The 57521-nt window shown below is 73.7% G+C and carries 46 protein-coding genes (1 of these 46 running past the window's edge); 23 read left to right on the top strand and 23 right to left on the bottom strand.

The features are described 5' to 3' along the window. Positions 1 to 337: the 5' end (the start) of an 8-amino-7-oxononanoate synthase gene (locus ACFYO8_RS28510; protein ID WP_355096654.1), read on the bottom strand. The gene continues 800 nt to the left of window position 1, outside the view; the window shows 337 of its 1137 coding nt (coding positions 1-337); the start codon lies at positions 335 to 337; its stop codon lies off the left edge, out of view. Positions 338 to 494: 157 nt separating this feature from the next. Here ACFYO8_RS28510 and bioB point away from each other — a divergent pair, with 157 nt between their 5' ends. From bioB to ACFYO8_RS28495, 3 genes are read left to right on the top strand one after another with little or no spacing between them, the layout of a single operon-like run. After that, complete coding sequence (gene bioB, locus ACFYO8_RS28505) at positions 495 to 1490, top strand: biotin synthase BioB (RefSeq protein WP_354874948.1); 996 nt, start codon at positions 495 to 497, stop codon at positions 1488 to 1490. A 7-nt stretch (positions 1491 to 1497) separates the two neighbouring features. Then, positions 1498 to 1713, top strand: a complete 216-nt coding sequence (locus ACFYO8_RS28500; protein ID WP_354874946.1) for a hypothetical protein — start codon at positions 1498 to 1500, stop codon at positions 1711 to 1713. Positions 1714 to 1716: 3 nt separating this feature from the next. Further along, positions 1717 to 2223, top strand: coding sequence for a GNAT family protein (locus ACFYO8_RS28495; RefSeq protein ID WP_354874944.1), 507 nt, complete (start codon positions 1717 to 1719; stop codon positions 2221 to 2223). 1 nt (position 2224) lies between these two features. Here ACFYO8_RS28495 and ACFYO8_RS28490 read toward each other — a convergent pair whose 3' ends face one another. The 4 genes from ACFYO8_RS28490 to ACFYO8_RS28475 form a co-directional block, all read right to left on the bottom strand. Beyond that, entirely contained in the window at positions 2225 to 2755 is a 531-nt protein-coding gene (locus ACFYO8_RS28490) for a DUF488 domain-containing protein (protein WP_354874942.1), read from the bottom strand. After that, a complete protein-coding gene (locus ACFYO8_RS28485) occupies positions 2737 to 2898 on the bottom strand; it encodes a hypothetical protein (protein WP_355097487.1) in 162 nt (53 codons plus the stop codon). The genes ACFYO8_RS28490 and ACFYO8_RS28485 overlap by 19 nt, the downstream gene beginning before the upstream one ends. Positions 2899 to 2921: 23 nt before the next feature. Next, positions 2922 to 5372: a non-reducing end alpha-L-arabinofuranosidase family hydrolase gene (locus ACFYO8_RS28480; protein ID WP_387257763.1), complete on the bottom strand. Its 2451-nt coding sequence runs from the start codon at positions 5370 to 5372 to the stop codon at positions 2922 to 2924. A gap of 202 nt (positions 5373 to 5574) precedes the next feature. Next, positions 5575 to 8445 carry a glycoside hydrolase family 9 protein gene (locus tag ACFYO8_RS28475; RefSeq protein ID WP_387257761.1) on the bottom strand — a complete coding sequence of 957 codons (2871 nt, stop codon included), beginning with the start codon at positions 8443 to 8445 and terminating at the stop codon, positions 5575 to 5577. Between the two features lie 427 nt (positions 8446 to 8872). Between ACFYO8_RS28475 and ACFYO8_RS28470 the strand changes: the two genes are divergently transcribed. After that, positions 8873 to 10438 carry an aldehyde dehydrogenase family protein gene (locus ACFYO8_RS28470; protein WP_354865309.1) on the top strand — a complete coding sequence of 522 codons (1566 nt, stop codon included), beginning with the start codon at positions 8873 to 8875 and terminating at the stop codon, positions 10436 to 10438. Between the two features lie 176 nt (positions 10439 to 10614). Here ACFYO8_RS28470 and ACFYO8_RS28465 read toward each other — a convergent pair whose 3' ends face one another. Both ACFYO8_RS28465 and ACFYO8_RS28460 read right to left on the bottom strand, forming a co-directional pair. Then, positions 10615 to 11703 (bottom strand): GNAT family N-acetyltransferase, encoded by a 1089-nt coding sequence (locus tag ACFYO8_RS28465; protein WP_354865311.1) that lies wholly within the window; start codon positions 11701 to 11703, stop codon positions 10615 to 10617. Between the two features lie 80 nt (positions 11704 to 11783). Beyond that, positions 11784 to 12488: an amino acid-binding protein gene (locus ACFYO8_RS28460; RefSeq protein WP_354865313.1), complete on the bottom strand. Its 705-nt coding sequence runs from the start codon at positions 12486 to 12488 to the stop codon at positions 11784 to 11786. 149 nt (positions 12489 to 12637) lie between these two features. Here ACFYO8_RS28460 and ACFYO8_RS28455 point away from each other — a divergent pair, with 149 nt between their 5' ends. Both ACFYO8_RS28455 and ACFYO8_RS28450 read left to right on the top strand, forming a co-directional pair. Further along, the gene (locus tag ACFYO8_RS28455; protein WP_354865315.1) at positions 12638 to 13711 is read left to right on the top strand and encodes a phosphotransferase family protein; all 1074 of its coding nucleotides are present in this window, start codon (positions 12638 to 12640) and stop codon (positions 13709 to 13711) included. Continuing rightward, on the top strand, positions 13712 to 14923 hold the full coding sequence (locus tag ACFYO8_RS28450; RefSeq protein ID WP_354865317.1) for an acyl-CoA dehydrogenase family protein: 1212 nt from the start codon (positions 13712 to 13714) through the stop codon (positions 14921 to 14923). It begins immediately after the preceding gene. A gap of 21 nt (positions 14924 to 14944) precedes the next feature. Here the strand turns inward: ACFYO8_RS28450 and ACFYO8_RS28445 are convergent, their stop codons facing one another. The 6 genes from ACFYO8_RS28445 to ACFYO8_RS28420 form a co-directional block, all read right to left on the bottom strand. Further along, positions 14945 to 15991 carry a LacI family DNA-binding transcriptional regulator gene (locus ACFYO8_RS28445; RefSeq protein WP_354865319.1) on the bottom strand — a complete coding sequence of 349 codons (1047 nt, stop codon included), beginning with the start codon at positions 15989 to 15991 and terminating at the stop codon, positions 14945 to 14947. 83 nt (positions 15992 to 16074) lie between these two features. Next, positions 16075 to 17508, bottom strand: a complete 1434-nt coding sequence (locus ACFYO8_RS28440) for a GH1 family beta-glucosidase (protein ID WP_354865321.1) — start codon at positions 17506 to 17508, stop codon at positions 16075 to 16077. Continuing rightward, the gene (locus tag ACFYO8_RS28435) at positions 17505 to 18305 is read right to left on the bottom strand and encodes a carbohydrate ABC transporter permease (RefSeq protein ID WP_354865982.1); all 801 of its coding nucleotides are present in this window, start codon (positions 18303 to 18305) and stop codon (positions 17505 to 17507) included. Before ACFYO8_RS28435 ends, ACFYO8_RS28440 begins: the two co-directional genes overlap by 4 nt. A gap of 105 nt (positions 18306 to 18410) precedes the next feature. Beyond that, positions 18411 to 19391, bottom strand: coding sequence for a sugar ABC transporter permease (locus tag ACFYO8_RS28430; protein ID WP_354865323.1), 981 nt, complete (start codon positions 19389 to 19391; stop codon positions 18411 to 18413). Between the two features lie 119 nt (positions 19392 to 19510). After that, positions 19511 to 20830 (bottom strand): extracellular solute-binding protein, encoded by a 1320-nt coding sequence (locus tag ACFYO8_RS28425; protein ID WP_354865325.1) that lies wholly within the window; start codon positions 20828 to 20830, stop codon positions 19511 to 19513. A 255-nt stretch (positions 20831 to 21085) separates the two neighbouring features. After that, positions 21086 to 21631 (bottom strand): plasmid pRiA4b ORF-3 family protein, encoded by a 546-nt coding sequence (locus ACFYO8_RS28420; protein ID WP_354865327.1) that lies wholly within the window; start codon positions 21629 to 21631, stop codon positions 21086 to 21088. Positions 21632 to 21781: 150 nt separating this feature from the next. On the opposite strand from ACFYO8_RS28420, the gene ACFYO8_RS28415 reads away from it, so the two are divergent. From ACFYO8_RS28415 to ACFYO8_RS28370, 10 genes are all read left to right on the top strand, one after another. Beyond that, a complete protein-coding gene (locus tag ACFYO8_RS28415) occupies positions 21782 to 22567 on the top strand; it encodes a pyrimidine reductase family protein (RefSeq protein ID WP_354865329.1) in 786 nt (261 codons plus the stop codon). Between the two features lie 200 nt (positions 22568 to 22767). Continuing rightward, positions 22768 to 24516 (top strand): ATP-binding protein, encoded by a 1749-nt coding sequence (locus ACFYO8_RS28410; RefSeq protein ID WP_357711361.1) that lies wholly within the window; start codon positions 22768 to 22770, stop codon positions 24514 to 24516. An 11-nt stretch (positions 24517 to 24527) separates the two neighbouring features. After that, the gene (locus ACFYO8_RS28405) at positions 24528 to 25676 is read left to right on the top strand and encodes an exonuclease SbcCD subunit D (protein ID WP_354865333.1); all 1149 of its coding nucleotides are present in this window, start codon (positions 24528 to 24530) and stop codon (positions 25674 to 25676) included. Then, a complete protein-coding gene (locus ACFYO8_RS28400) occupies positions 25676 to 28150 on the top strand; it encodes an SMC family ATPase (RefSeq protein ID WP_354865335.1) in 2475 nt (824 codons plus the stop codon). Before ACFYO8_RS28405 ends, ACFYO8_RS28400 begins: the two co-directional genes overlap by 1 nt. Positions 28151 to 28175: 25 nt before the next feature. Continuing rightward, positions 28176 to 29147: a hypothetical protein gene (locus tag ACFYO8_RS28395; protein WP_354865337.1), complete on the top strand. Its 972-nt coding sequence runs from the start codon at positions 28176 to 28178 to the stop codon at positions 29145 to 29147. Next, complete coding sequence (locus tag ACFYO8_RS28390) at positions 29147 to 30004, top strand: fused MFS/spermidine synthase (protein WP_354865339.1); 858 nt, start codon at positions 29147 to 29149, stop codon at positions 30002 to 30004. The genes ACFYO8_RS28395 and ACFYO8_RS28390 overlap by 1 nt, the downstream gene beginning before the upstream one ends. 81 nt (positions 30005 to 30085) lie before the next feature. Beyond that, positions 30086 to 30784: a sigma-70 family RNA polymerase sigma factor gene (locus tag ACFYO8_RS28385; RefSeq protein ID WP_354865341.1), complete on the top strand. Its 699-nt coding sequence runs from the start codon at positions 30086 to 30088 to the stop codon at positions 30782 to 30784. Beyond that, positions 30781 to 31560 carry a zf-HC2 domain-containing protein gene (locus ACFYO8_RS28380; RefSeq protein ID WP_354865343.1) on the top strand — a complete coding sequence of 260 codons (780 nt, stop codon included), beginning with the start codon at positions 30781 to 30783 and terminating at the stop codon, positions 31558 to 31560. Before ACFYO8_RS28385 ends, ACFYO8_RS28380 begins: the two co-directional genes overlap by 4 nt. A gap of 205 nt (positions 31561 to 31765) precedes the next feature. Beyond that, the gene (locus ACFYO8_RS28375; protein ID WP_354865345.1) at positions 31766 to 32425 is read left to right on the top strand and encodes a hypothetical protein; all 660 of its coding nucleotides are present in this window, start codon (positions 31766 to 31768) and stop codon (positions 32423 to 32425) included. Between the two features lie 151 nt (positions 32426 to 32576). Then, the gene (locus ACFYO8_RS28370; RefSeq protein WP_354865346.1) at positions 32577 to 33491 is read left to right on the top strand and encodes a DNA-3-methyladenine glycosylase 2 family protein; all 915 of its coding nucleotides are present in this window, start codon (positions 32577 to 32579) and stop codon (positions 33489 to 33491) included. Between the two features lie 5 nt (positions 33492 to 33496). Here the strand turns inward: ACFYO8_RS28370 and ACFYO8_RS28365 are convergent, their stop codons facing one another. Further along, positions 33497 to 33997: a DUF1990 domain-containing protein gene (locus tag ACFYO8_RS28365; protein WP_355015036.1), complete on the bottom strand. Its 501-nt coding sequence runs from the start codon at positions 33995 to 33997 to the stop codon at positions 33497 to 33499. Positions 33998 to 34073: 76 nt separating this feature from the next. Here ACFYO8_RS28365 and ACFYO8_RS28360 point away from each other — a divergent pair, with 76 nt between their 5' ends. Continuing rightward, positions 34074 to 34562, top strand: a complete 489-nt coding sequence (locus ACFYO8_RS28360; RefSeq protein WP_354865350.1) for a GNAT family N-acetyltransferase — start codon at positions 34074 to 34076, stop codon at positions 34560 to 34562. Here ACFYO8_RS28360 and ACFYO8_RS28355 read toward each other — a convergent pair. Beyond that, positions 34537 to 34959: an SRPBCC family protein gene (locus ACFYO8_RS28355; protein WP_354865352.1), complete on the bottom strand. Its 423-nt coding sequence runs from the start codon at positions 34957 to 34959 to the stop codon at positions 34537 to 34539. The genes ACFYO8_RS28360 and ACFYO8_RS28355 overlap by 26 nt on opposite strands. Before the next feature lie 284 nt (positions 34960 to 35243). Further along, positions 35244 to 35456, bottom strand: a complete 213-nt coding sequence (locus ACFYO8_RS28350; protein WP_354865354.1) for a hypothetical protein — start codon at positions 35454 to 35456, stop codon at positions 35244 to 35246. A 136-nt stretch (positions 35457 to 35592) separates the two neighbouring features. Between ACFYO8_RS28350 and ACFYO8_RS28345 the strand changes: the two genes are divergently transcribed. Together ACFYO8_RS28345 and ACFYO8_RS28340 are read left to right on the top strand one after the other, a co-directional pair. Beyond that, entirely contained in the window at positions 35593 to 36705 is a 1113-nt protein-coding gene (locus tag ACFYO8_RS28345; protein WP_354865356.1) for an ATP-dependent DNA ligase, read from the top strand. Between the two features lie 34 nt (positions 36706 to 36739). Continuing rightward, entirely contained in the window at positions 36740 to 38329 is a 1590-nt protein-coding gene (locus tag ACFYO8_RS28340; RefSeq protein ID WP_387257759.1) for an alpha/beta hydrolase, read from the top strand. Between the two features lie 15 nt (positions 38330 to 38344). On the opposite strand, the gene ACFYO8_RS28335 is transcribed toward ACFYO8_RS28340, so the two are convergent. Beyond that, positions 38345 to 39619, bottom strand: a complete 1275-nt coding sequence (locus ACFYO8_RS28335) for a YncE family protein (RefSeq protein ID WP_354865358.1) — start codon at positions 39617 to 39619, stop codon at positions 38345 to 38347. Between the two features lie 172 nt (positions 39620 to 39791). Between ACFYO8_RS28335 and ACFYO8_RS28330 the strand changes: the two genes are divergently transcribed. Both ACFYO8_RS28330 and ACFYO8_RS28325 read left to right on the top strand, forming a co-directional pair. After that, positions 39792 to 40940 (top strand): helix-turn-helix domain-containing protein, encoded by a 1149-nt coding sequence (locus ACFYO8_RS28330; protein WP_354865360.1) that lies wholly within the window; start codon positions 39792 to 39794, stop codon positions 40938 to 40940. Positions 40941 to 41019: 79 nt separating this feature from the next. Next, positions 41020 to 41472 (top strand): GNAT family N-acetyltransferase, encoded by a 453-nt coding sequence (locus tag ACFYO8_RS28325; RefSeq protein ID WP_354865362.1) that lies wholly within the window; start codon positions 41020 to 41022, stop codon positions 41470 to 41472. Between the two features lie 27 nt (positions 41473 to 41499). Here ACFYO8_RS28325 and ACFYO8_RS28320 read toward each other — a convergent pair whose 3' ends face one another. The 6 genes from ACFYO8_RS28320 to ACFYO8_RS28295 all read right to left on the bottom strand — a co-directional run bounded on the left by ACFYO8_RS28320 (position 41500) and on the right by ACFYO8_RS28295 (position 55224). Beyond that, a complete protein-coding gene (locus ACFYO8_RS28320) occupies positions 41500 to 44205 on the bottom strand; it encodes a hypothetical protein (protein ID WP_354865364.1) in 2706 nt (901 codons plus the stop codon). Positions 44206 to 44248: 43 nt separating this feature from the next. Further along, a complete protein-coding gene (locus ACFYO8_RS28315; protein ID WP_354865366.1) occupies positions 44249 to 47410 on the bottom strand; it encodes an FtsX-like permease family protein in 3162 nt (1053 codons plus the stop codon). A 186-nt stretch (positions 47411 to 47596) separates the two neighbouring features. Further along, positions 47597 to 48322 (bottom strand): ABC transporter ATP-binding protein, encoded by a 726-nt coding sequence (locus ACFYO8_RS28310; protein ID WP_354865368.1) that lies wholly within the window; start codon positions 48320 to 48322, stop codon positions 47597 to 47599. Then, positions 48322 to 49311, bottom strand: a complete 990-nt coding sequence (locus ACFYO8_RS28305) for an ABC transporter ATP-binding protein (protein WP_354865370.1) — start codon at positions 49309 to 49311, stop codon at positions 48322 to 48324. The genes ACFYO8_RS28310 and ACFYO8_RS28305 overlap by 1 nt, the downstream gene beginning before the upstream one ends. Before the next feature lies 1 nt (position 49312). Next, positions 49313 to 52042 carry an FtsX-like permease family protein gene (locus ACFYO8_RS28300; protein WP_387257758.1) on the bottom strand — a complete coding sequence of 910 codons (2730 nt, stop codon included), beginning with the start codon at positions 52040 to 52042 and terminating at the stop codon, positions 49313 to 49315. Further along, positions 52039 to 55224: an FtsX-like permease family protein gene (locus tag ACFYO8_RS28295; protein ID WP_354865374.1), complete on the bottom strand. Its 3186-nt coding sequence runs from the start codon at positions 55222 to 55224 to the stop codon at positions 52039 to 52041. The genes ACFYO8_RS28300 and ACFYO8_RS28295 overlap by 4 nt, the downstream gene beginning before the upstream one ends. Before the next feature lie 216 nt (positions 55225 to 55440). Here ACFYO8_RS28295 and ACFYO8_RS28290 point away from each other — a divergent pair, with 216 nt between their 5' ends. Together ACFYO8_RS28290 and ACFYO8_RS28285 are read left to right on the top strand one after the other, a co-directional pair. Then, on the top strand, positions 55441 to 55689 hold the full coding sequence (locus ACFYO8_RS28290; RefSeq protein ID WP_120570987.1) for a hypothetical protein: 249 nt from the start codon (positions 55441 to 55443) through the stop codon (positions 55687 to 55689). Between the two features lie 2 nt (positions 55690 to 55691). Then, on the top strand, positions 55692 to 57449 hold the full coding sequence (locus ACFYO8_RS28285) for a DNA methyltransferase (protein WP_387257756.1): 1758 nt from the start codon (positions 55692 to 55694) through the stop codon (positions 57447 to 57449). The last annotated feature ends 72 nt before the right edge of the window (positions 57450 to 57521 follow it).

Below are 57521 nucleotides of genomic sequence, written 5' to 3'. Positions count from 1 at the left end.
GGGTCAGCCCCCGGACGGCGGCGACGTTGGCCAGGTAGCCGGAGGAGAACACCAGCGCCCGGTCGACGCCGAGCCAGTCGGCCAGGTCGTCCTCCAGCGCGTGGTGGGCGTCGGTGGACCCGCGCACCAGACGCGACCCGGTGGCGCCCAGTCCGTACGCGGACAGCGCCCTCGCGGCGGCGGCGGTGACCTCGGGGTGGGTGGCCAGGCCGAGGTAGTCGTTGCCGGCCAGGTCGACCACGGCGTCGTCGGCGGCCCGGGGGCGCAGCGTGCGGGTCAGCCCCGCCCGGGCCCGCAGCTCGGCGCGGCGGTCCAGGGCCGCGAGCCAGTCCGCCACCGTGCCGTCCCCTCCCGCCGACTTTCGCCCCGCCGGGCGCTTCCGCGGGGCGAAGTTACCACCCGCGCCGAGGGCCCCGGCGTGGCGCGGTCCCGGCTCGCCGGAGGGCCGCGGCGACGGTTTCCCGCGCTCATGGTGGCCTGTTAGGTTACGAGCCATGCCAGAGATCCTCGACCAGGCCCGGGAGCGGGTGCTGGGCAACGGCGTCGGCCTCGACGAGGCCGGTGTCCTCGCGGTGCTGAACCTTCCCGACGAGCACCTGCCCGCCGCGCTCCAGCTCGCCCACGAGGTCCGGATGCGCTGGTGCGGTCCGGAGGTCGAGGTCGAGGGCATCGTCTCGCTGAAGACCGGCGGCTGCCCGGAGGACTGCCACTTCTGCTCGCAGTCCGGCCTCTTCACCTCGCCGGTCCGGTCGGTCTGGCTGGACATCCCGGCGCTGGTCGAGGCCGCGAAGCAGACCGCCGCCACCGGGGCGACCGAGTTCTGCATCGTGGCCGCCGTGCGCGGCCCGGACGCCCGGCTGATGAAGCAGATGCGCGAGGGTGTCGCCGCCATCCGCGCCGCTGTCGACATCCAGGTCGCCGCCTCGCTCGGCATGCTCACCAAGGAGCAGGTCGACGAGCTGGTCGAGATGGGCGTGCACCGCTACAACCACAACCTGGAGACCTGCCGCTCCTACTTCCCGAACGTGGTCACCACGCACTCCTGGGAGGAGCGCTGGGAGACGCTGCGGATGGTCCGCGAGTCCGGCATGGAGGTCTGCTCCGGCGGCATCCTCGGCCTCGGCGAGACGGTCGAGCAGCGCGCCGAGTTCGCCGCGCAGCTCGCCGAGCTGGACCCGCACGAGGTGCCGCTGAACTTCCTCAACCCTCGCCCCGGCACGCCGCTCGGTGACCGCCCGGTGGTGGAGGGCAAGGACGCGCTGCGCGCCATCGCCGCGTTCCGGCTGGCCATGCCGCGCACCATCCTCCGGTACGCGGGCGGCCGGGAACTCACCCTCGGTGACCTCGGCACCCGCGACGGTCTGCTGGGCGGCATCAACGCGGTGATCGTCGGCAACTACCTGACCACGCTGGGCCGGCCGGCGACGGCCGACCTGAAGCTGCTGGAAGACCTGAAGATGCCGGTGAAGGCGCTCTCGGCGACCCTGTGAGGCAGCGGTGACCGAATCCTCCCCCGCCACGGCGCCGCCCGCCGCGCGCTGGTGCGACAGGTGCGGCGAGTCGGTGACGGCCGGGCCGCACCCGGCGTGCGAGGCGGCCCGCGCGTGGGAGCCACCGCGCTGGTGCGCGTCCTGCCGGCGCCGGATGAAGGTGCAGGTCGTACCGGCCGGCTGGTCGGCCGTGTGCGTCGAGCACGGCGAGCGGCAGGGCTGAGGCGTGCTGCGCGGGCGAGCGGTGACACTGCGACCGGTGACCGACGCCGACGTGCCCGCCCTGGCCGCGATCCGGGCCACCCCCGAGGTACGCCGCTGGTGGCGCGGCGGCGACGACCTGGCCGAGTCGGTGCGGGCCGACCTGGCCGACGACGCGCTGACGACCTACGCCGTCGAGCACGACGGCAGGCTGGTCGGCGCGATCCAGTGGTACGCCGAGACCGACCCGGACTACCGCCACGCCAGCTTGGACGTCTTCCTCGACCCGGCGGTACGCGGCGCCGGGCTGGGCGGGGACGCGATCCGCACGCTGGTCCGGCACCTGATCGACGAGTACGGCCACCACCGGTTCACCATCGACCCGGCGGCGGCGAACACGGCGGCGATCCGCGCGTACGCGAAGGTGGGGTTCCGTCCGGTGGGCATCATGCGCCGCTACGAGCGCGGCGCGGACGGACGCTGGCACGACGCGCTGCTGATGGATCTGCTCGCCGAGGACCTGGCCGGCTGATTCAGCCGGCCCAGAGCAGGTTGCCGCCGGGCAGGCGGCGGGCGCCCTCGGCGGGCCGGTGCGGGCTGAGCCGGCCGTCCGGCATGAGGTGCGACACCGGCACCCCGCGGCCGAGCACGGCGACGTCGGCGATCAGCCGGCGGTGGCAGCGCCACCAGACGCTCTCGCTGCACATCACCGCTGTGGTCCGCAGCGCGGCGTCGGCGAGCACCTCGGCCACGGCCGCGTCGAAGTCGGGCGTGCGGGTGTACGCGGCGTACGCCCGGAAGGCCGCGACAGTCCACCAGGTGTCCGGTTCCGGCTCACCGGCGCGGACGTGCCGGCGGCCGCCGAGGCGCGGCTCCCAGCGGTAGCCGATGCCCCGTTCGGGCAGCCAGCGTTCCATGGCCTCGCGGCGGACGTCCGGGTTGGTCCGGCTGGCCGGGTAGCGGCGCACGTCCACGACCAGGGCGACAGCCGCGCCGGCCAGCAGGTCCCCGATCTGGTCGCGGTGGGCGGCCCCGTGGCCGACGGTCAGCAGCTCGCGCTCCACCGCCCCAGCTTGCCCCGGGTCGCCGCCGCCCGCCCGCGTTTCGCCGCGGGCCGGCCCAGGGCCACCACCCGGGCCCTGCCGTCCGGCCGGGTGGGGTCGGCCCCACCTGGAAGCGTGCCCGGCACCACGCGGGTGCCGGGCACGCTTTCCGGTGACTGTGTGACGGTCAGCGCTGGAGGGTCAGCACACCCGGCCGCCACGGCAGCAGGTTGTAGTCGCCTCCCGCACTGGGGTTCTTGCCCTGGTACAGGAGCTGCAGGTTGCAGGCGTCGACGGTCTTGGTCTGGTCGGGGTTGGTGCGGACCAGGTCACCGTGGCTGATGTCGTTCGTCCACGTCGCGCCGCTGTTGGCCTTGCCGGCGAAGGGGTTGCTCTCCGTGGCGGCCTGCGGTGTCCACGAGCCGCCGAGGCTGTTGGACGTGAACGACCGGAAGTAGCGTCCCTGACTTCCGATCGCCTCGACGATCATGAGGTACTGGTTCTGGCCCGCGACCTTGTAGACCTCGACGCCCTCGAACAGGTTGTTCGTCGAGTCGGTCATGATCGTCGTGTAGCTGGAACCGAAGCTGCCCGGGAAGTTCCCCAGCGGCATGCTCGACCGGTAGATCTTGCCGTTGTCCCCGGCGAAGAACAGGTACATGTTCTGGTCGTCGCCGATGAGGGTCTGGTCGATGACGCCGTACGGGGCGTCGGGCAGGGTGGCGGTGGACAGCGTCTGCGCCGAGGACCAGCCGTTGGCGTTGGTCGGGTCGCTCGACGTCTTGTAGCTGAACGAGGTCGGTCCCCACTGGTACGCCAGCACCCAGATGTTCTTCGGGGCGAAGTACAGCAGCGTGGGCGCCACGGTGCCCTGGCTCATTCCGGTCTGGCCGGCCGAGGCCATGTCGGACCAGTTGGTGAACGGGCTGAAGTTCATCGAGCTGTACTGGCCGCTGCTGTTGACGTACGACCCGTAGACCAGGTGCTTGCCGTTGTAGACCACGTTCGTGAAGTCCTTGAGCGAGACCCAGCCGTTCTGCGGGTTGGCCAGCGCGCCGGTCGACGACCACCGGTAGGTCGACGGGAGCGCGCAGCCGCCCGGCGGGGGCGTCGTGGTCGGCGGCGGCGTGGTCGGCGGCGACGTGGTCGGGGGCGTGGTGCCACCGAAGTCGGTCCGCCACTGCTGGTTGGTCTGCCCGTGGCAGTCGTACAGCTGGATCTGCTGGCCGTTGCCGGTGCCCCAGACGTCCAGGCAGCGGCCGGACTGCACGCCGCTGATGCTGCCGTTGGAGTTGATGTTCCACTGCTGGTTGGGCTGGCCGTTGCAGTCCCAGATGATGATTCCGGTGCCGTTCGCGGTGGCCGCGCCGTTCGCGTCGAGGCACTTGCTGCCGTAGACCATCAACTGCTTGCTGGAGGTGTACGTCCACTGCTGGTTCGACTGACCGTTGCAGTCGTAGAGCTGGACCCGGGTGCCGTTGGTCTGCGTGGAGTTCGGCACGTCGATGCAGCGGCCCGACTGCACGCCGACGATCCGGCCGGCGCCGCCGCTCGGCGGCGGTGACGTGGTCGGGGTGGTGGTCGGGGTGGTGGTCGGCCCGGCCGCGTTGAGGGCGTTGAGGACCGAGGTGTACGCGGCCTTCTTGTTGCCGCTGCCGTCGAACAGCAGCGGGCTCTCGTTGGAGCGCCAGGAGTCGCTGTCACGCACGCCCCACACCGTGATGCCGATGCAGCGCGGCACGTTCAGGCACGCCTGGGTCAGCCCGGCGTACTGACTGGTCGAGGAGTTGGTGACGTCGACCTCGGTCAGCGCCACGTCCACACCGAGCGCGGCGAAGCTGGACAGCGTCGTCTGGAAGTTGCTGGGCAGCGAACTACCGCCGGTGAAGTGGGTCTGCAGACCCACGCAGTCGATCGGCACCCCACGGGACTTGAAGTCCTGGATCATCCGGTAGACACCCTGCGTCTTGCCGTACGACCAGTTCTCGATGTTGTAGTCGTTGTAGCAGAGCTTCACCGACGGGTCGGCCGCCCGCGCGGTACGGAACGCCACCTCGATCCAGTCGTTGCCGGTGCCCTGCAGGTTGGAACTGCGACGACTGCCGTCCTCGTTGAACGCCTCGTTCACCACGTCCCACGCGGCCAGCTTGCCCTTGTAGTGGGCCATCACCCCGTTGATGTGGTCGATCATCGCCTGACGCAGAGTGCTGCCGTTCAGGCTCTGCATCCACGGCGGCTGCTGCGCATGCCACGCCAGCGTGTGCCCACGAACCTTCAGACCACGCTGGGTGGCCCAGTTGTAGATCTGATCACCCGAGGAGAAGTTGAACTGACCCCGGTTGGGCTGGAGCGCCTCCGGCTTCATCTCGTTCTCGGCCGTGATCATGTTGAACTCACGCGCCGCGATCGTGCTGTACGTCGAGTCGTTCAGCCGGCCCGCCGCGATCGCCGTGCCGAAGTACCGGCCCGACTGCGCGGCGGCCGCGCCGAGCGTGGACGCGGCGGCGTTCGCCGACGGCATCATCACCGCGACGGCGGCCACCGTCACGGCGCTGACCGCGCCGGCGAGCAGCGCCCGGACGGCGGGCGATCGCCGTCGCCGACTCCCGCCGCGATGTACGGATGGGTTCATTACCATCTCGGCCTCCTTATTGGCCGACACCCAGGCCGTCGGGGCGGGACGACTGGACGTCTCGGTTGAGAAATCTAATTTCATCGATGCTTTCATCCGGCACCGACTGGGACAATGGTGTTTCGGAAACGTTTCGGAAAAGCTCTGGCCGGGAGGGTGTGGCGTGGCCGGTCACCCGGGTGCGGTACCGGCCACGCCGCGCCGACGGTCAGGAGACGGTGCAGGCGGAGCCGTTCAGCGTGAAGGCGGCGGGCCTCGCGGTGCTGCCGGTGTGCGTGCCGTTGAAGCCGAAGCTGGTCGACGCCCCCGCCGCGATCGTCCCGTTGTAGGACAGGCTCGAGGCGGTCACCTCGGCGCCCGTCTGGGTCACGTTCGCCGACCACGCCTGCCCGACCTTCTGCCCGCTGCTCGGGAACGTGAACGCCAGCGTCCAGCCGTTGATCGCCGTGGTGCCGGTGTTCGTGACGGTGATGTTCGCGGTGAACCCGGTGTCCCAGGTGTTCGCCGTCCAGGTCACCGCGCAGCCGCCGCCGGCCGGCGGGGCCGTGGTGGTCACCGTGACGCCGGGCGACGCGGGCGAGACGTTGCCGGCCGCGTCCACCGCGACCACCGTGAAGGTGTACGTGGTGGAGGCGGTCAGCCCGGTCACCGCCAGCGTGGTGCCGGCGGTGGAGCCGACCAGGACGTTCCCGCCGCGGTAGACGCGGTAGCCGGTGACCCCGACGGCGTCGGTGGCCGGGCCCCAGGTCAGGGTCAGGCCGGTGGCGCCGACAGCGGAGGCGGTGGGCGTGCCGGGCGCGGTCGGCGGGGTGGTGTCCGGCGCCGGGCCGGCCGGCGTGGTGACGGCCAGCGCCGCCGACGCCGCCGAGCGGTTGCCGGCGCCGTCGAGCGCCCGCACGGTGAACTGGTACGTCCGTTCCGGAGCCAGTCCGGTCACGGCCAGGGTGGCCCCGGTCGAGGCGGTGACGACCGGGTCGGCGCCCGCCGAGGTACGGGTCACCTCGTACCCGGCCAGGCCGCTGCCCCCGGTGTCGGTGGAGGTGGCCCAGGTCAGCGTGAGTCCGCTGGACGTGACGGCGGACGCCACAGGCGCGCCGGGCACGCTCGGCGCGGTGGTGTCCGGGGTGGCCGTTCCCGGCTCCTCGCCCCAGACGCGCACGCCGCCGGAGTAGAGCGGCACCTTGCGGTTCGGGCCGGCGGTGGCCTGGTACGACGGGTCGTTCGTCGGATCCCAGGTGCCGCCCTCCGGCACCCCGATCTTGAACTGGACCTCCATCCGGTGCTGCGACTGCCCGGCCGGCGCGATGGTGTAGCCGGTGCAGTCGACCTCGACGTACCAGATGTCGCCGGAGAACTGCTTGGCGGTCGACGGCGACGGGCAGCCCTGGGTGTAGCCGGGGGTCACGGTGACCGGGCCGGTGCCGTCGGGCCGGAAGTAGTACCGGAACTTACCGGTGGTCAGCGCCCGGGCCGGGAACGCCGACTTGTTGTAGACGATCGCCTTGAGCCCGGTGGCACGCGGCTCGGCCTGCATGACAGTGGTCTCCACGGTCATCTCGTCCATGTCGGGCGTCTCGGCGGACGGGAAGCCGGCGCGCGGGCTGCCGCCGTACTCGTTCGTGAGCCGGGCCAGCGCGGAGGTGAAGCCGGCGTTGTAGTCGGTGGCCACCTCGTTCATCACGTAGTCCGACCGGCTGTCGGTGTACGCGTCGTTTGCCGCCGACGGGCCGCCGACCAGCGCGCCGTAGAGCACGTGCCGGGTCTCGGTGGGTACGGTCTGACTGTCCCACCAGGAGCCGTGCGCGGTGCGGTGGTGCGGGTTGCGCGGCGAGTTGGCGCCGAAGCCGATCTGGTAGCTGGAGTTGCGCGGGTTGTCACCGAGCGCGTAGTTGACCTGCCGGACGGCGAAGTCGTGGTAGCGCGCCTTGCGCGTGGTGTCGGTGGTCTTGTCGCTGTAGACCAGAGAGGCGAACGCCGTGTTCGAGGCGTACCGCAGTGCACCCCACGAGTCGAGGACCGCCATCCCGCCCGGCGAGTACGGCACCCGCTGCCCGTTGACGCCGACCGTCCAGTAGTCCAGCCACCGGTTGGCGTCGTCGACGTACTTCTGCTTGCCGGTCAGATTCGCCAGCAGCACGTACGCGCCGAACTGCTTGTTGTCCCAGGCGATGGTCCACTTGTAGGAGCGGGTGGTGGACTGCGGCTCGGTGCCGAGCTTGTCGTACTCGCTCTCGGCCTTGGCGAGGTAGGTGGCGTCGCCGGTGGCCCGGTACAGCCAGATCGCGCCCCAGACCAGTTCGTCCTGGTAGCCGCTCCACGACTTGTAGAAGCTCGTCGCGTCGGTGATGCACTCGTGATAGCTCTTACGCACCGTGTCGGCGAACGTGTAGAGCTGCTTGGCGTGGCCGAGCAGCTTGTCCGCGTAGGCCGCGTCGGTGGACCGGAAGACCATCGACGAGGCGGCCATCGCGGCCGCCGTCTCCCCCGCCAGGTCCGCGCCGCCACAGCTCGCGTCGATCTTGTACGCGGGCCGCGCCATCGGCATCACCTCGGCCGGTCCCCACCACTTGTGGTCGTCGTCGCCCTTGCCGACCTGTCCGTAGAGGACGTTCGCGGCGGGGTGCGCCTTGACGAAGTAGTCGTTGACGAAGCGCAGGTTGTTCAGCAGGTGGGTGAGCTGGCCGGACGCGACGTACCCCTCGCGGTACTCGACCGCGCCCCAGGCCAGCATGGTGGCGCTGAACGCCATCGGGAAGCCGAACTTCACGTGGTCGCCGGCGTCGTACCAGCCGCCGGTGAGGTCGACGCCGACATCGGCGCCGTCGGTGAGCGCCGAGTCGCCGCGCCAGGAGACGCGGTTCCAGGAGGGCTTGCGGCCGGACTGCTGCGCCTCGTAGAAGAACAGCGACTTCTGCAACGCCTCGGCGTAGTTGAACGCGGGCGCGGCCTGCGCGGCGGAGGCGGACGTGGGCGGAGGGGCGGCGACGGCCGTGGCCAGGCCGACGGCCAGCGCGGCGCCGGCGGCGAACAGCCGGCGGAGCCGGGACCGGCCTCCTGGTGGCGGAATCGGACGGGGCATGGCGAGCTCCTGTGACTGGCGCCAGTGCGGCAGCCGGAGCGGGACGGGGATTCGGGGCTCCGGCTGCCGCGTGGCGGTGGTGGTGGGTACCCGGGAAGCCTCGGGAGCGCTCCCATGGATAAACGACAATGTAATGCGCCGTTCATCACAGGGGAAGAGGGCGCTGATCCGGGACACCCGGGCGTACTCATGGGTAACCATCGGGAGCTGGATCACATCATAGATGCGTATGGATATAGAGCCCGCTCTTTCCCAGCTCAGGGGCATCGTCGCGATGTCGAATGCGTCCGGGAGGGCACCGGCGGCGGCTCGGCCGTCCTGGCATACGAGCGTACGGTTGCCCGGCTGTTCGGCCCCGCGGGACAGTACGCCTGACCTGCGGTGCCATCGACGCCGCCGCTCCCCGGACGACACTGAGGAGATCGCGATGGCTCTACGACTCGCCGAAGGCACCTCCTGGTCCGACACGCTCGCCCGGGCGGTGGCCGCCACACCCGAGGCGTTCGGCACCGGCCCCGACGGCGCCACGACGCTGCACAACCTCGTTCAGGGCGACTGGCGCGCGCTCGGCACGCCCACCGCCGTCCGTACCCCTGTGGACAACACGGTGCTGGTCGGCCTGGCCCGGCTCGACGCCGACACCGCGCGCGCCGCCGTCGCCCACGCCGCCGCGGCGCACCGGGAGTGGGCACAGACCCCGCTGGCCGAGCGCACAGCCCGGGTCACCGACGCGGTCGACGCGCTCACCGCGCACCGCGACCTGCTCGCCCTGCTGCTGGTCTGGGAGATCGGCAAGCCGTGGCGGCTGGCCTGCGCCGACGTGGACCGCGCGCTGGACGGCGTGCGCTGGTACGTGCAGGAGATCGAGCGGATGCTCGCCGACGGCCGGGAGCCGCTGCCCGGCCCGGTCAGCAACATCGCCTCCTGGAACTACCCGATGAGCGTGCTGGTGCACGCCGAGCTGGTGCAGTTGCTCGCCGGCAACGCGGTGATCGCCAAGACGCCGTCGCAGGGCGGCGCGGTCTGCCTCACCGTCGCGCACGCGCTGATGCGCCGCGCCGGGCTGCCCGCCACGCTGCTGTCCGGCAGCGGCGAGGAACTGTCCGAGGTGCTGGTCCGCGCGCCGGAGATCGGCGCGGTCGCGTTCGTCGGCGGGCGCTCCAACGGCGGCAAGGTCGCCGCCGCGCTGCTCGACTGCGACAAGCGGCACTTCATCGAGCAGGAGGGCCTGAACGCCTGGGGCATCTGGAACTACTCCCAGTGGGACACGCTGGCCGCACACCTGCGCAAGGGCTTCGAGTACGGCAAGCAGCGCTGCACCGCGTACCCCCGGTTCGTGGTCCAGCGCGACCTGGTCGACGAGTTCCTCGACATGTACCTGCCGGTGGTCCGCTCGATCCGATTCGGCCACCCACTCGCGGTGGACGAGACGTGGCGGGCCGGCGACCCGCTGCCGGAGCTGGACTTCGGGCCGCTGATCAGCGGCGCCAAGGCCGACGAGCTGCGCCGCAAGGTCGACGAGGCGGTACGCGGCGGCGCCGTGCCGCTGCACCGCGGCAAGCTGGACGGCGCGCCGTTCCTGGACGGGCAGGACACGTCCGCGTACGTCGCCCCGGCCGTGCTGCTGGCCCCGCCCGGCCGGTCCCGCCTCATGCACGCCGAGCCGTTCGGCCCGGTCGACACGATCGTCGTGGTGGACACCACCGACGAGCTGCTGGCCCAGATGAACGCCTCCAACGGCGCGCTCGTCGCGTCGCTCGCCTGCGACGACGAGGAACTCGCCGGCAAGCTGGCAGTGGACCTCCAGGCGTTCAAGGTGGGCATCAACAAGCCGCGCTCCCGGGGTGACCGGGACGAGCCGTTCGGCGGCCGGGGCGCGTCCTGGAAGGGCGCGTTCGTCGGCGGCGACCTGCTCGTGCAGGCGGTCACCGTCGGCGGTGACGGCCGGCTCTACGGCAACTTCCCCGACTACAGCAGCTACCCGGCCACCTGACCGCACACAGACGGGCGGGGCCCCCGCACCGGGAGCCCCGCCGTGTCACCGTCCTCCGTATCGGAGGTCGGCCCGGGTGGCGCGTGACCGCGCCGGTTCCGGCCGCCCGTCCGGACCTCTCGGGTGTGCCGCGCCGTTGCGGCGCACCTCCGGGGTCCGGCCGGTCGGCCGTCAGCTCAACTCGACCGCTGCGCGGGCACCGTCACCTCGGCCCGCGCGGCCGGCTCGACCGCCGGCCGTGGGGCCAGCGGCAGCGTCGCGGTCAGCACGCTGCCGTCGCGTTCCATCGCCACCGGCCGGTCCAGCCGGCGCAGCGTCCGCAGCATCGGCCTGTTCTCGGCCTGCACGTGCAGCAGCACGGCGGCGTATCCGGCCCGGTCGGCGTGGCCCAGCAGGCGGCGCAGCAGCGCCGAGCCGAGGCCCCGGCGCTGCCAGTCGTCGCGGACCAGCAGCGCCGCCTCGGCCTCGTCGCCCTCGCCGAGCAGGTTCGCCATCGCCACGACCGGCTCCGCCGCCCCGCCGGAGCCCGCCGTGGCGAGCAGGGTCACGCCCCGGGCCGGCTCCAGCAGCCGGCGCAGCCGGGCCGGCGACGGGTCCGCCGCCCCGCTCAGGTAGCGCCGCTGCCGGCTGCGCGCCGAGCAGGCGCCGTGCAGTTCGCGTACGCCGGGGACGTCCTCGGCGGTCGCGGCCCGCACCGACACCTCGCCGCCGTCCGGCAGCACCAGCGTGATCCGGTCGGCGTCCCGCCGGGCGAGCGTGGCCGCCAGCTCGACCAGGGCCTGCGCGCGGGCGTACTCGGCCGGGGTGAAGCTGGGCTCCCGCCGGTGCAGTTCGTGGGCGCCGCCGGCCGGGTCGGCGAGCACCATCGTGGTGCCGCCCACCCCGCCCGGCGCGGCGGGGGACGTCGGACGCCAGCTCACCGCGTCCGCGCCGAGCAGCGTCCGCAGCACCTCACCGGTCGCGTCCGGGTCGCGGACCAGCCGCCCGGCCAGCCCGAGCAGCCGGGTCGGCTCGTCGGCCAGCCCGCGCGCCCCGCTGCGCGCGACCCAGCAGTCCCGCCCCCGGCCCCGCTCCACGGCGGCCCGCAGCTCGGCCTCGGTCACCTGCTCGGGCGCGTCGACCAGGAAGTCGTCGACCGCGCCGGCCTCGGTGGTGTGCACCTGCACGCTGAGGATGTTGACCCCGCGCAACGCGAGGCTCGCCGTGAGCACCGACAGGTAGCCCGGCCGGTCGTCCACGGTGGCTCGGATCCGCCACAGCGCCATGGTTGTCTCCCTTCCTCGGCACCGACCATGCCGTCCGCCTGTTGCGGGCCCGTTGCCCCGGGGTGACGCCGGCCGTCCGGTCAGGTGACGGTGGTCACGGGCGGCGTGCCGACCAGATCCAGCCGGTCACCGAGGATCACCGCGCTGGCGCGGACGAGCTGGGCGAGCCGGTCCACCTCGGTGGAGTGGAACCCGGCGGCGGTGAGCGGCTCGCTGTGGTCGCGGGCGACCACGAGCACCAGCCCGGCCCGGCCGAACGGCGCCACCGCGTAGTGGTGCCCCTCCGGGCTGCTCATCGCGCGCGCCCGCAGCGGGGTCACCTCCGGCAGGCGCGGCGGCGCCGGCGCCCGCCAGCTCGCGTGCCCGATGGCCGCGACGCCGGCCTCGCCGCTGCGTGAGGCCCAGTCCAGGGGTACGACGGCGGCCACCGCCCAGTCCGCGGCGAGCAGCCCCGGCACCGCGTCGACAAGCGTGGCCATCCCGTCGACCGGGTTGGCCGCCACCTGGGCGAGCAGCTCGGCGTCCTGACCGGTGGTGGTGGGCGCGCCGATCGCGCGCCACACGCCGTCCACCCGGACGCCGGGTATCGCGGCCAGCCCGGCGAGCATCCGCTCCACCCGCGCCGCACCGGGCCAGACCACGGTGAAGTCGTCCACCGCCCGGCCGCCGAGCCGTTCCAGCACCACCACCTGCACGATGTCCGCGCCGGAGACGCCGAGTGTGCGGGCCACCTGGCCGAGCGTGCCCGGACGGTCCGGCAGGGTCACCCGAACTCTCAGCAGCATGTCTGATCCCCTCCGCTCGGCGGGCCGGCGGAGCGCCGGCAGGCTGGGGCCCAGCCTGCCGGCTGACCATTTCGCCCCTGTTGCAGGTGCATGTCCCGCCGGGAAAACCCGACCTTGACAACAAAGCTGAGCTGCCATCAACTAATCGGATGACCGATCCGGCCGCCGATGTCGCCGCGCCCTCGACCGGTCCGGCCCCGCGCGGGCTCGACCTCGACCGGCTCGCCGCCCATCTGGCCGTCCACCGGCCGGACCTGAGCGGGCCACTGTCGGCCCGGCTGATCGCCGGCGGCAAGTCCAACCTCACCTACCTGCTCCGCGCCGGTGACCGCGAGGTGGTGCTGCGCCGGCCGCCGCTGGGACACGTGCTGGCCACCGCGCACGACATGGCCCGGGAGCACCGGGTGATCTCGGCGCTCGCGCCGACCGGCGTACCGGTGCCGGAGGCGCTGCTGCTCTGCGCCGACGACAGCGTCGTCGGTGCGCCGTTCTACCTGATGGCGAAAGTCGACGGCGAGGTCTACCGGCGGCGGGAGCAGACCGACGCGCTCACCGGCGCCCAGCGGCGCGACCTCGCGATGGCGATGATGGACACGCTCGCCACGCTGCACCGGGTCGAGCCGGCCGAGGTGGGGCTGGCCGACTTCGGCCGTCCGGAGGGCTACCTGGCCCGGCAGGTACGCCGCTGGGCCGGCCAGCTCGACCGGTCCCGCAGCCGGCCGCTGCCCGGCATCGACGAGCTGCGCGACGCGCTGGCCGCCAGCGTGCCCGAGGGCGCGAACGCGGGCCGGATCGTGCACGGCGACTACCGGCTGGACAATCTGCTCGCCACCGTCGACCCGGTGGCCGTGCGGGCGGTGCTCGACTGGGAGATGGCCACGCTCGGCGATCCGCTGGCCGACCTCGGCCTGCTGCTGACGTACTGGGACGTGCTCGGCGACAGCGACCACGGCGAGGGCAACCCGGTGGCCGACGGCATCGGGCCGCGCGCCGGCTTCCCCACCGGCGCCGAACTGATCGAGCGGTACGCCGGGCGCAGTGACGTCGACGTCGGCCCGCTGCACTGGCACGTGGCGCTCGGCTGTTTCAAGCTCGCGGTGATCTGCGAGGGCATCCACTACCGGCACACGCTCGGGCAGACGCTGGGCGAGGGTTTCGACCGGATCGGCGACATGGTGGCGCCGCTCGTGGCACACGGGCTGCGCGCGGTGAGGGAGAGCTAGATGGAGTTCGCGTACGACGACCGGACGGTCGAGCTGCGGCAACGGCTGGAGGCGTTCCTCACCGAGTGCGTGTACCCGGCCGAGCCGGTGCACCACGAGCAGGTGCTCGCCGCCGGCGACGCGTGGGCCCGCCCGCCGGTCATGGAGGAGCTGAAGGCGCAGGCCCGGGAACGCGGGCTGTGGAACCTGTTCCTGCCCGACGCCCGCTACGGCGCCGGGCTGACCAACCTCCAGTACGCGCCGCTGGCCGAGCTGACCGGCCGCAGCCCGCACCTGGCGCCGGAGGCGCTCAACTGCGCCGCGCCGGACACCGGCAACATGGAGCTGCTGACCGAGTTCGGCTCAGAGGAGCAGCGCAAGCAGTGGCTCACGCCGCTGCTGGCCGGGGAGATCCGCTCCGCGTTCTGCATGACCGAGCCGGAGGTGGCCTCCTCCGACGCCACGAACATCGCCACCCGGATCACCCGCGACGGCGACCACTACGTGATCAACGGCCGCAAGTGGTGGTCGTCCGGGGCGATGGACCCGCGCTGCGAGATCTTCATCGTGATGGGCAAGACCGACCCCGACGCCGACCGGCACCGCCAGCAGAGCATGATCCTGGTCCCCCGGGACACCCCCGGCGTGACGGTACGGCGCGGGATGCGGGTCTTCGGCTACAGCCACGCCTCGCACGGCGGGCACGCCGAGATCGACTTCACCGACGTACGGGTGCCGGCGGACAACCTGATCGGCGAGGAGGGCACCGGCTTCGCCATCGCCCAGGCCCGGCTCGGCCCCGGCCGGATCCACCACTGCATGCGCCTGGTCGGCATGGCCGAGCGGGCCCTGGAACTGCTCTGCCGGCGAGCCCTCGACCGGGTCGCGTTCGGTCGTCCGCTCGCCGAGCAGGGCGTGGTACGCGACTGGATCGCCGAGTCCCGGGTGCGGATCGAGCAGGCCCGCCTGCTGGTGCTCAAGACCGCGTGGCTGATGGACACCGTCGGCAACAAGGGCGCGCACACCGAGATCCAGGCCATCAAGATCGCTACGCCGCTGATGGCCGAGTGGGTGATCGACAAGGCCATCCAGGCGTACGGCGGGGCCGGGGTCAGCCAGGACACCCCGCTGGCCGAGCTGTGGGCACAGGCCCGCACGCTGCGCCTGGCCGACGGCCCGGACGAGGTCCACCGCGCGTCGCTGGCCCGCCGCGAGCTGCGCCGCTGGGCCTGACCGCCGCGGCCGAGGGATGGGTCAGGCGGAGGCCCGGTGGATCAGTTCGGTGTCCAGCAGCACGTGCGGGGAGGGGACCTCCTCGCCGCGGATGCGGGAGACCAGCAGCCGGGCCATCTGCCGGCCCATCTCCTCCACCGGCTGGAACACGGTGGTCAGCGGCGGCTCGGCCTGGCGCGCGATCGGCGCGTCGTCGAAGCCGATCACCGCCACGTCCTCGGGCACCCGGCGGCCGGCCTCGCGCAACGCGCGCAGCGCGCCGAAGGCCATCAGGTCGGAGGCGACGAACACGGCGTCCAGTTCCGGGCAGACGTCGAGCAGCCGGCGCATGGCCGCGGTGCCGCTGCCCTCGCTGAAGTCCCCGTACGCGATCAGGCCTGGATCCACCCGGCCGCCGGCCGCGCGCACGGCCTCCCGGTAGCCGGAGAGCCGGGCCAGGCCGGCGCCCATGTCCTGCGGGCCGGCGATGGTCGCGACCCGCCGGCGGCCCTTGCGGAACAGGTGCTCGACCGCCTGCCGCGCGCCGCCGACGTTGTCCATGTCGACGAACCAGGCCGGCTGCGCGTTCGGGTGCAGCATCCGGGCCGGGCGGCCACCGAGCACCGTCGGCAGGCCGCGCTCCTCCAGTAGCGTGGGCAGCGGGTCGGAGTCGTGCAGGGAGAGCAGGAGTACGCCGTCCACGTGCTGGTTGGTCAGGTGGTGCTCCACCCGTTCCCGCTCGATCGGCGACTGCACCATGGCCAGCCAGAGCTGCATCGGCGTCTCCACCAGCCCGGAGCTGACACCCCGGACGATGGCCGCGAAGAACGGCTCGGTGAAGACCCGCTCCCCCGACTCGGACACCACCAGGGCCACCGAGTCGGTCCGCTGGGTGACCAGCGCACGGGCGGCGCGGTTCGGGACGTACCCCAGCTCGGCGATGGCCTGCTGGACGGCGGCCCGCGCCTCCGGGCTGACCTGCGGCGAGCCGTTGACCACGCGGGAGACCGTGCCGCGCCCGACGCCGGCGCGAGCCGCGACCGCGTCGAGGGTCGGACGCCCGAGCGACCGGGTGCGCTGCGTTGTCATCGTCTGTGCTCCTCCGACGGTCGGGCGGACCCGGCACCGATTGGGGCGTCGGCGCCGGGCCGCCCGTTACTGGCTGGCCCAGCTTATTGTGCGGGCAGTCCGTTGCGTCGGATCACGTCGGCGTACCATCTGGCGCTTGACTTCGCGATCCGGGCCTGGCTGTCGTAGTCGACATAGACCATGCCGAACCGCTTCGTGTAGCCCCAGGCCCACTCGAAGTTGTCCATCAGCGACCAGGCGAAGTAGCCCTTGAGCGGCACGCCGGCCTCGATCGCGGCGTGCGCCGCGCGCAGGTGCGCGGAGAAGTAGGCCAGCCGGTCCGGGTCGTCCACCCGGCCGTCGACGAGTTCGTCGACGAACGCCGAGCCGTTCTCGGTGACGTAGAGCGGCAGGTCGGTGTACTCCCGGTGGACCCGCTCCAGCGTCTCCACCAGGCCGGGGGCGTCGATCTCCCAGTCCATGTCCGTCACCGGGACACCCCGGGTGACGAACCGGACATCCTCGCTGCCCGGCCAGCAGGACGGCGCCCGCCAGTAGGGCTCCGGCTCCGCGCCCTCGACCGGGGCGGCCACCACGTGCCGGCTGTAGTAGTTGACCCCGACCATGTCCAGCGGGGTGGAGATGGTCGCCAGGTCGCTGTCGCGCACGTGCCCCATGTCGGTGACGCCGCGCAGGTCGGCCACGAGGTCTTCCGGGTACGCGCCGCGCAGCACCGGGTCGAGGAAGAACCGGTTCGCCAGCGCGTCGATCCGGCGGGCCGCGTCGGCGTCCGCCGCCGACCCGGTGGCCGGGGTGACCGGATACAGGTTGACGGTGATGCCGATCTGCGCCTCCGGGCGGGCCGCGCGTACCGCCTGCACGGCCAGGCCGTGCCCGAGCATCAGGTGGTGCCCGGCCCGGACCGCGTCCGCGCCGTCCGAGCGGCCCGGCGCGTGCACGCCCGAGCCGTAGCCGAGGAACGCCGAGCACCACGGCTCGTTCAGCGTGGTGAAGTACTTCACCCGGTCACCGAGCGCCTCGGCGACCAGGTGGGCGTACTCGGCGAAGCGGCCGGCGGTGTCCCGGGCCGGCCAGCCGCCCGCGTCCTCCAGCGGCTGCGGCAGGTCCCAGTGGTAGAGCGTCAGCCAGGGCTCGATGCCGTGGCCGAGCAGCTCGTCGATCAACCGGCGGTAGAAGTCCATGCCCTCCTGGTTGATCCCGCCCGTGCCGCCCGGCTGCACCCGGGGCCAGCTCACCGAGAAGCGGTACGACCGCAGGCCCAGGTCGGCCATCAGCCGCACGTCGTCCGGCATCCGGTGGTAGTGGTCGCACGCCACGTCGCCGGTGTGCCCGGCCACCGTCCGGCCCTCGGTGTGGCTGAACGTGTCCCAGATCGACGGGGCACGGCCGCCCTCTGTCGCCGCGCCCTCGATCTGGTACGCGGCGGTGGCCGCGCCCCAGAGGAAGTCCGGCGGGAAGGTGAGGGCCGGACCGGCGTCGAGGACGCCGACGGCAGGCGGGCTTGCTGGGTTGCTCACGACTTGACGGCGCCTTCCATGATGCCGCCGATGATCTGGCGGCCGAACAGAACGAACACGATGAACAGGGGCAGGGTCGCGATCAACGTACCGGCGAAGATCTGCGAGTTGTCGGCGAAGTAGGCGGTGTTGAGGCTGCGCAGCGAGATCTGGACGGTCGGGTTGGACGGGTCCGCCAGCACCACGAACGGCCAGAAGAACTGGTTCCACTGCTCCATGAAGGTCAGCAGACCCAGCACCGCGGCGGCCGGACGCAGCGCGGGGACCACCACGTGCCAGTACACCCGCCACGTGGAGCAGCCGTCCACCCGAGCAGCCTCGATCAACTCGTTCGGTACCGCCTGTTCGGCGTACTGGCGCATCATGAAGATGCCGAAGCCGCCGATCAGGAACGGAACGGTCACCGACGGCATCGTGTTCAGCCACTCGAGCTTGGCCATCAGGATGTACAGCGGCAGCACGCCGAGCTGGATCGGCACCATCATCGAGGTGAGGATGATCAGCAGCAGCGCGTTCTTGCCCCGGAAGCGCAGCTTGGCGAACGCGAAGCCGGCCAGCGAGCCGAAGAACACGGTCGCGACGGTGATCGTCCCGGAGACCAGGAACGAGTTCATCAGGCCCTTGACGATGTTGGCGTCGCTGTTGGCGAGCACCCGCTCGATGTTCTCGCCGAGCTTGCCGCCGGGCAGGAACGGCGGCGGCCAGGAGTTGGCCGCGTCGTTCGTCCGGCTGGCGATCACGATCATCCAGTAGAACGGGAACAGGGAGAGCAGCACGCCGAAGATCAGGCCGATCATGGTGAGCGGGCTGGCCTTCCAGAGCCGCTCGGCCCGATGGGTGGTCTTCACCGGCGGGCTCTGCCGGGTGGGCGGGCGGACGGCGGTGGTCGTCATCTCGTCACCTCACTTGTCGGAGCTGATGCGGCGGGCGAGCAGGTAGTTGATCGCCGACATCAACGCGATGAGCACGAAGAGCACGAGCGCGACCGCTCCGGCGTAACCCCACCTGAAGCGCTGGTTCATCACGTCGAGCAGGTACATCGTGATGGTCTGGAACTGGCCCTCCGAACCGCCGGAGAGACCGCCCGAGCCGCTGGTGAACAGCAGGGGCTCGGTGAACAACTGGAGGCCGCCGATGGTGGAGATGATCAGCGTGAAGATGATCGTGGGGCGCAGCTGCGGGACCGTGATGGACCAGAACTGGCGCCGCCGGGAGGCGCCGTCCAGCGCCGCGGCCTCGTACATGTCCTTGCTGATCGACTGCATGGCGGCCAGGTAGATCAGCGCGTTGTAGCCGACCCAGCGCCAGTCGACCATGGTGGAGATGGCGAACCACGAGGCGAAGCGGTTCGCCCGCCAGTCGATCGGATCCAGGCCGACGCTGTCGAGCAGCCAGTTGACCAGGCCGAAGTCCTTGGCGTAGATCATCGAGAAGATCAGCGCGACCACGGCGGTCGAGGTGATGATCGGCATCGCGATGGCCATCCGGAAGAACGTCTGCGCGCGCAGCTTCCGGTTCAGCGCGTTGGCGAGCATCAGCGCCAGCAGCAACTGGGGCACCGTGGAGAGCAGGAACATGCCGAAGGTGTTGACCACCGCGTTCCAGAACTGCGGGTCCTGGGTGATCAGTTCGACGAAGTTGTCCATCCCGACGAAGGAGATCGTCGAGTTCAGCGGCGACCGGTCGGTCAGCGCGATCCAGACCGTGTACGCGATCGGGTACACGCCGAACACGGCGAAGATCACGAAGAACGGCAGGACGTACAGGTACGGCGAGTACTTCAGGTCCAGGCGCGTCAGGGAGGCGGAACGGCGGCGCGAATGACGGGCGGCGCGCGGCGGGCCGGGTTCGGGCGGCGCCGCGGCGTGCAGGTCGAGGCTCATGGGGAGTCCTTCTCCTCGGCCGGCGTCACCCGCCACACGGGCGACGCCGGACTCTGCGGGCACCGCGGGTGGCGCCGGCAGCCGGGGCTGCCGACGCCACCCGCGGGCGGCTCAACCGGTCACTTACCGGCAGCCGCACCGTTCTTCAGGGCCGTCTGCCACTGCTCGCCGGCCGACTTGCCCTGCTCCACGGCGCGCAGGCTGTTCTCCACAGCGGTGCGGACCGCGTTGTTCTTCGGGCCGAGGTAGACCGGCTTCAGGTCGGTGGCGCCGGTGGCGAAGATCTTGCCGACCGGGGCCTTGCTGAAGTACTCGTTGGTCGAGTCGGCCACGGCCGGGTCGGTGAGCGCCTGCGGGTTCGAGGGCAGGTTGCCGACCGCCTTGTACGCGCCGATCTGACCCTTCGCGCTGGTCAGGAACTTGGCCAGCTCCGCGGCCTCCTTCTGGTGCTTGCTCGACTTCGGCACGCCGAGGAAGGAGCCGCCCCAGTTGCCACCGGCGCCCGGCGCCTTGGCGATGTCCCACTTGCCGGCCGCCGCGTCACCGGCCTGGCCCTTGATGACACCGGTCATCCAGGCGGGGCAGGCGATGGTGGCGAAGGTGCCGTTCTTGAAGCCGGCGTTCCACTCGTTGGAGAACGACTGGAGGTTGTTGGACAGCCCCGCGGCGATCATCTTGGTGGTGAGGTCGTACGCGGTCTTCACGTCCGGGTTCTGGTCGATGACCATCTTGTTGCTCTTGTCGTAGTACGTGTAGCCGCTGCCCTGGCCGGCGACCTGCATCAGCACCACGTTGAAGAAGTTGGTCGCCGAGTCGACGAACTTGTGCTTCTTGTCGGCGCCGGCGAACTTCTGGCCGGTGGCGATGAACTCGTCCCAGGTCGGCCAGAGCGCGCCGACCTGCTCGCGGTCGGTGGGCAGCCCGGCGGCCTTGAACAGGTCGCTGCGGTAGCACAGCGCCATCGAGCCGACGTCGGTGCCGAGGCCCAGCACCTTGCCGTCCGGGGTGGTGCCCTGCTCCCACTTCCACGGCAGGAAGTTGCCCTTGAGGTCGTTCGCGCCGTGGTCGGCCAGGTTCACGAACTTGTCGGCCTGGGCGTAGAACTGGACGATGGTGCCCTCTTCCAGGGCCACCACGTCGCCGGCGCCCGACCCGGCGGTGATCTGCTGGGTCAGGCGGGTGTTGTAGTCACCGAGGCCGAGGCCCTTGCCCCGCTCCTGGATCTTGACGTTCGTGTGCTCCGCTTCGTACTGCTTGTACAGCTCTTCGTAGCCGAAGCCCTGGTCGCCGAAGACGTCGACGACGAGGGTGATCGGGCCGTCGCTGCCGCCGCTGCCGTTGCTGTCCGAGTCGTCGCTACAGGCGGCGGTGGTGCCGAGCACGACGACGGACGCGAGCGCGATGGCCGCGAAGCGCCGACGACGGATTGGGACGCTCATCCGAGACCCCTCTTTCGGTGGTGAGGCGATATCTGCTGTGTGGTGGGGGTGCGTGTCGCGCGGGCCGGAGCGGGCAGGAACGAGATCCGCACCACTCCCGGGAGCGCTCCCATGAGGTTGCCGGGAGGTGACAGGGGTGTCAATAGACCGTTGGGAGCGTTCCCATTTCGTTACCGCCTGGACGCTCGGCCCCTCGCGGAGCCCGCTGGCAGCGGCACTGCCTGCCCTGCCGTCAGCGGCGGGGCGGCACCGTGGTCAGCAGCAGCGGCGCAGCAGGACGGTGGCGCGGACCGGATCGAAGGCGGCCGGATCGAACGCCACGCCGGCCCACTCGCGCATGGCCAGGTGCTCCGGATGCGCCGGGTCGGCGAGCGCGGCCAGCAGGACCGCGTAACCGGCCGTGCCGCCCACGTCCTCGGGCGGGCACGCGCGCTCGCCGTCCAGACAGACCGGATAGCGCTCGTCCGGGTCGGCGGCGCAGCAGTCCTCCACCACCAGGTCGTGCTGCCACCAGTCGCCGAAGTCGTAGGTGTAGCGGAACCGGTCGCCCTTGCCCACGAGCGCGTCCAGCCGGACGTCCAGCTCGTCGCGCAGCGCCAGTTCGCCGTCCGGGTCGGGCTCGCCGTACTGCCGGCCGCCGACGTCGAACGAGTGCAGGTGGCAGTCGCGCCAGCCCATCGCGTGCTGGATCACCCGGTGCAGCCGGTCCAGGCTGAAGCCGCCGGGCACCAGCACCCGCCGCCACACCGGCGGCCGGACGCCGGCCAGCGACACCTTGAGCTGGAAGATCTGACGCGACACGACGTCCCGTCCTTCCTGGGCCTAGGCTGCCAGCATGATCTGCCGAGCCTGCCGGGAACGGCGGCACGACGACTGTCCCGGCCGGAAGTGGTGCGACTGCCAGCACCGTACCCCCGAACCCACCCCTCCGGTCACCGGTCCGGCCGGCGAATGAGCGTCGGAACCCCGATCGAACGGATCTGGCCCGCACCCGCCACCGGCGCGCTCACCGATCCGCAGCTCACCGCGCTCTACGGCCGGGCGGGCCACCCGCACCTGCGGGTCAACTTCGTCGCCAGCGCCGACGGCGCGGTCACTCTGGACGGCTACTCCGCCGGGCTCTCCGGCGAGCCGGACAAGCGGGTCTTCGGGCTGCTGCGGATGCTCTGCGACGCCCTCGTGGTGGCCGCCGGCACGCTGCGGCACGAGGGCTACCGGGCCGTGCGGCTGAGCCCGCAGCGCCGGGCCTGGCGCCGCGAGCGGGGACTGGCCGAGTACCCGACGCTCGTGGTCGTCTCCGGCTCGCTCGCCCTCGACCCGGCGCAGGCCGCCTTCGCCGACGCGCCGGTCCGGCCGATCGTGCTCACCCACGCCGGCGCCGTGCCGCCGCCCGGCCTGACCGACGTGGCCGACGTGGTCCGCTGCGGCACCGACCGGGTCGACCTGGCCGCCGGCCTGGCCGAGCTGCGCCGACGCGGGCTGGACCAGTTGCTCTGCGAGGGCGGCCCGCACCTGTTCGGCGCGCTCACCGCGGCGGACCTGGTCGACGAGCTGTGCCTGACGGTGGCGCCGCTGCTCGCCGGCGCCGGTCCGGGCCGGATCACCGCCGGGGACGCCGGCGTCCCGCGCCACCTGCCGCTGTGTCACGTGCTGGCCGCCGCCGACGGGGTGCTGATGCTGCGCTACGCACGCGACCCCGCGCAGACTCCGCCCGCCGGTTCCGCTCCCGCCGCCTGAGCGACTCCGCACCGCACCGTGCTCGGGCGGGCCGGACACGGAGGAAACACACGCACCGTGGCCGGGCGGATTCGGGCGGCTACCCTTCGGCGCACGGGTGGCGTGGCGTCCGCCGCGTCGCGTGGCAACCTGTCGCATCCCTCGGGCAGGATGCACGACGTGCACCGCCAACGGTACGACCAGCCGACCGGAGACCGCCGATGACCGACGACCAGCTCGACGGGCCCGGCGAGGGTGTCGGCCGGGTGCTCGGCACCGCCGACGCCACCCCGCTCACCTTCTGGACGGCTGTCGCGCCGGGCAGCTACCTGCAACTGGACGACGTGGTGGTGACCCGCCGCGATCTGCCCGACCGTGAGCCGGTGACGATCGCCGGGGTGGTGACCCAGGTGCGGGCCCGGCACGAGGGGGCGCAGTTCGACTCCGACGTCTTCGCCATCGCCGAGGGCACGCTGCCGGCGCAGGTGCAGGAGGCGGCCGAGGTGACCACGACGCGGGTCGACCCGGAGTTCTACGTGCCGCCGACGCCGGGCGCGGTGGTGCACCGGGCCGAGGGCGACGCGCGGGCGCGGGCGTTGCACTTCGACCGGATGGAGCGGCGGATCCCGATGGGGATGGGCCGCGACGGCGTGCCGGTCTACCTCAACGCCGACTTCCTCGACGGCACCCGGGGCGCACACGTGTCGATCTCCGGCATCTCCGGTGTCGCCACCAAGACGAGCTTCGCCACGTTCCTGCTCTACTCGGTGTTCCGCTCCGGCGTGCTGGGCGGCGACGCGGTGAACGCGAAGGCGCTGATCTTCAACGTCAAGGGCGAGGACCTGCTCTTCCTCGACCACCCGAACAGCCGGCTCGACGACCCGACCCGGGCGGCGTACGCGAAGCTGGGCCTGGACGCCGGGGCGTTCCCGGACGTGCGGGTGTACGCCCCGCCGCGGGTCGGCGACTCCTCCGGCACGCCGGATGTGAGCAGCCGGCTCACCGGCGTGGACAGCTTCTACTGGACGCTGTCCGAGTTCTGCGCCGACCGGCTCCTGCCGTACGTGTTCGCCGACGCCGACGACGAGCGCCAGCAGTACACGATGGTGGTCCACTCGGTCGCCGCGCACCTGGCCCGCTACGCCCAGCCGGCCGACGGCGGGGTGAGCATCGACGGCGTGCGGCTCGGCTCGTACGCCGATCTGGTCGACCACGTGGTCGAGCAACTCAACGACGACGAGACGCGCGGCGAGTGGGCCGGCAGCGCGGTCGGGCTGGGCACCGTGAACGCGTTCGCCCGCCGGCTCATCGGCAGCAAGAAGGACCTGGGCCGACTGATCCGGGGCGATCTGGCGAGCCGCCGCCCGCACTCGATCAACACGGCGGAGAGCGCCCAGGCCACCGTGGTCGACCTGCACAACCTGCCGGATCGTGCGCAGCGGTTCGTGGTCGGTGTGACGCTCAAGAGCGAGTTCGAGCGCAAGGAGAAGGCGGGCACGGCCAAGCCGCTGCTGTTCGTCGTGCTCGACGAGCTGAACAAGTACGCGCCGCGGGAGGGCTCGTCGCCGATCAAGGAGGTGCTGCTCGACATCGCCGAGCGGGGCCGCTCGCTGGGTGTGATCCTGGTCGGCGCGCAGCAGACCGCGAGCGAGGTGGAACGGCGGATCGTCACCAACTCGGCGATCCGGGTGGTGGGCCGGCTCGACCCGGCCGAGGCGTCCCGCCCGGAGTACGGCTTCCTGCCGCCCGCCCAGCGGCAGCGGGCGTTGCTCGCCAAGCCGGGCACGATGTTCGTCAACCAGCCGGACATCCCGGTGCCGCTCTGCCTGGAGTTCCCGTTCCCGGCGTGGGCCACCCGGGTCTCGGAGGCGGGCCGCGCGCCCTCGGAGACGCTACGGTCGATCACCCAGGCCGCCGATCCGTTCGCGGTGGTCGGCTCCGGCTCCTCCGACGACGACATCCCGTTCTAGGCGGCACCCAGATGAAGATCCTGCACACCTCCGACTGGCACGTCGGCAAGGTCCTCAAGGGGCAGTCCCGGGCCGAGGAGCACAAGCAGGTCCTCGCCCAGGTCATCGAGATCGCCCAGCGCGAACGGCCCGACCTGGTGATCGTCGCCGGTGACCTGTACGACACGGCCGCCCCCACCCCGGAGGCCACCCGGCTGGTCACCCGGGCGCTCACCGCGTTGCGGCGGACCGGGGCGGACGTGGTGGCGATCGGCGGCAACCACGACAACGGCGCGGCGCTGGACGCGCTGCGCCCGTGGGCCGAGGCCGCCGGGATCACACTGCGTGGCAGCGTGCGGGAGAACCCGGACGAGCACGTCGTCGACGGGGTCACCGCCGGTGGGGAGCGCTGGCGGCTCGCCGCGCTGCCGTTCCTGTCCCAGCGGTACGCGGTGCGCGCGGTCGAGATGTACACGCTCACCCCGGCCGAGGCCAACCAGACGTACGCCGACCACCTGGGCCGGGTGCTGGAGCGGCTCGCCGAGGGGTTCACCGAGCCGGACCGCGTGCACCTGGTCACCGCCCACCTCACTGTGGTCGGGGCGAGCACCGGCGGCGGCGAGCGGGACGCGCACACGGTGCTGGGGTACGCGGTGCCGGCCACCGTCTTCCCCGGCAACGCGCACTACGTGGCGCTGGGTCACCTGCACCGCTCGCAGCGGGTCATCGGCCCGTGCCCGATCCGCTACAGCGGCAGCCCGCTCGCCGTCGACTTCGGCGAGCAGGAGAACGTCTCCTCGGTGACGATCGTGGAGGTGACCGCGACCACCGCCGCCCGCATCCGGGAGGTGCCGGTGCCGGGTGCGGTGCCGCTGCGCACGGTACGCGGCACGCTCGCGCAGCTCGCCGAGGTCGAGGCGCCGGAGGGCTGGCTGCGCGTCTACGTCCGGGAGCAGCCCCGGGCCGGGCTGCGCGAGGAGGTGCAGGAGCTGCTGCCCCGGGCGCTGGAGATCCGGATCGACCCGGACCTGGTGCCCGCGCCGGGCAGCGGCACCCGGACGGCCCAGCGGGCCGGCCGGTCGCCGGGCGAGTTGTTCGGCGACTACCTGGACAGCCGCGGGCACGCCGACGAGGGTGTCCGGGAACTCTTCGACGAGCTGCTCGAGGAGGTGGAGCACTGATGCGGCCGATGCGGCTGGACATGGCCGGGTTCACGGTGTTCCGCGACGAGACGACTGTCGACTTCACCGACGCGGACTTCTTCGCGCTGGTCGGGCCGACCGGTTCGGGCAAGTCGACGGTGCTCGACGCGATCTGCTTCGCGCTCTACGGCACGGTGCCGCGCTGGGGCGGCGCCCGGGGGCTGGCGAACGCGCTGGCGCCGTCGGCGACCGAGGCGCGGGTGCGCCTGGTCTTCGAGTCCGCCGGGGACCGCTACGTGGCGACCCGGGTGGTCCGGCGCGACGGGCGGGGCACTGTGAAGACGGCCAACGCCGGTCTGCAGCTCATGCCGCCGGGCTTCGACGTCACCAAGCTCGACACCGGGCTCAGCCCGGAGGATCTGGGCGAGGTGGTGGCGGGCACCCCGGCCGAGATGGAACAGGCGGTGCTGGACGCGGTGGGGCTGCCGTACGAGCAGTTCACCTCGTGCGTGGTGCTGCCACAGGGGCAGTTCGCCGACTTCCTGCACGCCAAGCCGGCCACCCGCCAGCAGATCCTGGTGAACCTGCTGGGCCTGGGCGTCTACGAGAACGTGCAGAAGAAGGCCGTCGAGCGGGCCGGGCAGGCCGAGGCGAAGCTGGAGACGGTCGACAAGATGCTCGGCGGGCTCGCCGACGTCGACGACGACAGCCTGGCCACGGCCCGGGAGCGGGTGGACGCGATGCGCGAGCTGGCCGCCGCGGTCGCTGCCGCCGTACCCGAGTGGGAGCGGGCCCGGGCGACGGCGGGTGAGCGGGCCGCCGCGCTGGCCGCCCTCGACGCCGAGCTGGGTGTGCTGGCCGGGGTGCGGCCGCCGGACGGCACGGCCGAGCTGGCGCGGGCGGTGGCGGCGGCCCGGGTGGCCGCCGACGAGGCGGCGGGCGCGGTCGGGCTGGCCGAGGAGCGCGAGGAGAAGCTGCGCGGGGAGCTGGCCGCCGCCGGTGACGAGAGCGCGCTGCGGTTGCACCTGAAGGCGTACGCGGACCGGGACCGGCTGACCGCGGAGGCGGCGACGGTTCGCGCGGCGGTGGACGCGGCGCGCGCCGAGCACGACGCGGCGGTGGCGGCGCTGGCGGCGGCGCGGACGGACGCGCAGCGGGCCGAGACGGAGCTGGAGTCGGCATTCCGCGCGCACGAGGAGGCGAAGGCCGCCGACCAGGCGGTGGCGCTGCGGGCGCACCTGGTCGGCGGTGCGCCCTGCCCGGTGTGCGAGCAGCCGGTCACCACGGTGCCGGCGGTGCCGAAGGGTTCGGCGGTGAGCCGGGCGATCGAGGCGGGCAAGGCGGCGCGGGCGGCGAGCGAGGCGGCCAGGCGGGTCGAGCAGGAACGCGACGCCGCGGCCCGTGACCTGGACCGGGTGCTGCTGCGCGCCCGTACCCAGCACGACCAGCTCGGCGCGCGCCTGGCCGAGCTGGATGAGCAGCTCGCGGACGCGCCGGCGCCGGAGCGGCTGCGCGAGTCGCTGGCCGAGCACGCGCGACTGCGTACCGCGCTGGAGGAGGCGGCGGGCGCCGTGCGGGCCGGCCGGGAGGCGGCCCGGCGGGCGCGGGGCTCGCTCGACGCGGCGCAGGAGCGGCTGCGCCGGGCGTGGCGCGACTTCGACGCGGTCCGGGACGGGCTGGCCCGGTTCGGGCCGCCGGCCGCCGACCGGGACGACGTGGCGGCGGCCTGGGCGGTGCTGGCCGGCTGGGCCGGTGAGCAGGCGCAGGCGCGGCGCGCGGAGCGGGACGGGCTGGCGGCGTCGGTGGAGGCGGCGCAGCGGGCCGCGGCCGAGGTCGCGGATGGGATCGCCGCGTTGTTCACCGCGGCCGGGCTGGACGCACCGCAGGACGCGCCGCGCGACGTGGCGGTGGCGGTGGAGCGGGCCGAGGCCGAGTTGCGCCGCCTCGACGAGCGCCGCGAGCAGGCCGCCGGGCTGCGGGAACAGCGGGCCGGGCACGAGCACGAGGCGCGGGTCGCCCGGGCGCTCGCCTCGCACCTGCGGGCGAACAACTTCGAGCGCTGGCTGCTCACCGAGGCGCTGGACCTGCTGGTCGACGGCGCGTCGCGGATCCTGCGGGAGCTGTCCGGCGGGCAGTACGACCTGGTCCACGACAAGGGTGAGTTCTTCGTGGTGGATCACTACGACGCAGGGCTGCGGCGCGGGGTGCGGACGCTGTCCGGCGGGGAGACGTTCCAGGCGTCGCTGGCGCTCGCGCTGGCGCTGTCCGAGCAGCTCGCCGGCATGTCCACCACCGCCGCGAGCCTGGAGTCGATCGTGCTGGACGAGGGCTTCGGCACGCTCGACGCGGCGACGCTGGACACGGTCGCGGCGACGTTGGAGAACCTGGCCGCCCGGGGCGACCGGATGGTCGGCGTGGTCACCCACGTGCCGGCGCTGGCCGAGCGCATCCCGGTCCGGTTCGAGGTCCGCAAGGACGCGCGGACGGCCCGCGTGGAACGGACCGGCCTGTGACCGGCACGGCCCGGCGGAGCGCCGCGTGACCGGGCCGTCGCCGGCGTTCTTCGTCGACGCCTGGGATCCGTCGTACGGCGCGTCGTTCGAGGCGGCGGGCGGTTCCGGGCCGGCCGCGCCGAGCAGCGCCCAGGTCGACGCCGACGTCGAGCTGCCGGCCACCGACTGGCGGGCGATCGGCCGCCGCGCGGACGTGCGGTCGCCGGACGTGGTGCTGCTTGTCGACGGGGTACGCCGGATCGACGCCAGCGTCTGGACGGCCGAGGAGGACGGCGGCTCGTTCCCCGGCATCGCCGCCTCGTACGCGGCCGGTGTGGTGCGCTGCGACCTGGACCGGGGCGTCGCCGAGCTGGCCGGCGCCCGGGTGGGCCGGGGCCTGTTCACGGCGAGCCCGTCGGCGCAGGACGTGGTCGCCGGGTCGGTCCGCTACCCGGTGCACCGGGTCAGCGGCACCGGTGAGCTGAGCAAGCTGCCCGCGGCGGTGCAGGCGCCGCTGACCGCGCTGGAGGTGGCCGTCTCCGACGCGGTACGCACCGACGGCGACCTGCTGGTGGTGGACGGCCCGCTGCGCAGCCGACGCAACCTGCCGCGCACGCTCGGGTACATCAAGACGCAGCACAGCCAGTATCTCGACGCCCGGCTCACCGCCGTGGTGACCGGGCTGGCGCCGGGTGAGCGCTGCCCGGTGTTCCGGCTGGGCACCGCGTGGGGCGGCTGGTCGTGGTATCTGCGGCTGCCGGTGCGCGCCGGTGCGCCGTGGGCGGGCATCGTGCGGGTGGAGTGCTCGGCCGACCTGACCGTGCCGGAGGCGGTGGCGCTGGCCGACCTGTCGCTGGTGACGCTGCCCCGGTTCGCCTCCACGCCGTACAAGGATCCGCGTGCCCCGCAGAACCTGGTGCCGATCGCCGGGCTGGAACGGCGGCTGCGCGGGATGCTCGGCGACGCGCGCCTGCTGCACCGGGTGCTCACCGGCGCGGCGCGCGGGATGCGGCGCTGATGGGCCGGCGACGCGACTCCGACCGGGTGGTGGCCGACGTCGACACCGGGCGGGCCGAGCTGGTGCCGGACCTCGACCGTCCGGGTTCGTGGACGCTGCTGCTGGACGGCGCGCCGCAGTCGCATGTGGACCTGACCGACCCGGCGCACCTGGAGTTCGAGTACGTCCGGCGGCTGGCCGCCGCGTTGGACCTGGTCGCGCCGGCCGGCGCACCGCTGCGGGTGCTGCACCTGGGCGGCGGCGCGCTCACCCTGCCCCGCTACGTGCAGGCCACCCGGCCGGGTTCGACCCAGCGGGTGTCCGAGCTGGACGGCTCGCTCGTCGAGCTGGTCCGCCGCGAGCTGCCCTGGCCGTCGGATCCACGCCTGAAGGTCCGGGTGGCCGACGCGCGGGCGACGCTGACGTCGAGCCGGGACGGCGCGTACGACGTGATCGTCGCGGACGTGTTCGCGGGCGCCCGTACCCCGGCGCACCTGACCTCTGTGGAGTACGCCGCCGAGGTGGCCCGGGTGCTCGCGCCCGGCGGCAGCTACCTGGCGAACGTGGCCGACGGCCCGCCACTGCGGCACGCCCGGTCGCAGGTCGCCACCGTGCGGACCGTGCTGCCCCGGGCCTGCCTGGTCGGCGACGCGGCGGTGCTGCGCGGCCGACGCTACGGCAACCTGGTGCTGGTGGCGTCCCGGGTGGAGCCGCCGGTGCCGGAGCTGACCCGGCGGGCGGCGGGCGACTGGTTCCCCGGCCGGGTGCTGGCCGGCGCCGAGCTGGACCGGTTCACCGCCGGCGCCGCTGTGGTCCACGACGCGGACGCCGTCGACTCCACTCCCCCACCGCCGGGAATTTTCTCGGTCAAACGTTGATCCGATCGGCTGGTCGCTGCGTACCACCGGGCGGCCATGCCCGTGGGGGCCGGCTGATGTGATCGGACAGCGGAGGTCTGCATGCATGCGGTGGCGGCCGGCTGGCACGGCGAGGTGGCGCGGCCCGAGTGGATGTTCGCCCGGGCGCAACCACACTCGCGCGCCTCGCGTTCGGGCCGGGGGGTCGACGCCCGGTCCACCGATCGCCAGAATGACCCGGTGCCGCCGCGACCCGCTCCCGGACGCCACCAGGCGAGCTCCGCCGAGGCCAGCCACTCCGACCAGTTGATCCGCCTGCTGTACGCCGAGCACGCCGGCCCGCTGCTGATGTTCGTGATGCGGCTGACCGGCGGGGACCGGCAGCGCGCCGAGGACATCGTGCAGGAGACGCTGCTGCGGGCCTGGCGCAACGCGCACCGCCTCGGCGTGCAGGGCCAGGGCTCGCTGCGCCCCTGGCTGGTCACTGTGGCCCGGCGGATCGCCATCGACGAGCACCGCAGCGAGCAGGCCCGCCCGCCCGAGACGTACGACCGGGATCTGACCATGTTCGCCGAGTCGGACAGCACCGATCGGGTGCTGCGCACGATGACCGTCGCGGACGCGCTGCGTACGCTGAGCCAGTCGCACCGGGAGATCCTGGTGGCGACGTACTTCCGGGGGCGCACCGTGCCGGAGGCGGCCGAGGAGCTGGGGCTTCCGCTCGGCACCGCCAAGTCGCGGGTCTACTACGCGCTGCGCGCGCTGCGCACGGCTCTGCAGGAGAGGGGGGTGACCGAATGAGCCGGGCCGATCACATGGACGTCGCCGCGTACGCGCTCGGCGTGCTGGATCCGCAGGACACAGAGCGCTTCGAGGAGCATCTGGCCACCTGCTGGGCCTGCGCGGCGGAACTGGAGACGATGGTCCCGGTGGTGGGGCTGCTCTCCGGCATCGACGGCGAGGCGATGGCCGCGCTGGAGCAGACGCACACCGATCCGGCGCTGCTGGACCGGACGCTGATGGCGGTACGGCGGGACCGCCGTCGTACCCGGGTGCGTCAGCTGCTGGCGACCGCGGCGGCCGTGGTGGTGTTCGGCGGCGCGAGCGCGGCGGCGGCCGGGATGCTCAGCGACGATCCGGCACCGCCGCAGGCGGTGCCGACGCAGGCCGCGCCGTCCGTGGCGCCGAGCGGCGAGCCGGGCGACCCGAACGACCCGGGCCTCGGGGGGCCCGAGGGCATCGAGGGCGACCAGCACAACGCGACCGACCCGGGTACCGGCGTGCAGACCACGATGTGGCTGGCCCGCAAGGAGTACGGCACGCAGGTCGGGGTGCTGCTCAGCCGCCTGCCGGGGCCGCGCACGTGCCGGCTGGTGGTGGTCCGCAAGAACGCCACGAGCGAGGTGATCTCCACCTGGTCGGTGCCGGTCGGCGGCTACGGGACGAACCAGAACCAGCTTCCGCTACAGCTGAGCGCGTCCACGTCGGCCCCGGTGCGCGACATCGACAAGCTCCAGGTGCAGTCGGTCGACGCGAACGGGGTGGCCAGCACGCTGGTGACGGTGGACGACATCTGATCGGTGGTGCCGACGGCGCCGGGTGGCTCGGCCACCCGGCGCCGTCGTGTCATGCCCGGGCCGGCGGGCCCCCTCGTGCTGACGCACGCAGCGGAACGCCCATCGGTTCAATCGGCCCACTGTGAAATGTGCCACCGTTGCCGGTTCAACCTTGACAGTGCCGCGCCCGTACTACTCGGCGAACTGCCAAGAACGAGGAGGGCACGTGGCACACCACAAGCGGACGATCGTCATCGTCGCGAGCGCGATGGTCGCACTTACGGCCTGCGCCCCAGCAGGCTACAACGGGGCGAACTCGGGCGCGGCCGAGCCGGTCGCCGTCGCCGCGGCCGAGCCCACCGCGGCGGCCGAGCCGGAGGCGTCGGCGGCTCCCGAGGAGGAGCCGGTGGCCGACAAGGCGCCCCCGGCCAACGTGAAGATCACCGACGAGCTGGTCGGCAAGAAGCTGCCCCGGATGGGTCGCGTCGTCACCGACCAGGACGGCTGGGTGCTGTACCGGTTCGACAAGGACTCCGCCGACCCGCCGCAGTCCAACTGCGTGGACAAGTGCGCCGAGGTCTGGCCGCCGTCGCTCACCGACGGCAACCCGAAGCTGCGTGGCGTCTCCGACGACAAGGTCGGCACCATCACCCGCCAGGACGGCACCCGGCAGCTCACCGTCGGCGGCTGGCCGGTCTACCGCTACATCGGCGACAAGAAGCCGGGCCAGTGGAAGGGCCAGGGCGTCGGCGGCACCTGGTTCGTGGTCGACCCGAACGGCAAGAAGAACCTGACCTGCCTGCCGACCGGCACGCCCAAGCCGGTCGCGCCGCCCGCGGCGGGCAGCTCGAACAGCTCCGGCGGCGGCTCGGACTACTCGTACTGAGGCGCCAGGACACGGTGACCGACCGCCGCCGGGGAGGGCGCGGCCGGTCACCGTCGCGGACCCGGGAGGCGGGGCGTACCGGCATCGGCCCGCCTCCCGGCACGCGGGGCGTGCCCGGCGTGACGGCCGGGTCGCGTGGCAGAGTGGCCCTGTGACCTCGCCCGACGCCCGCCGCACGCTGCGCCCGCCGGCCGGCTACCGGCTGGCCGCCTCGGTGCGGGCGCTCACCTTCAGCCCGTACGACCCGTGCGCGCGGATCGCCGCCGGCACCTTCTGGTGGGCCACCCGCACCCCGGACGGCCCGGCCACGCTGGCGCTGCGACCGGAGACCGGCGAGCTGCTGGCCGAGGGGTACGGCCCGGGGGCGGCCTGGGCGGTCGACCGGGCCGACCGGATCGCCGGGCTGTGCGACGACCTGACCGGGTTCGCCGCGCTGGCCGCCGCGCACCCGCTGGTGGCCCGGCTGGCCCACACGCACCACGGGCTGCGGATGCCCGCCACCGGGCAGATCTTCCCCCGGCTGCTGCGGGCGGTCTTCGAGCAGAAGGTCACCGGCAAGGAGGCGTACCGGGCGTACGCCGCTACCGTGCGGCACTTCCGGGAGCCCGCGCCCGGCCCGCTGCAACCGCTGCTGCTGCCGCCGGAGCCGGCCGCGGTGGCGACCACGCCGTACTGGGTGTTCCACCCGTTCGGAGTGGAGCAGCGCCGCGCCGACACGCTGCGCCGCGCGGCGGCCGTCGCGGACCGGCTGGAACGCTGCGCCGACTCGGCGGAGGCCACCCGGCGGCTCACCGCGATTCCCGGGATCGGGCCGTGGACCGCCGCCGAGGTGGTGCGGATCGCGTACGGGGATCCGGACGCGGTGAGCGTCGGCGACTACCACGTGCCGAACACGGTGGCGTGGGCGCTCGCCGGTGAGCCGCGCGGCGACGACGCCCGGATGCTGGCGCTGCTGGAGCCGTTCCGGGGGCACCGGGGCCGGGTGTGCGTGCTGCTGGAGGCGGCGGGCGTCCAGGCCCCGAAGTACGGCCCGCGCACCCCGATCCGCTCCTTCGCCCGCTACTGACCGCCTCAGCGCCGCCGGCACAGCCGCCGCAGCGTCCGCCCCAGCCACCAGGCGTACACCCGCTGGAAACCGAGCACGACCGGTCCGCCGGCCCGCGCGTACCACTGGGCCGGGCGGCTGAACGCGGTCACCTCGAACCAGACGCCGTCGGCGCCCCGGGTCACCAGGAACGCCTCCTCACCGACCTCCGGGTGCCCGGGCAGCGTGCCGTAGCCGAACCCGGCCCGGTCCGGCTCGTCCACCGTCCAGACCACCTCGGTCGGGCCCCACAGCCGCACCGGGCCGACACCGACGCCCGGCGTGGCCCGTACCCCGGGGGCGGCGCGCGGCGCGTCCGTGCGCATCACCACGCCGGCCGCGCGGTGCAGCCGCCAGCCGAGCACCGCGTCCACCGCGACCGGGAAACCGTCGTCCGGCAGCCGGACCCGGTGGCGCAGGTGGTGGTAGCCGGCCGGCAGGCCGCCGTCGCGGGTCGCGCCCACCTCCGGGTACGTCAACTCCGGCACGCCGGTCACCTCCTCGCTCGCGGGATCACCCCCGCCAGGGTACGGCCGCCCGGGCGGGCTGTGGTGAGCTGAGCCGGTGACCGACGTGACCATCGCCCCCGCCGGAATCGCCGACGCCGGGGAGATCCTCACCGTGCAGCGTGCCGCGTACCTGGTGGAGGCGCAGCGCTACCGCGACGTGTTCCTGCCCCCGCTGACCGAGACGCTGGACGAGGTACGGGCGGCGCTGACCGGGCCGGACGTGGTGCTCACCGCCCGGCACGGCACCCGCCTGGTCGGCTCGGTACGCGCCCGCGTCGACGGCGACACCGCACACGTCGGCCGCCTCTCGGTCGCGCCCGACCAGCAGGGCCGGGGCGTCGGCGGGCGGCTGCTGGACGCCGTCGAGCAGGCCTGCGCGCACCGGGTGGCCCGGTTCGCGCTGTTCACCGGCGCGGACAGCGCGACGAACCTGTCCCTGTACGCGGGGCGCGGCTACCGGGTGGTGTCGTACCGGCCGGACGAGAACGGCAACCGCCTCGCCGTGCTGGAGAAGACGCTCAGTTCGGCTCGCAGCGACGCCTGAGCCCGTCCGCCTCCTGCCGCAGGTAACGGCGCACCATCGGCCCGGCCAGCAGCCCGACCAGCCCGGCCAGCGGACCGGTCTGCGTCAGGACCAGCTCGGCGCGGGTGCGCCCGTCGCCGGTCGGCGCCAGCCGGTGCTCGCCCCGGGTCCGCACACCGGGGCCCGCCGACTCCCAGACGAAGGAGTACGGCGGCTCGATCTCGGTGACCCGCCACACCGCCGGAGGCAGGCGCGGCTGTTCCAGCCGGGCGGTGGAGCCGAGTGCCAGCGGACCGGGCTCCAGCCGGCGGGCGGCGGTGACCGAGGGCGTCCACTCCGGCCAGCGCTCGATGTCGCTCTGCACTGCCCAGACCTGTTCGACGTCGGCGGCGATCTCGACGGACTCGACGAACCGCATCGGCGTTCCTCCCCCGTGGACGGTCCACTCAGGCTATGCCCGGACCCCGCCCGCCCGCCGCCCCGCCCGCCCTGTCCGCCCCGCCCGCCCTGCCCGCTCCCGCTCGCCCGGCTCGCTCCCGCTCGCCCGGCTCGCCGATCGTGGACTTGTGGCGCCCAGGATGTCCGGTCAACGGTTTTCCGAGGTGCCACAACCCCGAGATCGCCGGTTTGCCGCGCCCGGGAGATGCGCGGGCGGCGCCGTCTCGCGCGGGTCGGGGCGATGGCACGGGCCGGTCCGGCGGATCAGGCGGCTTCGCGGAGATCGGCCAGGGTGACCGGGGCGTACCGCGTCAGCAGGCGTTCCAGCTCGGCGACCGAGCCGACCTCGCCGAGGACGTTGACGCCACCGCCGCGCTCGGGCGGATAGCGGTGCGCCAGCCGGTAGCGGTAGCGGCCACGGATCAACTCGACGCTGACCCGCCAGCGCCCACAGCATCCGCAACTCCACTCCGGCACGCCGCGACGGTAGCTCTGACCTGCGGTTTCACCATTCGGGCGGCGGTGACGAACGCGGTCGGGACGGGACACGCCGCCCGGCCGCCCGCGGTGATCTGCCTCACCACTGTCGGTGGGGTCTGGTTGACTGGTCGCCGTGGACCTGCCGATCAACCCTCCGGTCGAGCCGATGCTGGCCAAGAGCGTGGCCGAGTTGCCCACCGACCACGGCCTCACCTACGAGCCGAAGTGGGACGGCTTCCGCTGCATCGTGTTCCGCGACGGCGACGAGGTCGAGCTGGCCAGCCGGGGCGGCAAGTCGATGACGCGCTACTTCCCCGAGGTGGTCGAGCAGGCCCGCCGGCAGCTCCCGCCGCGGTGCGCGGTGGACGGCGAGCTGATCGTGATCCGCCGGGACGGGCCGGGTGGGCAGCCGCGGCTCGACTTCGAGCTGCTGGCCCAGCGCATCCATCCGGCCGCCTCCCGGGTGAAGCTGCTGGCCGAGACGACCCCGGCCGACTTCGTCGCCTTCGACCTGCTGGCGATCGACGACGAGCTGCTCACCGAGCAGCCCTATCCCCGGCGCCGGGAGCGGCTGGAGCAGGCGCTGTCCGGGGTGCGCCCGCCGGTGCACGTGACCCAGGTGACCACCGACCCGGAGACGGCCCGCCGCTGGTTCGACGTGTTCGAGGGCGCCGGGCTGGACGGCCTGATCGTCAAGCCGGCCGACCTGCCGTACGAGCCGGGCAAGCGGCTCATGTTCAAGGTCAAGCACGCGCGCACCATGGACGCGGTGGTGGCCGGTTTCCGCTGGCACAAGTCCGGGCCGGTGGTCGGCTCGCTACTGCTCGGTCTCTACGACGACGACGGCGTGCTGCACCACATCGGCGTCAGCTCCTCGTTCACCATGGCCCGCCGCAAGGAGCTGCTCGACGAGCTGGAGCCCTACCGCGACGTCGGCGGCGAGCACCCGTGGGCGCACGGCGACCACGAGCGGGGCCAGCGCATCCCGGGCGGGGTCAGCCGGTGGACCGGCGGCAAGAACCTGGAGTGGGAGCCGCTGCGCCCGGCGCTCGTGGTCGAGGTGGCGTACGACGCGATGGAGGGCGACCGGCTGCGGCACACCGCCCGGTTCCTGCGATGGCGCCCCGACCGCGATCCCCGCTCCTGCGGCTACGGCCAGCTCGACCGCCCGATCCGCTACGACGTCGACGAGGTGCTGCGCGGCGATCCCGCGGCGACGGTCGGTGACGCCCACGACCGGGCGTAGCCTGACTGTCGACACGATCATGGAAGGCGCCCACGTGACACGCTTCCCCGACCGGACCCGCCGGTTCCGGCCCGTCCTGGCCGCGTTCGTCGCGGCGGTGGTGCTCACCGCCGGCTGCACGCTGCCGGCGTTCGCTCCGCGCGCCGAGAGCGAGGGCGAGGCCGCCCCGCCGGGCGCCGCCGCGAACTGGCGGGCCTGCCCGGAGGTTCCCGACGAGCTGGTCGGCCGGGGCGCGGCGGACATGCGCTACGAGTGTGCCCGGATCGCCGTGCCGCGCAACTGGGGCACCGGGGCCACCACCGGCGCGACCGCCGGGCCGGGCGCCGGGGAGACGTTCGAGATCGCGCTGATCCGGGCCCGCTCGACAAAGCAACGCGACCGGATCGGGTCGCTGGTGGTCAACCCCGGCGGTCCCGGCGCCTCCGGCGTCGACACCGCCGTCTACCTCTCCTTCGGTCCGGCGTTCGGCGGCCTGCCGACGGCGATCACGGACCGGTTCGACATCGTCGGCTTCGACCCGCGCGGCGTGGCCCGGTCCAGCCCGGTCAAGTGCATCTCCGACGCCGACCTTGACGCCAGCTTCGGCTACGACCCCGACCCGCGGAGCCAGTCGTCGTTCGACGGCTTCGTCGACCTCAACCGGCGCATCGGCCAGCGGTGCGGCGCGAAGTACGGCGACCAGCTCCCGCTCTACGGCACCGAGCAGGCCGCGCGGGACATGGACGCGGTCCGCGCGGCGGTCGGCGACGACACGCTGACCTACCTGGGCTACTCCTACGGCACGTTGCTCGGCGCCACCTATGCGCAGCTCTACCCGCAGCGCGTGCGCGCCCTGGTGCTCGACGGCGCGGTCGACCCGCAGCAGAAGCTGATCGCCGGGTCGGAGAGCCAGGCGAAGGGCTTCGAGCGGGCGTTCGACAACTTCACCAAGTGGTGCGCCGCGAACGCCGGCGGCTGCCCGATCGCCCCGGACGCCCGGGCCGCGATCACCGCCGAGATCGACAAGGCGAGGGGCTTTCCGGTGCGCGGGCGGGGCAGCCGGGAGGCCACCGCCGGGTGGATCTTCTACGCGGTGATCTCCTCCCTCTACACCGAACAGGGCTGGCAGGAGCTGGCCCGGGCGATCGACGACCTGCAGGGCGGCGACCCGGACGGCGTGTTCAAGCTGGCCGACTCGTACGCGGGCCGCGAGCCCGACGGGCACTACTCCAACCTGTTCGACGCCAACCTGGCGGTGAACTGCGCGGACGAGACCGAGAAGCCGACCCTCGATCAGGTCCGCCAGTTGCAGTCGCAGTGGCGGCAGAAGTACCCGCTGTTCGGTGCTGCCCTGGCGATGGGCATGCTGGGCTGCGTGGAGTGGCCCGGCGAGCGGGATCCGTACCCGACCGGCCGGGCGAACGGCGCCCCGCCGATCCTCGTGGTCGGCACCACCGGCGACCCGGCCACGCCGTACGAGCAGACGCCCGCGCTCGCGTCGATGCTCGGTGTGGGACGGGTGCTCACCTGGGAGGGCGAGGGGCACACCGCCTACCCGCAGACCTCGTGCGTGACGTCGGCCGTCGACGCGTACCTGATCTCGCTCACCGTCCCCCGGGAGGGGCTGCGCTGCCCCGCCCGGTGACGGTGCGGCCGCCGGTCAGCCGGCGGCCGGGGGCGTCCAGCCCGCCGGGATGTGCCCGATGCGCACGCGCTGGGGGTGGTCGCCGACCGGGACGCTGGCGACCTTCTGCCCGGTGGCGAAGTTGATCGCGGTGACCTGGTCCGCGCCGGATTCGGAGATCACGCAGTCCCGGCCGTCCCCGCTGACGGTGGCCCAGTACGGCTTGCTCGCGGGCACCAGCGGGCCCTCCCGCAGCGTGGCCCGGTCCAGCACCGTGGCGTAGTCGTCCATGGTCCCGGCGACGCAGATCCGGGTGCCGTCAGGGCTCATCGACAGGCCGTGGTGCCGGGAGTCGTTGACCCACGTGGTGCGGTCCTCGCTGGTGGCCGGGTTCTTCGGCAGCGTGGCGACGCGGGTGACCCGGTCGGTGGCCACGTCGTACTCGACCACGCCGTTGAAGAAGGACACCTGGAAGTAGAGCCGGCTGCCGTCCGGGGTGAACACGGCCGGGCGGACCGCGTCGGAGAGGTCCCGGCGACCGGCGGCGTCGAGCCGGTCGCGCATGTCGATCACCTTGACCACCTGGTACGTGCTGGTGTCGGCGACGGTGATCCGGCGATCGCCCTTGGTCCAGTCGAGCCACGGCGCGTCCAGGTCGGTGTTGACCTCCCCGATGGACATGTTCCACAGCCGGGTGCCGCCGTCGGTGAAGATGTTCTCGTGCGGCTTGTCGCCGGCGCCGAACGAGCCGAGTTGCGCGCCGGTGCGGATGTCCAGCACGTGCACGGTGTTGGAGGTGGAGGCGGAGACCGCGACCCGGGTGCCGTCGGGCGAGACGGCCATGTGGTCGGCGCGGTAGCCGGAGACCGGGAACCGCCAGCGCAGCGCGCCGGTGGCCAGGTCGATCGAGACGACGTCGGCGAAGCTGGGCCGCGACACCACGAGCGCGGCGCCGTCCGGTGTGGTGTACATGTCGTCGATGAGCTGGTCGTGGCCCTCTCCGGGGCCCTGCCGGATGCCGAGGAAGAACGCCAGCCTGACCGGGTTGAGGTAGATCTCGCGCAGTCGCGCGGCGCGGTCCGGGACCACGTTGATCCGGCCGATCCGGGCGTAGTCGCCGCGGGACCTGATGACGTCGGCGGTGCCGTCCCAGTTGTTGCCGACGAACATCACCTCCTGGAGCGTGACCGCGGCGGCGGCCGGCGCGGGGGCCGTCACCAGTGGCACCGGTGCGATCAGGGCGATCGCGGCCAGCGCGGCGAGGCCGGCGCGACGGCGGGTACGGGACGGGTGCTGTGGCACGGGGGTCATGGACGCCTCCTGGCAGCCGGTAGGGCATCGACGTTTCTCAGTGGCGCGAGCGGTGTTACCTTGCGGTAACAACCAGGAGAGCAACCGGCCACCCACCGGGGCTAGGGATCTGACGCCAACGCCCGCGCGGCCCGGTTGTGCCGTGTCGACAACGGGAGGGCGGCGGGTGCCGATGACCCGTACCGGACAGGTCCCGACGTTCGGCGCGTTGCTGCGCGACCTGTCCGCCGATCCGGCCGCCGTCGACGAGGTGGCGCGGGCGGCCCAGGCCGACTCCCCCGAGGTGGCCCGGCTGCCCGCCGAGGAGGTACGCCGCCAGGTCGTGCTGCTGCTGACCAGCGGCCTGGGCGCGCTGGAACGCCGCGAGGACCCGGCCGGACGCGACTTCGCCGAGGCCCGACGGCTGGGCGCGGACCGGGCCGCGCAGGGCGTCTCGGTGGCCGGCCTGCTGCGCGGGGTGCAGGCCGGGCGGGACCGCGCGGTGGAGCTGGTGGTGCGGCACGGGCGGGCCGCGGGAATCCCGGACGAGGTGCTGCTGGAAGGGCTGCTCACCATCGGCCGGTACGCCGCGGCCGTGGAGCGAGCCGTGGTCGACGGGCACCGCAACGCCGAGCGGGAACTGGTACGCACCGGCGCGGCGGCCCGGACACACCTGCTGCGGCGGCTGCTACGCGACGGACCGGCGGGCCTGGCCCCGGCCGAGCTGACCCGGTTCGGGCTGCGGCCGGACGCGCGCTACCACTGCCTGGTCGCCGCGCCACCCGACCCGGTCCGGGCGTACGCGCTGCACCGGCAGCTCACCGCGCGGGGCGGCCTGCTCGGCACGGTCGAGGACCGGCTGGCCGGGCTGCTTCCGCGACCGCCCGACGCCGTGCCGGCCGACCTGCTGACGCTGGTGGCGCCCGCCCAGCCGCTGGAGCGGGCCCCGGCCATGTACGCGCTCTGCCTGGCGGCGCTGGCCACCGCCGCGCACCGGCGGCTGCGCGGGCTGCGTCAGGTCACCGACCTGGCCGGGGAGACCGCGCTCGCCGCCCAGCCGGTCCTCGCCGAGCTGCTGCGGGCGAGCCTGCTCGGCGCGCTCGACCCGGCTGACGGCTTCCACCGGGAGCTGGCCGGCACGGCGCTCGCCTGGCTGCACCACGGGCAGCGGCTGGACCAGACCGCCGCCGCGCTGCACGTCCACCCGAACACGGTGCGCTACCGGCTGCGGCGGCTGCGGGAGCTGACCGGCGGGCCACCGGTCGAGGAGGGGGCGCGGTGCACGGTGCCGGAGACCGTGCACTGGTGGTGGGCGCTGCGGAGCTGGCTGGACGGCGGGTGACGCCGCCGCACCACCTCGGGGTCAGACCAGTCCGACGCCCGGGCCACCCCGGCGCGCGGCGCTGTGCCAGGCTGGCCCGATGACCGAGATGATCTTCCGGGAGGCGGTCCGCGCCGACCTGCCCGCCGTGCTCGCCCTGCTCGCCGACGACGTGCTGGGCCGCACCCGCGACCTGCCCGAGGTGGACGAGGCGTACGAGCGGGCCTTCGCCGACCTCGACGCCGACCCGCGCAACCACCTGATCGTCGCCGACGACGGCGGGGAGCTGGTCGGCTGCTTCCAGCTCACGTACATCCCCGGGCTGGGACGGCACGGGGCCGAGCGGTGCCTGATCGAGTCCGTGCGGGTCCGCTCCGACCGGCGCGGCCGTGGGCTGGGCGGGACGATGATGCGCTGGGCGATCGACCGGGCCCGGGAGCGCGGCTGCACGCTGGTGCAGCTCACCACCGACAAGCAGCGCACCGACGCGCACCGGTTCTACCGCGACCTGGGCTTCGTGGCCAGCCACGAGGGCATGAAGCTGGCACTCTGACCCGGCCGCCGCCCTCGGTGGCGGTGATCAGCTCTCCTCGCCGAGCCGCAGCACCCCACCGAGACGCAACCGGCGGTTGGCCACGGCCTCCACGGCGATCGCGACGGCGAGGGCCGCCGCTCCGACCGCGACGACCGCGACGACCAGCCAGGGCTCGAACACCAGGCGCACCGGTGTACCACCGGCGAAGGCGGACAGGCCCAGCACCGGATCGAGCAGAAGCGGCATCAGCGCACCCGCCACCGCGCCGGTGAGTACGGCCGTGCCGACCAGCGGGCCGAGTTCCACGAGCAGCAGGCCCCGCCCCTGCCCCGGGGACAGACCCAGCGTGCGCAGCCGGGACAGGACCTGGCCCCGGGCACGGGCGCCGGCCACCACCACGAACGCGATCGCCAGCAGGCCCAGCCCGGTGCCGACCGCCGCGCCCGCGGCGAACCCGAACCCGAGGATGCCGTTCACGCTGCCCTCGCCGATCTGACCACGAACGTCGGTCCAGGTGTGCACGGCCACCTCCCGCGGTGGTTCACGCCCGACGAACGCGCCGGAACTCTGGAACCGGAGCTGGCCCTCGTTGCCGACCCGCCGCAACGCCGCCACGTCGAGATCGTTTCCGGACACCAGGAAGCCGGTGGGCGTCACGTCGGTCTGCCGGGCGGGCAGATGCTGCCAGGGCAGCACCACGAACCGGGTGGTGTCGGCCCGGACCAGTGGGAACGTCTCGGACCGCTCGGCCACCCGGAACTCGTACCGCTGGCCCTGCACCCCGACGAAGGCGGAGTCGGTGTGGCCGGCGGCGGCGAGATCCGCCGCCACGGCCGGCGACACCACCGCCGGCACCGGACCCGGCCCGGCGGTGCCGAGCAGCGCCTGGGGCACCGGCACCGGCACGTCGGCGTCGCGCGCCAGGCGGGCCAGTTCCGGACCGTGCACCAGGATCACACTGACCGCGCCGACCCTCAGGTCCACGCCCCGCTCGTCTGCGGCCAGCCGCTGGTCCGCCTCCTGCGCGACCGGGGAGCTACGCCGCACCCCGGCAAGGCGGGTCAGTTCGGTGCCGGTGTCGAGGGCGAGCCGCTCGCCGGTGATCAGCGCGTCGGCCGGCACCTGCCGGGCGGCGGCCGCGTCCCGGCCGGCCTCCAGACCGGTGGTGACCACAGCACAGAACGCCGCCGAGGCGATCGCCAGAACCACTACCACCAGGGGGGTGGTGACCACGGACCGGGCGGCGCGGGCCGTGCCGAGGAACGCCACGCTGCCCGTGCCGCGGGCGGCGAGGCGGCCGAGCAGCCGCAGCGGCCACGGATACAGCCGAATCGCGAGCACCGCCGAGGCGACGGCCGACAGCACCGGAACGGACACCAGCAGCGGATCGACCTCGCCGGGGACCAGGCCCCGGCGACGCAGCAGCAGCACACCGAGCACGGCCAGCAGCAGCACCCCGGCCTCCACAGTGACGCGCCGCGCCGACGGACGCGCTGTCACCGGGTCACGGCGGACGGCCACGCCGGTCGGCACGGCGAGCGTCGCCACCGGCAGGGCCGAGACGATCAGGACCGTGGCGAGCACGGCCGCGGGTACGGAGTTCGACCACGGTCCGGGCGCGAGGTTGCCGAGCGCGTACCCGAGTGCCGCAGCGGGCACCAGCACCAGCACCGACTCGGCCAGGCTGCGCCGGACCGCGACGGCGGCGGTGCCGCCACGGGCACGCAGCAGGGTGAACTCGGTCCGCCTGCGGCGCGTCGTCGATCCGGCCGCCAGCACCACCAGCCCGGCCAGCGCGCCCAGCACGCCGGCGGCGGCCACCGCGAGGACGGTACGCGCGGCGGCCACCTGGTCGCGGAACTCCCGCAGGGGAAGGTCGAGGCCCTGGGTGAAGACGCGGCCCTGGGCCTTGTAGCTCATCTGCTGGAAGTCGTCGATGAGCCGGTCCACGTGCCGACTGTGGATTCCGCCGGCGTCCATCCGGTAGCGCCAGCCGAACCGCAGACCCCAACCGTCGGCGGAGAGCCGGTCCAGCGTGGCCCCGTCAGCCACCGCGAGACCGACGAAGGGCTGCCCGTCCCCGGACGGCTCGACCACGCGCAGCACCTGGGACAGCCCTTCCCAGATGCCGTCGGCACGGTCACGCGGCTCGAACACACCCACCACCCGCACCGCGACGGGATCGGGCACGTCCTCGGAGGACACCGACTCGGGTCCGGCGAGGGTGAGCCGGCTGCCGACCCGCAGGTTCAGCTTGCCGGCCACCTGACCGGCCAACGCGATCTGCACCGGCTCGTCGCGTGACGCCGCCGGCTCCGGCCAGGTCCCGGCGGTGAGCCGGCCCGACTCGGTGATCCCCGGCATGTCGCGCAGCCCGAGATCGACGAGCAAATTCCTCGCCGCCAGATCCGGGCCGGTCAACCGGCCGGGATCGGTCTCGGCGGTGAACCACCGCTTGTCGACCATCCGGCGCACGCCCGGCGGCATCTCGGCCTGCAACCGAGGCAGGTCGGACTCGAACGCCTCCATCAACGACGTGCCGTTGCCGACGTTGAAGATCGGCTCGGTGCCGTACGTCACGTCTCGCGTCGCGGCCGGCTGGCCACGGAGGAAGGTCTGCAGACCCGCGTCGGCGCGCTCGTTCACCAGCCGGGGCGCGGCGCCGGTCAGCGCCAGCACGACCGCGGCCAGCGCGGCCAGCAACAGGAACTGTCCGCCGTATGCCCGCACGCGGCAGGCGACGGCGCTCATCCCGTCCCCGCCGTGAAGCCGGCCGTCGCCGTGCCGCATCCGGTCACCGCTCTCCCCCGATCCGCAACTGTGCCGCCGCCACCCGCTGCCGGATGCCGAAGGCGATGAACGCGCTGAACGCCAGTGCCGCCAGCAGCAGGCCCGCCGTTGTCGCTCCGACCGGAAGCCAGGGCAGGACGAACGCCGCCTCCGGCACCGGTCTGCCGGCCGACGGGGTGAGGACGGTCAGCGGCGCCATCGTCGCCCCGACCACGGCGCCGAGCACCAGCCCGACACCGACCCCGATCCCGGCCAGGAAGATCTGCTCGGCCAGCAGTGCCCGAGCCAGCAGGCGGGGGGTCGCACCGAGCGTGTGCAGGACGGCGAACTCGCCCAGCCGTCGCCGGGCGGCGGCCCGGACGTCGACGAGCAGGCCGACGAGCGCCAGCAGCGCCGCGCCCAGGGCCGCGACGAGCAGGCCGGTCCGGGCGCCCTGCCAGTAAGGGTCGGCCGCCGCCCGGTCGGCCGTCTGCCGCCGGTCCAGCACTGTGACGCCGGCCAGGTTCCCGGCCGCCCGCCGGCCGCCGTCGTCGGCGCTCAACCACCACTCCTGCACCGGCCGCACCGTGCCGGAGTCGCGGACCAGCCAGTCGGTGGCCGCGGGCAGGTCGAGCAGGACGCCCGCACCGGGCGCGGAGGGCACGGCGTCCACCTCGCCGACCAGGACGACCGGCAGCGGATGGCCGAGGAGCGAGAGCGTGACCGTCTCGCCCGGACGCATGCTCAGCGCCTCCCGTACGCGGGGGGTCATCACCGCGGCCACCGGATGGTGGTCAGCGGTCGGCACCACCGCGAAGCGCGACGAGTCCTGGACCGCGAACCGGCCGCCGGGCCGCACGACCACGACGTTCTCGGCGGTCAGGCCGGTGTCCGTGACCGCGACGGAGAGTTCTGCGCCGGGCACGCCGTTCGTGGCCCGCCAGTCCTGACCCAGCCGGGCCGGCCGGGCCGTGCCCGCGCCGTCGACCAGGCGCAGGTCGGCCACCTCCAGCCGGTACGCGGTGCCGGCCACGTCCCCGCCGTCGGCCTCGAAGCCGGCGAGGCGCAACACCCCGGCGTCGGGCAGCGGCACCCGGAACGGCACCTGCCGGCCGGTCTCATCGCCGGTGGTCACCGGCAACCGCAGGGCGAATCCGTCCGAGCGGGTCAGCAGCAGCCACACCTGCACCTGCTGGGCGGCGACCGCGTCGCGTACCGCCGTGCGGACCGTGCCGGTGACCGCCTGGGTCCCGGCGGGCAGTTCGACACCCGCGACCGGCCCGCGGGCCCGGACCATCCGATCGAACAACGCCGCCGCGGGCTCCGGGGCCAGCCGGTCGTCCAGCCGCACCACCCCCGCGGCGCCTGCCGCGTCGAGGCTGACCACAGTGGTGGTCAGGTCGGCGCGACCGACCCGGATCTCGTCGCGCCACGCCGGCAGGACCCGGTCGACACCCGGCAGCGCGGCGGTCTCCGCGGCCCGGCCCGGCGGCGCGACGCCGCCGGACTCGGTCAGCCGCAGGTCGGCGCCGACCGTGTGGTCGGCCTGGTCGACCTGGGAGCGCTCGCCGGTGGCCACCAGCGACCAGGCCAGCGTGCTGCCACCGACGGCCAGGGCCAGCAGCAGCACCGGACCGGCGTGCGGGCGACGACCCGCCTGCCACATGCCGAGGATGGTGGCCGTCCACAGCCGCCGGTCCACGAACCGTTCGGCGAAGCGGGTCGCGGGCGGCAGCAGCCGCAGCGCCACGACCGCGCCCGCCAGCACGCCGAGCGTCGGCGCGACGACCAGCAGCGGATCGACCCCCAGCCGGCCGGTCACACCGGCGACCGGGGAGGAGTACTGACGCAACTGGGTCCAGGCGATCACCGCGAACCCGACAAGCAACAGGTCGACGCCGGCCCGCTGCGCGCCGCCGGTCCGGACGGGCCGGGACCGGGCCGCCATGTCGGCGACGTACGTGCCGGCATCGCGCAGCGTCGGCGCGACCATGGCGACCAGGCAACCGGCGGCGGTGAGGGCGGTTGCCTGCCAGAGCGAGGTGATGCCTCCGTCGACGAGCGTCCGGCCGGCCCGGCTCAGCGCGGTGTCGGCGACGACCGTGCCCAGCACGGCTGCCGGCAGGACGACCACCGTCGCCTCCCGGGCCGCCAGGCCGGCCAACTGGAGCCGGGCGGCGCCCCGGGCCCGGAGCAGGGCGGTCTGGTTGCGCCGGTCGGCGTGCAGGAGCGCGGCCACCAGCACCAGCGCGTACCCGCCGAGGACGACGATGAGCAGGACCGGGGTCGCCAGCGCCGACCGGCCGACCAGATCGGCGTCGGCCACCCGGTCGAGGAGGCGGTCCATGGTGGTGACGACCTGCGCGGAGGAGCCGAGCCCGGCCTTCTCGGGCACGTCGGTGACGGCCGCCGGCAGCGCGTCCCGGACGTCCAGCAGCCGGCCCTGGTCGGCCACTGCGGCGAGGTCCGGCCGGATCACCCACCAGGCCGACACCGAGGTCGGAAACGTCGCGACGAAGTCCGCAGGGTCGAGCACGAACGGGCCGTGCGAGCTGTCGGAGGCCGCTGCGCCGCCCGTGCCCAGCCCGGGGGCCAGCCGCCAGTACGCCTCGGCTGGGTCACGGGGTCGCCAGGTGCCGACGAGCACCACTTCGCCGGCCCGGTCGGTGCTGCGGTCGAGCATCGGCACCCGGTCACCCACCGCCATGCCGAGCGCCCCGGCCACCTTCTCCGGTAGCGTCACCTGCACCGGCCGGGCGCCGGCCCGGGGCCAGGCCCCGGCGGTCAGCTCGGCGTGGGACGGCAGGTCGTCCAGGGTGGCCAGGTTCGCGAAGACCGGGTCGTCGTCCCGGGGCCTCGGCCCAAGGTTCCCGGTGAGTTCCCGGCCCGAGCCGTACCGGGCGCCGTACACGTCGACCCCGGCGCCGCCGAGCCCGCGGGCGAAACCGTCGCGGATCTCGCGGTCCCGGTCGGCCAGTTCGGCGGCGTCCCGGCCGGCCGAGCCGGTCACCAGCAGGCTGCGTTCCTCCACCGGCGCACCGGCCAGGAACGCGCGCTGCCCCGCCTCGACCGCGCGCCGGTTGAACTCGGTGAGGCCGGTGACCAGAGCGATCGCGACCAGCGCCGCGGCGGTGGCGGCGAGCAGCAGACCGCGAGCGTCCCGGGCCCGCCTCCATACCAGTGCCATCCGACCCCTCTCGTGGCCCGGCGTTCGGACGACCACAAGAGTCGTGAGGGCCAGGGAAAGGTTCGCGCAGTTACATGATCGTTATGACGTTCCGAACTGGACACCGTGGTCGGTCATGAGGCGCGGAACCCGGCCGCAGAACCGGGTACCGGGCCGCCGCCAGCCGGCGACGACCCGGTACGCGGGTCAGTCCTCCGGCGTCAGCCGGCCGTCGCGCAGCGTCAGCGTCCGGTCCGCCAGCTCGATCAGTGCCGGGTCGTGCGTGGCCACGAGCGCGGTCATCCCCCGGGCGTGCACCACCGCCCGGAGCAGGTCCATGATCGACCGTCCGGTCTCGGAGTCGAGCTGACCGGTTGGCTCGTCGGCGATCAGCAGATCCGGTTCGTTCGCCAGCGCCCGCGCCACCGCCACCCGCTGCTGCTGCCCGCCGGACAGCTCGTACGGGCGCTGCGCGGCGTGCCCGCCCAGCCCGACCAGTTCCAGCAGCACCGCCACCCGCTGCTCCCGTTCGGCCGCCGGCACCTTGGCCAGCCGCAGCGGCACCCCGACGTTCTCCGCGGCGGACAGGATCGGCACCAGCCCGAACGTCTGGAACACGAACCCGATGGTGCCCCGGCGCAACGCCAGCAGTTCGCGCTCGCCGGCCCCTGTGACGTCGTGCCCGGCCACCCGGATCCGCCCGGCGTCCGGCCGGTCCAGGCCGCCGATCAGGTTCAGCAGCGTGGTCTTGCCGGCGCCGGAGCGGCCCCGCACCGCGACCAGCTCGCCGCGCCGCGCGGTGAAGGAGACATCCTGTACGGCATGCACGGCGTGCTCACCCTTGCCGAAGGTATGGCTCACCCCCTCCACCTGGACCACGTCCTCCACTGCCGTCACCGGCGCCGCCGGCAGCACCACCGTCTGGTCGGTCATCACTCACTCTCCTCGGCGTGCGCCCGCTCGCCGGGGCGCACCTCGACGTGGTCGGGTTCCAGGTTGAGCCGGACCCGGTCGCGCAGGGACAGCGCCTCCACGAAGGGCGCCGGCAGCTGCATCCGGCCGGTGCGGTCGAGCACCGCGTACTCCTCGCTGACCATCTCGGTGTCGCCGTCGGCGGTGACGCGCGCGGTCCGGCGTACCTCGGAGGCGGTCCGGCCGTCGCGGATCGCGACGGTACGGCGGACCTGGCCGGCCACGGCCTGGTCGTGGGTGACCACCACGATGGTGACGCCCAGCTCGGCGTTGATGGTGCGCAGCGCGGCGAAGACCTCCGCCCCGGTCGCCTCGTCCAGCTCGCCCGTCGGCTCGTCGGCGAAGAGGATCTCCGGGTCGTTGGCGACCGCCACGGCCACCGCGCAGCGCTGCTGCTCGCCGCCGCTCATCTGGCCCGGACGGCGGTCCGCGCAGTAGCCGACGCCCACCATGTCCAGCAGTTCACGGGCCCGCTCCCGCCGCTTGCGCCGCCCGCCGCCCCGCCCGGCCAGCTTCATCGGCAGCTCCACGTTCTCCAGCGCGGTCAGGTAAGGCAGCAGGTTCCGGCCGGTCTGTTGCCAGACGAACCCGACCACCTCCCGCCGGTACGCCAGCCGCCGCTTGTTCGACAGCGACAGCAGGTCGTAGTCGGCGACGCGGGCGGTCCCCGCAGTCGGCGTGTCCAACCCGGACAGGATGTTCAGTAGCGTCGACTTGCCGGAACCGGAGGCGCCGACGATCGCGACCAGCTCACCTCTGTCGATCACGAGGTCGAGGCCCTGGAGGGCGAAGACCTCGACGCCCTCGGTCTTGAAGATGCGCACCAGGCCGTCGCAGACGATGTGCCCGCGCAGCCGGTCCCGTCCTCCGGCCCGTTCGGCGGCCCGTTCGGCCGCGCGCTGCTGCAGGGACGCCAGGTCCGGTACGGACGCCTCGGCGGTCGCGGTCATCTCAGCTCTCCTCTCCGAGCCGCAGCACCTCACCGAGGCGCAACCGGCGGTTGTTCACGGCTTCCACGGTGATCGCGAAGCCGAGGGCCAGCACGGCCAGGACCGACACCCCGGCCACCAGGCCGGGTTCGAAACGAGGGCGGATGTCCACACCGCCGGTGAACGCGGGCAGCCCGAGCACCGGCGTGAGCAGCAGCGGCAGCAACGCGCCGACCACCGCCCCGGTGAGCACCGACACCAGCACCAGCGGCGTCAGTTCCACCATCAGCAGTCCGCGCCACTGCCGGCGGGACAGGCCCATGGTGCGCAGCCGGGAGAGCACCTGCCCGCGCGAGCGGGCGCCGGCGAGCACCGCGAGCGCGAGCCCGAGCAGCCCCAGCACGGCGCCACCCCCGGCGCCGAGCGCGAAGCCGAACACCAGCAGGCCGTTCACCCCGGTGCCACCGAGGTCGGCGCGGACGGCGGAACGGGTGCTCACCTCCGGCGCGCGGGCCTTGTCCCCGGCGCCGATCCCGCCGATGCGCAGGTAGCGGTTCTGCCCCTCACGCGCGACCCGGTCCACCTCGGCGGCGTCCACGCCCGCGCCCGCCAGCACAAATCCGGTGGGCGCGAGCTGATGCGGCGCGTCTGCCGGCAACGCCGGCCACGGCAGCACCACGAACCGGCGTATGCCCTTGTCGACCAGCGCGAACTCGTCGACCGTGGCGGCGGTCCGCACCGGCAGCCGGTTGCCCTGCACGTTCAGCCAGGCGGGTCGCTCGCCCCGGGCGTCGGCGAGCCCGGCGTCGGCCAGTTCCCCGGCCACCGCCGGGGAGACGAGCGCCGGCAGCGGCGTACTGCCGTCGGCGCGGGCCCGCACCGGGTCGGGCACGCTCACCGGTACGCCGGCCCGGCGCGCCACCTCGGCGAACCGCTCCCCGTCCACGAGCACCACGCGCAGCTCGGTGATCGGCGCGAGGCGACCGGCACGGTCGGCGTAGGGTCGCTCGGCCGGCACCGTGAGCAGCGGCGCGACAGCGCGTACCCCGGGTAGCGCGGCCAACTCCCCGGCCGTGTCCGGCGCGAAGCGCTCGCCGCGCACCAGCAGGTCGCCGGGCACGGCCTGGGCGGCGGCGGTGTCCCGGCCGGTCTCGATGCCCGTCGCCACCACGCCGCAGAACGCGGCGGTGGCCACCGCCAGCACCACCACGACGAGCGGTCCGGTGCTCGCGGCCCGGCTCGCGCGGGCGGTGCCGAGGAACGCGACGCTGCCGCGCGCCCGCGCGGCGACGCGGCTGAGCAGCCGCAACGGCCAGGGGTACGCGCGCAGCGCCACCAGCGCCGCCGCGATCGCCAGCAGCACCGGCACGGACACCAGCAGCGGGTCCACCGAGCCGGCGGTGAGGCCACGGCGGCGCAGCAGGAACGCGCCGAGCACGGCGAGCCCGAGCACCGCCACCTCGACGGTGAGCCGGACGGCGGGCGACCGGCCGCCCAGGTCGGAGCGGCCACCGGCGCGGCGGCCGACCGCGAGCGCGGCGAGTGGCGGCAGCACCGTGGCCAGCAGCCCGGCGACCAGCACCCACCGCCACGGCGACCCGGCGCCGGGCAGCAGCCAGCCGAGCAGCCAGCCGATCCCGGCCGCGGCCGGCAGCACCAGCGCCGACTCGGCCAGACCGCGACGCAGCACGTCACCGGTCGAGCCGCCGCGCGCCCGGATCAGGTGGAACTCGGCGCGGCGGCGGCGCGCGGCCAGCCGGGCGGCCAGCAGCGTCAGCCCGGCCAGCGTGGCGAGCAGCCCGGCGGCGATGACCGCGAGCAGGGTACGCGCGGCGGCGAGCGCGTCGGCGAAGCGCCGCAGCGGGATGTCCACGCCCTGGCTGAGGGTCATCCTGAGCTCAGTGGACATGGCGCGGTCCAGCCCGTCGACGCCGGCGATCAGCGCGTCGAGGCGGCCCGGTTCGAGCCGGTCCGGGGCGATCCGGTACCGCCAGCCGAACGTCACCGGCCATTCGCGGGCGGTGATCGAGTTCAGGCCCGCGTCGGCGGTGTACGCGACGGCCACGAACGGATCGCCGTCGCCTTCCGGCGGGCTGAGCTTCAGCATCGACGGCAGCGTGTCCCAGACACCGCCGGCCGGGTCGTTCGGCCGCCACACGCCGACCAGGTCGACCGGGCGGGATTCGAGCACGCTGTTGTCGCGGTCCAGCAGCGAGAGGCGGAACCGGTCGCCGGCCGCGACGCCCAGCCGGGTGGCGATCGTCTCGGCGAGCGTCACCTCGATCGCGCCGGCCGGGGTGACACCGCGTTCCGGCCACCGCCCGTCGACCAGGGTGGCCGCCTCCCGGATGCCGGTGCCGGCGCGCAGGTGCAGGTCGATCAGCCCTTTGTCGTCGCTCAGCGTCGGACCGCGCAGTCGCCCGGGGACGGTCTGCGCCGCGAACCAGCGCTCTCCGATCGCGTCGCGCACCTCGGCGGGCATCTTCTCCTCGACCGCCGCGAGCAGGGCTCCCCGGCTGGCGACGACGGGCTGGTCCGAGGCGGGCACGACGTCCGGTCCGGCGCTGTACGCGAGATCCCGGCGGGCCACCGGCTGACCGGCCACGTACTCGGTGAGCCCCTGCCCGGTCAGCCGGTCGGCGACCCGGGGCACACCCGTGATCAACAGTGCGGTCACCAGGGTCAGGACGGCGAGCAGCAGGAACTGCCCGCCGTATGCGCGGACCCGGCGCGCGGCACCAGGAAGGCTCATCGTTCTCCTCCGATCCGGAGCTGCGCGGCGGCGACCCGCTGGCGGATGCCGGTGGTGATGACGGCGGCGAAGGCGAGCGCGGCGAGCAGCAGCCCGGCGGCGGTCGCCCCGATCGGCACCCACGGCACGGTGAAGACCGCCTCGGGCACCGGCCGTCCGGCGGCCGGGGTGAGGATCACCAACGGCACCATGGTGGCCGCGACGAGGGCGCCGACAAGCAGCCCGACGCCGACTCCGATCCCGGCCAGGAAACCCTGCTCGGCGAGGTAGGCGCGGGCCAGCAGCCGGGTGTTCGCGCCGAGCGTGTTGAACACGGCCAGTTCGTTGAGCCGCCGCCGGGTGGTGGCCCACACGTCGACAGCCAGGCCGACCAGCGCCAGCAGCACCGACCCGAGCGCGGCGGCCAGCAGGCCGGTACGCGCACCCTGCCAGTACGGGTCCTCGGCGGCCTCCGCGGCCACCGCCCGCCGGTCCAGCAGCACCGTGCCGCCGGTCGCGGCGAGCGCGTCAGCGGCCGCGGCGTGCCCGCCGGGCGTGGTGCCCAGCCACCACTCCGCCACCGGCCGGACGCCGCCGCTGCGTTCCAGGAGCTGGGTGGTGGCGGTGGGCAGGTCCAGCAGCACCCCGTCGCCACCGGTGCCGGGCACCGCGGCGACCTGGCCGACCACAGTGACCTCCAGCGTCACCTCGGCGACCGACAGCTTGACGGTGTCGCCGGTCTTGACGCTCATCGCGGCGGCCACGCCCGGCGTGACGAGCACCGGCACCGGCGGGTCGTCGGCCTGGGGCACCACGGCGAACCGGGACGAGGGCACCCGGGCGTACTGCAACAGCCCTTCGGGCACGTCGAAGGCCTGCGTCGCGTCCACCCGGGTGGGGGTGGCCTCGGCGTCGCGGCGTGGCCCGCTGCCCGGGTCGATCACCCGCCAGGCCCCCTCCACCGGCAACGGCAGGGACGCCCCTGCGGCGTCGGTGAGCCGCAACGTGTCCAGGAGCAGCCGGTAGGAGCTGCCGCTGGCGTCGCCGCCGTCGGCCTCGAAGCCGGCCAGGCGCAGCGGCGCGCCGCCGGTGTCGGGCAGCGGCACGGAGAAGCGCACCGGCCGTCCCTCGCCGCCGGCCTCGGCCAGCCGGACCCGCCAGGTGGCCCCGGCGTCGGTGGTGAACAGCGCGGTCACGGCGACCCGCGGCTGGTCGTACATGCTCTCGACCGGCGTGCGGACGGTGCCCGACAGTGTCTTCGCCCCGGCGGGCAGGACGCCGCCGGCCGGCGCGGCCCGGCCGCCGGCGAGCCGGTCCAGCAGGGCTCCGGTGGACGCCCCGCCGTCGGCGTCGTCGAGCCGGATCATGCCCTTCGCGGCGGCGGCGTCCAGGGCCACCACAGTCGCCGGCCGGGCCTCGCGGCCCAGGCGCACGTCGTCGCGCCAGGCGGGCAGCACCCGGTCCAGGCCGGAAACGGCGGCCAGCGCGGCGGCCCGGTCGGCCGGAGCGGCACCGTTGCGTTCGGTCAGTCGCAGGTCCGTGCCGACCGTGTGCTGGGCCTGGTCGCGTTGCGAGCGTTCCCAGGATGCGACGAGCGACCAGGCGAGCGTGCTGCCCCCGACGGCGAGCGCGAGCAGCAGCACCGGGCCGGCGTGCGGGCGGCGGCCCGCCTGCCACATGCCGAACATGGTGGCGTTCCACGTCCGCCGGTCGACGAGGCGTTCCGCGATCCGGGTGGTCGGCGGCAGCAGCCGCAACGCGATCACCGCGCCGGCCAGCACGCCGATGGTGGGTGCGGCGGCCAGCAGCGGATCGATGCCGAGGCTGCCGTTCGCGCCGGCGAGCGGCGACGAGTACTGCCGCAACTGGGTCCAGGCGAGCACGGCCAGGGCCACCAGCGCCACGTCCACGCTCGCCCGCTGCACCGCCGCTCCCCGGGTGGGGCGGGATCGGGCCGCCATGTCCGCGACGTACGTGCCGGCCCGGCGCATCGCCGGCACCACCATGGCGAGCAGACAGCCCATCGCCGCGCCGACCGCCACCAGCCACACCCGGGCCACGTCGCCGTCGGCCAGCCCCAGGTCCGCGCCCAGGAGGTGGATCGCCTGCCCGGTCAGCGCCGGGGCCAGCAGCAGCGCCGGCGCCACCACGAGCGTCGCCTCGCGTACGGCCAGCCCGGCGATCTGTCCCCGGGCCGCGCCCCGGGCCCGCAGCAGCGCGGTCTGCGCCCGCCGGTCCTCGTTGAGCAGCGCGGCCACCAGCACCAGCGCGTACCCGCCGAGCACGACGATCAGCAGCAGCGGTGTGAGCAGCGCGGACCGGCCCACCAGATCGGCCCGGCTGAGCCGGTCCACGAGCCGGTCCAGGTGGCTGAGCTGCTGCGCCGACGCGCCCAGGCCGGTGGCGTCGGGCAGCTTCCCGGTGATCTCGTCCAGCGCCGCCGTCACGGCTGGCAGCCGGGCCGGCTCGACCGCCACCAGGTCGGGGTCGACCAGCCAGGCCGCCGAGGTTGAACCCGGAAAGGTACTGGCGAAGTCGGCCGGGTCCAGCGCGAACGGCCCGTACGAGGTGACCACCGCGTCGCCCTGGCTCTCCCCCACCCCCGGGGCGAGACGCCAGTACGCCTCGGCGGCGTCCCGGGGCCGCCACGTGCCGGCCACCACCACGGTGCCGGCCCGCTCCGCTCCCCTGTCGTAGAGCGGCACCCGCTCCCCGACCTCAAGGCTCAGTTGTGCGGCGACCTTCTCCGGCAACGTCACCTGCAACGGGTTGCTGCCCGGCACCGGCCACGCCCCGGCCGCCAGCTCGGCGTGCGCCGGCAGGTCGTCGAGCGTGGCCAGGTTGGCGAACATCGGGTCGTCGTCGGTACGGGCGGCGCCCACGTCACCGGTCAGCTCCCGCCCGGTCCCGGAGCGGATGGCGGACACGGTGACCGGAGCGCCGCCGAGGCCGTTCGCGAACTGCTCCCGTACCGCCCGGTCCCGCTCGGCATACGCGGCGGCGTCGGCGCCACCGGAACCGCTGATCAGCAGACTGCGCTCCTCCGCCGGAGCGGTGTCCAGCACCGCCCGGGCGCCCGCCTCGACCGCCCGGCGGTTGTAGTCGGAGAGCCCGGTGACGAGCGCGACCGCGACGAGTGCCGCGACAGCGGCGGCGAGCAGCAGCCCACGAGCCTCTATCGCCCGCCTCCACACCAGCTTCATCCGACGTCCTCTCCGGGCCCCGGCGGGCCGATGCCGAGAGAGAGCAGCGACGCCCCGCAAAAGGTTCGCGCCCGTTACATGATCGTTATCGGCCTACCGCACAGCGCCCCGAACCCGGGGAGCGACCGTAGGGTGTGTCACGCCATGACCGGTGCCGCTCGCGGAACCCCTGACCACGCCGTACGCTGGGTCCGCTCGGCCCCGAAAGGACCGCACATGTCTGATCTTGACCACACCCCCGAACAGGCCGCCCGGGAGGCTGGACTCCGCGAGGTCTCGGAGGCGCTACTCAACATCGAGCAAGCGATCAAGAGAACCCAGCGGGCGAAGCGCACGGTGTCCATGACCGTCGGCTGCGACGATCTCGCGCGGATGCTGGACACCGCCGCACGCAACCTGGAAATCGCCCGCAAGGACCTGTTTCAGGGCGCCTACTTCTCGGCGGATTCGCCTAAGCTCTTCTGACCATGCGCAGTGGTGAGCAGATCCGATCGGCGCTCGTCAAGTTCGCCGACCGGTGGCAGGGCTACTCCGGCACGGAGCGCTCCGAGGCCCAGACCTTCCTCAACGAGTTGTTCGAGTGCTACGGCCGCAACCGCAAGGACGCCGGAGCGGTGTTCGAGGACGCCCACGCGTCCACCGGAATCATGGATCTGCACCTGCCGGGCCAGCTCATCGTCGAGATGAAGGCGCCCAAGGAGAGCACACGACTCCCTCAGCACCGCAAGCAGGCGCTCGACTACTGGCACAACTCGGCCGACGTGGCGACCGAACGGCCGGCCCCCCGGTTCGTGGTCCTCTGCTCGTTCCAGCGCTTCGAGATCTGGGAGCCGGGCAAGTATCCGAACGCTCCACTGATGGAGTACAGCCTCGCCGACCTGCCGGACCGTTACGAGTCCCTGATGGTGCTGGCCGGTGAGGAACCGCTGTTCCAGCACAGCAGCAAGGAGCTGACCAGATCCGCCGCCGTCGCGGTCGCCCGGATCTATCAGGGCCTCCTCGACCGGGAGGCGGCCGCGCCGGAGTCGATCCAGCGATTCATCCTCCAGATGGTCTGGCTGTTCTTCGCCGAGGACTTCGACATGATCGAGGGCCGGCCGACCGAGCAGACGCTCCGGTTCCTCACCGAGGTAGGCGAGGTGTGGTCGTCCTACCTGATGCTGGGCGGCCTCTTCACCTCCCTCAACGATCCCGACGACCACGGCCGGCGGGGCGTGCTGAAGGGCACGCAGTACGTCAACGGCGACCTGTTCAACAAGCCCGCGCTCGTCCACCTGACCCGGGAAGAGGCAGCGGAGCTGCTGGAGATCTGCAGGTATGACTGGCGGCAGGTCGACCCGACCATCTTCGGGTCGCTCATCGAGGGCTTCCTCAGCAGCGATCGCAGTGCCCTCGGTGCCCACTACACGCACGAGGTCGACATCCTGAAGATCGTCCGGCCGACGGTCGTCAAGCCGTGGCGGGCCCGGATCGACGCGGTGGCCACGCCGGACGAAGGCGTCGCCCTGCTGGACGAGCTGTGCCGGTTCCGGGTGCTCGACCCCGCCTGCGGCTGCGGCAACTTCCTCTACGTCGCCTACCGGGAGCTCCGTCACCTGGAACACACGCTGAAAGAGCGGATCACCTCGCTGGCCAAGGCTTCCGGCCTGCCGGTTCCCACCGGGCTGCCGTACTTCCCCCTCCGCAACATGCAGGGTATCGACGTGGTGCCGATGGCGACCGCCGTCGCCCGGGTCACGCTCTGGATGGGCCACCGGCAGATGATCGAGAAGTACGGCGCCGCCGAGCCACCGCTGCCGCTGGTCAGCCTCGCCTCCATCCGGACGGCTGATGCCCTGCGGGTGCCCTGGCCCGAGACCGACTGCATCGTCGGCAACCCCCCGTTCCTCGGCTCGCAGTTCATGCGCGACGCCCACGGCGACGACTACCTCAAGTGGCTGACCATCACCTTCAAGGTCGGCATCAAGGACTTCTGCGTCTACTGGTTCCGGCGCGCCCACCAGCATCTCAAGCCGGGCCAGCGGGCCGGGCTGGTCGGCACCAACTCGATCTCCCAGAACCGCGCCCGCTCGGCGAGCCTGGAGTACGTCACCAGCAACGGCGGCGTCATCACCGACGCGGTGTCCAGCCAGACCTGGCCGGGCGAGGCGAAGGTCCATGTCAGCCTGGTCAACTGGGTGAACACGCCGAGCGAGCCGCCCACCAGGGCCCCGGCAAAGTCGTGAGGGTGTCCGGCTTGGGTGGTTCGAAGTAGAAGCGCCGGTGTTGGTAGCAGCAAGACGGGCATGACCAGTTCA

It is taken from the genome of Micromonospora sp. NPDC005257 (assembly GCF_042872445.1).
Taxonomy (GTDB): domain Bacteria; phylum Actinomycetota; class Actinomycetes; order Mycobacteriales; family Micromonosporaceae; genus Micromonospora.
This window is presented reverse-complemented; position numbering and strand designations above follow the sequence as displayed.

Excerpts from the sequence above, each read along its gene's own strand:
- ACFYO8_RS28380 (WP_354865343.1), top strand. The coding sequence starts at position 30,781 with ATGAGCCGGGCCGATCACATGGACGTCGCCGCGTACGCGCTCGGCGTG.
- ACFYO8_RS28390 (WP_354865339.1), top strand. The coding sequence starts at position 29,147 with ATGGGCCGGCGACGCGACTCCGACCGGGTGGTGGCCGACGTCGACACC.
- ACFYO8_RS28475 (WP_387257761.1), bottom strand. The coding sequence starts at position 8,445 with ATGCCCCGTCCGATTCCGCCACCAGGAGGCCGGTCCCGGCTCCGCCGG.
- ACFYO8_RS28435 (WP_354865982.1), bottom strand. The coding sequence starts at position 18,305 with ATGATCGGCCTGATCTTCGGCGTGCTGCTCTCCCTGTTCCCGTTCTAC.
- ACFYO8_RS28335 (WP_354865358.1), bottom strand. The coding sequence starts at position 39,619 with ATGACCCCCGTGCCACAGCACCCGTCCCGTACCCGCCGTCGCGCCGGC.
- ACFYO8_RS28465 (WP_354865311.1), bottom strand. The coding sequence starts at position 11,703 with ATGGCGCTGTGGCGGATCCGAGCCACCGTGGACGACCGGCCGGGCTAC.
- ACFYO8_RS28305 (WP_354865370.1), bottom strand. The coding sequence starts at position 49,311 with ATGACCGCGACCGCCGAGGCGTCCGTACCGGACCTGGCGTCCCTGCAG.
- ACFYO8_RS28290 (WP_120570987.1), top strand. The coding sequence starts at position 55,441 with ATGTCTGATCTTGACCACACCCCCGAACAGGCCGCCCGGGAGGCTGGA.
- ACFYO8_RS28330 (WP_354865360.1), top strand. The coding sequence starts at position 39,792 with ATGACCCGTACCGGACAGGTCCCGACGTTCGGCGCGTTGCTGCGCGAC.
- ACFYO8_RS28450 (WP_354865317.1), top strand. The coding sequence starts at position 13,712 with ATGGAGTTCGCGTACGACGACCGGACGGTCGAGCTGCGGCAACGGCTG.
- ACFYO8_RS28470 (WP_354865309.1), top strand. The coding sequence starts at position 8,873 with ATGGCTCTACGACTCGCCGAAGGCACCTCCTGGTCCGACACGCTCGCC.
- ACFYO8_RS28310 (WP_354865368.1), bottom strand. The coding sequence starts at position 48,322 with ATGACCGACCAGACGGTGGTGCTGCCGGCGGCGCCGGTGACGGCAGTG.
- ACFYO8_RS28455 (WP_354865315.1), top strand. The coding sequence starts at position 12,638 with ATGACCGATCCGGCCGCCGATGTCGCCGCGCCCTCGACCGGTCCGGCC.
- ACFYO8_RS28320 (WP_354865364.1), bottom strand. The coding sequence starts at position 44,205 with ATGAGCGCCGTCGCCTGCCGCGTGCGGGCATACGGCGGACAGTTCCTG.
- ACFYO8_RS28300 (WP_387257758.1), bottom strand. The coding sequence starts at position 52,042 with ATGAGCCTTCCTGGTGCCGCGCGCCGGGTCCGCGCATACGGCGGGCAG.
- ACFYO8_RS28405 (WP_354865333.1), top strand. The coding sequence starts at position 24,528 with ATGAAGATCCTGCACACCTCCGACTGGCACGTCGGCAAGGTCCTCAAG.
- ACFYO8_RS28355 (WP_354865352.1), bottom strand. The coding sequence starts at position 34,959 with ATGCGGTTCGTCGAGTCCGTCGAGATCGCCGCCGACGTCGAACAGGTC.
- ACFYO8_RS28460 (WP_354865313.1), bottom strand. The coding sequence starts at position 12,488 with ATGCTGCTGAGAGTTCGGGTGACCCTGCCGGACCGTCCGGGCACGCTC.
- ACFYO8_RS28445 (WP_354865319.1), bottom strand. The coding sequence starts at position 15,991 with ATGACAACGCAGCGCACCCGGTCGCTCGGGCGTCCGACCCTCGACGCG.
- ACFYO8_RS28315 (WP_354865366.1), bottom strand. The coding sequence starts at position 47,410 with ATGGCACTGGTATGGAGGCGGGCCCGGGACGCTCGCGGTCTGCTGCTC.
- ACFYO8_RS28385 (WP_354865341.1), top strand. The coding sequence starts at position 30,086 with ATGCATGCGGTGGCGGCCGGCTGGCACGGCGAGGTGGCGCGGCCCGAG.
- ACFYO8_RS28325 (WP_354865362.1), top strand. The coding sequence starts at position 41,020 with ATGACCGAGATGATCTTCCGGGAGGCGGTCCGCGCCGACCTGCCCGCC.
- ACFYO8_RS28410 (WP_357711361.1), top strand. The coding sequence starts at position 22,768 with ATGACCGACGACCAGCTCGACGGGCCCGGCGAGGGTGTCGGCCGGGTG.
- ACFYO8_RS28430 (WP_354865323.1), bottom strand. The coding sequence starts at position 19,391 with ATGAGCCTCGACCTGCACGCCGCGGCGCCGCCCGAACCCGGCCCGCCG.
- bioB (WP_354874948.1), top strand. The coding sequence starts at position 495 with ATGCCAGAGATCCTCGACCAGGCCCGGGAGCGGGTGCTGGGCAACGGC.
- ACFYO8_RS28425 (WP_354865325.1), bottom strand. The coding sequence starts at position 20,830 with ATGAGCGTCCCAATCCGTCGTCGGCGCTTCGCGGCCATCGCGCTCGCG.
- ACFYO8_RS28480 (WP_387257763.1), bottom strand. The coding sequence starts at position 5,372 with ATGGTAATGAACCCATCCGTACATCGCGGCGGGAGTCGGCGACGGCGA.
- ACFYO8_RS28415 (WP_354865329.1), top strand. The coding sequence starts at position 21,782 with ATGAGCGTCGGAACCCCGATCGAACGGATCTGGCCCGCACCCGCCACC.
- ACFYO8_RS28295 (WP_354865374.1), bottom strand. The coding sequence starts at position 55,224 with ATGAAGCTGGTGTGGAGGCGGGCGATAGAGGCTCGTGGGCTGCTGCTC.
- ACFYO8_RS28400 (WP_354865335.1), top strand. The coding sequence starts at position 25,676 with ATGCGGCCGATGCGGCTGGACATGGCCGGGTTCACGGTGTTCCGCGAC.
- ACFYO8_RS28285 (WP_387257756.1), top strand. The coding sequence starts at position 55,692 with ATGCGCAGTGGTGAGCAGATCCGATCGGCGCTCGTCAAGTTCGCCGAC.